This window comes from Flagellimonas beolgyonensis (genome assembly GCF_003992615.1).
Classification (GTDB): Bacteria; Bacteroidota; Bacteroidia; order Flavobacteriales; family Flavobacteriaceae; genus Flagellimonas; species Flagellimonas beolgyonensis.
In genome coordinates, this window is sequence record NZ_RZMY01000013.1 from 102,238 (window position 1) to 159,908 (window position 57,671).

The 57,671-nt window shown below is 43.3% G+C and carries 50 protein-coding genes and 2 pseudogenes; 19 read left to right on the forward strand and 33 right to left on the reverse strand.

Going from position 1 to position 57,671, the window contains the following annotated elements:
• Nucleotides 1-333: 333 nt before the first annotated feature.
• The 3 genes from EO131_RS07215 to EO131_RS07225 form a co-directional block, all read right to left on the reverse strand.
• Nucleotides 334-918 (reverse strand): hypothetical protein, encoded by a 585-nt coding sequence (locus EO131_RS07215; RefSeq protein ID WP_206512864.1) that lies wholly within the window; start codon nucleotides 916-918, stop codon nucleotides 334-336.
• Nucleotides 919-922: 4 nt separating this feature from the next.
• Nucleotides 923-2,599 carry an N-acyl-D-amino-acid deacylase family protein gene (locus EO131_RS07220; protein WP_127020368.1) on the reverse strand — a complete coding sequence of 559 codons (1,677 nt, stop codon included), beginning with the start codon at nucleotides 2,597-2,599 and terminating at the stop codon, nucleotides 923-925.
• A gap of 81 nt (nucleotides 2,600-2,680) precedes the next feature.
• A complete protein-coding gene (locus EO131_RS07225; protein WP_127020370.1) occupies nucleotides 2,681-3,394 on the reverse strand; it encodes an NUDIX hydrolase in 714 nt (237 codons plus the stop codon).
• An 81-nt stretch (nucleotides 3,395-3,475) separates the two neighbouring features.
• Here EO131_RS07225 and EO131_RS07230 point away from each other — a divergent pair, with 81 nt between their 5' ends.
• On the forward strand, nucleotides 3,476-5,893 hold the full coding sequence (locus EO131_RS07230) for a glycoside hydrolase family 3 N-terminal domain-containing protein (RefSeq protein ID WP_127020372.1): 2,418 nt from the start codon (nucleotides 3,476-3,478) through the stop codon (nucleotides 5,891-5,893).
• A gap of 72 nt (nucleotides 5,894-5,965) precedes the next feature.
• Here the strand turns inward: EO131_RS07230 and EO131_RS07235 are convergent, their stop codons facing one another.
• From EO131_RS07235 to EO131_RS07265, 7 genes are all read right to left on the reverse strand, one after another.
• Entirely contained in the window at nucleotides 5,966-7,006 is a 1,041-nt protein-coding gene (locus EO131_RS07235; RefSeq protein ID WP_127020374.1) for an agmatine deiminase family protein, read from the reverse strand.
• A 1-nt stretch (nucleotide 7,007) separates the two neighbouring features.
• Nucleotides 7,008-7,895 (reverse strand): carbon-nitrogen hydrolase, encoded by an 888-nt coding sequence (locus tag EO131_RS07240; RefSeq protein WP_127020376.1) that lies wholly within the window; start codon nucleotides 7,893-7,895, stop codon nucleotides 7,008-7,010.
• A gap of 95 nt (nucleotides 7,896-7,990) precedes the next feature.
• The gene (locus EO131_RS07245) at nucleotides 7,991-8,614 is read right to left on the reverse strand and encodes a class I SAM-dependent methyltransferase (RefSeq protein ID WP_127020378.1); all 624 of its coding nucleotides are present in this window, start codon (nucleotides 8,612-8,614) and stop codon (nucleotides 7,991-7,993) included.
• 226 nt (nucleotides 8,615-8,840) lie between these two features.
• Complete coding sequence (locus tag EO131_RS07250; protein WP_127020380.1) at nucleotides 8,841-9,455, reverse strand: hypothetical protein; 615 nt, start codon at nucleotides 9,453-9,455, stop codon at nucleotides 8,841-8,843.
• Between the two features lie 167 nt (nucleotides 9,456-9,622).
• Entirely contained in the window at nucleotides 9,623-10,225 is a 603-nt protein-coding gene (locus tag EO131_RS07255; RefSeq protein ID WP_127020383.1) for a hypothetical protein, read from the reverse strand.
• A gap of 88 nt (nucleotides 10,226-10,313) precedes the next feature.
• The gene (locus tag EO131_RS07260; RefSeq protein ID WP_127020385.1) at nucleotides 10,314-11,963 is read right to left on the reverse strand and encodes an AMP-binding protein; all 1,650 of its coding nucleotides are present in this window, start codon (nucleotides 11,961-11,963) and stop codon (nucleotides 10,314-10,316) included.
• 83 nt (nucleotides 11,964-12,046) lie between these two features.
• Complete coding sequence (locus EO131_RS07265) at nucleotides 12,047-12,400, reverse strand: DUF3088 family protein (RefSeq protein ID WP_127020387.1); 354 nt, start codon at nucleotides 12,398-12,400, stop codon at nucleotides 12,047-12,049.
• A gap of 225 nt (nucleotides 12,401-12,625) precedes the next feature.
• On the opposite strand from EO131_RS07265, the gene EO131_RS07270 reads away from it, so the two are divergent.
• Nucleotides 12,626-13,468, forward strand: a complete 843-nt coding sequence (locus EO131_RS07270; RefSeq protein ID WP_127020389.1) for a 1,4-dihydroxy-2-naphthoyl-CoA synthase — start codon at nucleotides 12,626-12,628, stop codon at nucleotides 13,466-13,468.
• 511 nt (nucleotides 13,469-13,979) lie between these two features.
• On the opposite strand, the gene EO131_RS07275 is transcribed toward EO131_RS07270, so the two are convergent.
• On the reverse strand, nucleotides 13,980-15,314 hold the full coding sequence (locus EO131_RS07275; protein ID WP_127020391.1) for a serine hydrolase domain-containing protein: 1,335 nt from the start codon (nucleotides 15,312-15,314) through the stop codon (nucleotides 13,980-13,982).
• A gap of 51 nt (nucleotides 15,315-15,365) precedes the next feature.
• On the opposite strand from EO131_RS07275, the gene EO131_RS07280 reads away from it, so the two are divergent.
• From EO131_RS07280 to EO131_RS07305, 6 genes are all read left to right on the forward strand, one after another.
• Nucleotides 15,366-16,238 (forward strand): pirin family protein, encoded by an 873-nt coding sequence (locus tag EO131_RS07280; RefSeq protein WP_127020392.1) that lies wholly within the window; start codon nucleotides 15,366-15,368, stop codon nucleotides 16,236-16,238.
• Between the two features lie 35 nt (nucleotides 16,239-16,273).
• Nucleotides 16,274-17,758: an FG-GAP repeat domain-containing protein gene (locus EO131_RS07285; RefSeq protein ID WP_127020394.1), complete on the forward strand. Its 1,485-nt coding sequence runs from the start codon at nucleotides 16,274-16,276 to the stop codon at nucleotides 17,756-17,758.
• A 26-nt stretch (nucleotides 17,759-17,784) separates the two neighbouring features.
• A complete protein-coding gene (locus tag EO131_RS07290; RefSeq protein WP_127021373.1) occupies nucleotides 17,785-18,183 on the forward strand; it encodes a 3D domain-containing protein in 399 nt (132 codons plus the stop codon).
• Nucleotides 18,180-18,839, forward strand: coding sequence for a peptidoglycan recognition protein family protein (locus EO131_RS07295; RefSeq protein ID WP_127020396.1), 660 nt, complete (start codon nucleotides 18,180-18,182; stop codon nucleotides 18,837-18,839). The genes EO131_RS07290 and EO131_RS07295 overlap by 4 nt, the downstream gene beginning before the upstream one ends.
• A 1-nt stretch (nucleotide 18,840) precedes the next feature.
• Nucleotides 18,841-20,292 carry a M14 family zinc carboxypeptidase gene (locus tag EO131_RS07300; protein ID WP_127020398.1) on the forward strand — a complete coding sequence of 484 codons (1,452 nt, stop codon included), beginning with the start codon at nucleotides 18,841-18,843 and terminating at the stop codon, nucleotides 20,290-20,292.
• An 82-nt stretch (nucleotides 20,293-20,374) separates the two neighbouring features.
• The gene (locus tag EO131_RS07305; RefSeq protein ID WP_127020400.1) at nucleotides 20,375-20,980 is read left to right on the forward strand and encodes a 3-keto-disaccharide hydrolase; all 606 of its coding nucleotides are present in this window, start codon (nucleotides 20,375-20,377) and stop codon (nucleotides 20,978-20,980) included.
• A 55-nt stretch (nucleotides 20,981-21,035) separates the two neighbouring features.
• Here EO131_RS07305 and EO131_RS07310 read toward each other — a convergent pair whose 3' ends face one another.
• Together EO131_RS07310 and EO131_RS07315 are read right to left on the reverse strand one after the other, a co-directional pair.
• Nucleotides 21,036-21,986 carry a 3-keto-disaccharide hydrolase gene (locus tag EO131_RS07310; protein ID WP_127020401.1) on the reverse strand — a complete coding sequence of 317 codons (951 nt, stop codon included), beginning with the start codon at nucleotides 21,984-21,986 and terminating at the stop codon, nucleotides 21,036-21,038.
• Nucleotides 21,987-22,035: 49 nt separating this feature from the next.
• Nucleotides 22,036-23,118: a vWA domain-containing protein gene (locus EO131_RS07315; protein WP_127020403.1), complete on the reverse strand. Its 1,083-nt coding sequence runs from the start codon at nucleotides 23,116-23,118 to the stop codon at nucleotides 22,036-22,038.
• Nucleotides 23,119-23,349: 231 nt separating this feature from the next.
• Here EO131_RS07315 and EO131_RS07320 point away from each other — a divergent pair, with 231 nt between their 5' ends.
• Both EO131_RS07320 and EO131_RS07325 read left to right on the forward strand, forming a co-directional pair.
• A complete protein-coding gene (locus EO131_RS07320) occupies nucleotides 23,350-23,604 on the forward strand; it encodes a MoaD/ThiS family protein (RefSeq protein WP_127020405.1) in 255 nt (84 codons plus the stop codon).
• Between the two features lie 25 nt (nucleotides 23,605-23,629).
• Nucleotides 23,630-24,250, forward strand: a complete 621-nt coding sequence (locus EO131_RS07325; protein WP_127020407.1) for an NTP transferase domain-containing protein — start codon at nucleotides 23,630-23,632, stop codon at nucleotides 24,248-24,250.
• A gap of 7 nt (nucleotides 24,251-24,257) precedes the next feature.
• Here EO131_RS07325 and EO131_RS17115 read toward each other — a convergent pair whose 3' ends face one another.
• Both EO131_RS17115 and EO131_RS07330 read right to left on the reverse strand, forming a co-directional pair.
• The gene (locus tag EO131_RS17115; protein ID WP_164731642.1) at nucleotides 24,258-24,401 is read right to left on the reverse strand and encodes a hypothetical protein; all 144 of its coding nucleotides are present in this window, start codon (nucleotides 24,399-24,401) and stop codon (nucleotides 24,258-24,260) included.
• A gap of 74 nt (nucleotides 24,402-24,475) precedes the next feature.
• Entirely contained in the window at nucleotides 24,476-25,099 is a 624-nt protein-coding gene (locus EO131_RS07330) for a GntR family transcriptional regulator (RefSeq protein WP_127020409.1), read from the reverse strand.
• Between the two features lie 87 nt (nucleotides 25,100-25,186).
• Between EO131_RS07330 and EO131_RS07335 the strand changes: the two genes are divergently transcribed.
• The 3 genes and pseudogenes from EO131_RS07335 to EO131_RS07345 all read left to right on the forward strand — a co-directional run.
• Entirely contained in the window at nucleotides 25,187-26,773 is a 1,587-nt protein-coding gene (locus EO131_RS07335) for a trehalase family glycosidase (protein WP_164731643.1), read from the forward strand.
• Between the two features lie 129 nt (nucleotides 26,774-26,902).
• A complete protein-coding gene (locus EO131_RS07340; RefSeq protein WP_127020411.1) occupies nucleotides 26,903-27,694 on the forward strand; it encodes a hypothetical protein in 792 nt (263 codons plus the stop codon).
• 105 nt (nucleotides 27,695-27,799) lie between these two features.
• A pseudogene (locus EO131_RS07345) lies at nucleotides 27,800-29,176 on the forward strand (aldehyde dehydrogenase); the annotation flags it as partial.
• Nucleotides 29,177-29,583: 407 nt separating this feature from the next.
• On the opposite strand, the gene EO131_RS07350 reads toward EO131_RS07345, so the two are convergent.
• The 3 genes from EO131_RS07350 to EO131_RS07360 form a co-directional block, all read right to left on the reverse strand.
• The gene (locus EO131_RS07350) at nucleotides 29,584-30,234 is read right to left on the reverse strand and encodes a hypothetical protein (RefSeq protein ID WP_127020415.1); all 651 of its coding nucleotides are present in this window, start codon (nucleotides 30,232-30,234) and stop codon (nucleotides 29,584-29,586) included.
• Nucleotides 30,235-30,558: 324 nt separating this feature from the next.
• On the reverse strand, nucleotides 30,559-31,668 hold the full coding sequence (locus EO131_RS07355; protein ID WP_127020417.1) for a hypothetical protein: 1,110 nt from the start codon (nucleotides 31,666-31,668) through the stop codon (nucleotides 30,559-30,561).
• Nucleotides 31,669-31,725: 57 nt separating this feature from the next.
• Nucleotides 31,726-31,935 carry a helix-turn-helix transcriptional regulator gene (locus EO131_RS07360; RefSeq protein WP_127020419.1) on the reverse strand — a complete coding sequence of 70 codons (210 nt, stop codon included), beginning with the start codon at nucleotides 31,933-31,935 and terminating at the stop codon, nucleotides 31,726-31,728.
• Between the two features lie 192 nt (nucleotides 31,936-32,127).
• Between EO131_RS07360 and EO131_RS07365 the strand changes: the two genes are divergently transcribed.
• Together EO131_RS07365 and EO131_RS07370 are read left to right on the forward strand one after the other, a co-directional pair.
• The gene (locus tag EO131_RS07365) at nucleotides 32,128-32,355 is read left to right on the forward strand and encodes a hypothetical protein (RefSeq protein WP_127020421.1); all 228 of its coding nucleotides are present in this window, start codon (nucleotides 32,128-32,130) and stop codon (nucleotides 32,353-32,355) included.
• A 196-nt stretch (nucleotides 32,356-32,551) separates the two neighbouring features.
• Nucleotides 32,552-33,766, forward strand: a complete 1,215-nt coding sequence (locus EO131_RS07370; RefSeq protein WP_127020423.1) for an FG-GAP repeat domain-containing protein — start codon at nucleotides 32,552-32,554, stop codon at nucleotides 33,764-33,766.
• Nucleotides 33,767-33,861: 95 nt separating this feature from the next.
• Here the strand turns inward: EO131_RS07370 and EO131_RS17120 are convergent, their stop codons facing one another.
• From EO131_RS17120 to EO131_RS07390, 5 genes are all read right to left on the reverse strand, one after another.
• On the reverse strand, nucleotides 33,862-34,020 hold the full coding sequence (locus EO131_RS17120) for a hypothetical protein (protein WP_164731644.1): 159 nt from the start codon (nucleotides 34,018-34,020) through the stop codon (nucleotides 33,862-33,864).
• 124 nt (nucleotides 34,021-34,144) lie between these two features.
• On the reverse strand, nucleotides 34,145-34,573 hold the full coding sequence (locus EO131_RS07375) for an FKBP-type peptidyl-prolyl cis-trans isomerase (RefSeq protein WP_127020425.1): 429 nt from the start codon (nucleotides 34,571-34,573) through the stop codon (nucleotides 34,145-34,147).
• Nucleotides 34,574-34,704: 131 nt separating this feature from the next.
• Entirely contained in the window at nucleotides 34,705-36,138 is a 1,434-nt protein-coding gene (locus tag EO131_RS07380) for an amidohydrolase family protein (RefSeq protein ID WP_127020427.1), read from the reverse strand.
• 243 nt (nucleotides 36,139-36,381) lie between these two features.
• Nucleotides 36,382-37,476 carry an acyltransferase family protein gene (locus EO131_RS07385; protein ID WP_127020429.1) on the reverse strand — a complete coding sequence of 365 codons (1,095 nt, stop codon included), beginning with the start codon at nucleotides 37,474-37,476 and terminating at the stop codon, nucleotides 36,382-36,384.
• 19 nt (nucleotides 37,477-37,495) lie between these two features.
• The gene (locus EO131_RS07390) at nucleotides 37,496-38,083 is read right to left on the reverse strand and encodes an ankyrin repeat domain-containing protein (protein WP_127020431.1); all 588 of its coding nucleotides are present in this window, start codon (nucleotides 38,081-38,083) and stop codon (nucleotides 37,496-37,498) included.
• A gap of 224 nt (nucleotides 38,084-38,307) precedes the next feature.
• On the opposite strand from EO131_RS07390, the gene EO131_RS07395 reads away from it, so the two are divergent.
• Nucleotides 38,308-40,374, forward strand: a complete 2,067-nt coding sequence (locus tag EO131_RS07395) for a helix-turn-helix domain-containing protein (protein WP_127020433.1) — start codon at nucleotides 38,308-38,310, stop codon at nucleotides 40,372-40,374.
• 14 nt (nucleotides 40,375-40,388) lie between these two features.
• On the opposite strand, the gene EO131_RS07400 is transcribed toward EO131_RS07395, so the two are convergent.
• The 7 genes from EO131_RS07400 to EO131_RS07430 form a co-directional block, all read right to left on the reverse strand.
• A complete protein-coding gene (locus EO131_RS07400; protein WP_313790030.1) occupies nucleotides 40,389-40,964 on the reverse strand; it encodes a YkgJ family cysteine cluster protein in 576 nt (191 codons plus the stop codon).
• A gap of 128 nt (nucleotides 40,965-41,092) precedes the next feature.
• Complete coding sequence (locus tag EO131_RS07405) at nucleotides 41,093-41,872, reverse strand: SOS response-associated peptidase (RefSeq protein ID WP_127020437.1); 780 nt, start codon at nucleotides 41,870-41,872, stop codon at nucleotides 41,093-41,095.
• Between the two features lie 361 nt (nucleotides 41,873-42,233).
• Nucleotides 42,234-43,931, reverse strand: coding sequence for a leucine-rich repeat domain-containing protein (locus EO131_RS07410; protein WP_127020439.1), 1,698 nt, complete (start codon nucleotides 43,929-43,931; stop codon nucleotides 42,234-42,236).
• 188 nt (nucleotides 43,932-44,119) lie between these two features.
• A complete protein-coding gene (locus tag EO131_RS07415; protein ID WP_127020441.1) occupies nucleotides 44,120-44,620 on the reverse strand; it encodes a hypothetical protein in 501 nt (166 codons plus the stop codon).
• Between the two features lie 129 nt (nucleotides 44,621-44,749).
• The gene (locus tag EO131_RS07420; RefSeq protein ID WP_127020443.1) at nucleotides 44,750-46,027 is read right to left on the reverse strand and encodes an aminotransferase class V-fold PLP-dependent enzyme; all 1,278 of its coding nucleotides are present in this window, start codon (nucleotides 46,025-46,027) and stop codon (nucleotides 44,750-44,752) included.
• Nucleotides 46,028-46,114: 87 nt separating this feature from the next.
• Nucleotides 46,115-46,489, reverse strand: a complete 375-nt coding sequence (locus EO131_RS07425; protein WP_127020445.1) for a group I truncated hemoglobin — start codon at nucleotides 46,487-46,489, stop codon at nucleotides 46,115-46,117.
• Between the two features lie 474 nt (nucleotides 46,490-46,963).
• Nucleotides 46,964-47,587 (reverse strand): YdeI/OmpD-associated family protein, encoded by a 624-nt coding sequence (locus tag EO131_RS07430; RefSeq protein ID WP_127020447.1) that lies wholly within the window; start codon nucleotides 47,585-47,587, stop codon nucleotides 46,964-46,966.
• Between the two features lie 131 nt (nucleotides 47,588-47,718).
• On the opposite strand from EO131_RS07430, the gene EO131_RS07435 reads away from it, so the two are divergent.
• Complete coding sequence (locus tag EO131_RS07435) at nucleotides 47,719-49,914, forward strand: transferrin receptor-like dimerization domain-containing protein (protein ID WP_127020450.1); 2,196 nt, start codon at nucleotides 47,719-47,721, stop codon at nucleotides 49,912-49,914.
• 181 nt (nucleotides 49,915-50,095) lie between these two features.
• Entirely contained in the window at nucleotides 50,096-52,162 is a 2,067-nt protein-coding gene (locus tag EO131_RS07440; RefSeq protein ID WP_127020452.1) for a DUF3857 domain-containing transglutaminase family protein, read from the forward strand.
• A 102-nt stretch (nucleotides 52,163-52,264) separates the two neighbouring features.
• On the opposite strand, the gene EO131_RS07445 is transcribed toward EO131_RS07440, so the two are convergent.
• Complete coding sequence (locus EO131_RS07445) at nucleotides 52,265-54,370, reverse strand: adenylate/guanylate cyclase domain-containing protein (protein ID WP_164731645.1); 2,106 nt, start codon at nucleotides 54,368-54,370, stop codon at nucleotides 52,265-52,267.
• A 33-nt stretch (nucleotides 54,371-54,403) separates the two neighbouring features.
• Here EO131_RS07445 and EO131_RS07450 point away from each other — a divergent pair, with 33 nt between their 5' ends.
• Nucleotides 54,404-55,138 (forward strand): JAB domain-containing protein, encoded by a 735-nt coding sequence (locus EO131_RS07450; RefSeq protein ID WP_241243808.1) that lies wholly within the window; start codon nucleotides 54,404-54,406, stop codon nucleotides 55,136-55,138.
• A 28-nt stretch (nucleotides 55,139-55,166) separates the two neighbouring features.
• Here EO131_RS07450 and EO131_RS07455 read toward each other — a convergent pair.
• Together EO131_RS07455 and EO131_RS07460 are read right to left on the reverse strand one after the other, a co-directional pair.
• Nucleotides 55,167-55,592 (reverse strand): annotated as a pseudogene (locus EO131_RS07455) (Mov34/MPN/PAD-1 family protein); the annotation flags it as partial.
• A gap of 27 nt (nucleotides 55,593-55,619) precedes the next feature.
• Nucleotides 55,620-57,476 carry a ThiF family adenylyltransferase gene (locus EO131_RS07460; RefSeq protein WP_127020459.1) on the reverse strand — a complete coding sequence of 619 codons (1,857 nt, stop codon included), beginning with the start codon at nucleotides 57,474-57,476 and terminating at the stop codon, nucleotides 55,620-55,622.
• Nucleotides 57,477-57,671: the final 195 nt, after the last annotated feature.

Here is a 57,671-nt window from a genome sequence, read left to right on the forward strand (position 1 = left end):
TTTCGAACCGAAAGAAGGGAGTGTGAGAAATCTGAAAAAAGAGATTTCTCAATCGGCACCATGGCCTCATTTCGAAATGACATATTGGACACGAATTGCACGAATCAAAAGAATTGTCATGTTGAGAACCCACTGGACGGGCAGGTAGTCGAAGCACGATATGGCATCCATCTTCTTGTTTTATGAATTCCTGCTTTAGCAGGAATGACAGTACTATGTAATTGGACGCAGCGTCATTTCGAACCGAAAGAAGGGAGTGTGAGAAATCTGAAAAAAGAGATTTCTCAATCGGCACCATGCGCCTCAATTCGAAATGACTTTCAAAACATATTTCTATTTGTTATTTAACATAGAAGGATCATACATTGCCCCCTTCGCTACCTGCACCATCGTGATTCGCACCTTGGTGGGGAAAAACTTTTCATGATCGGCGCGTTTGTGGGCATGGCCCTGGCCACCGCTGTCGTCCTTGATCACCAAATCCATTTGTTTGATGCCTTCTTCCCAAATGATGGATTGGTTTTCCCAAAACTCCGTCATGGGCACATCCTTTTCATAAACCCCTTCTTCGGTAAACAAGTCGGTGCCTGTGCATCCGTATCCGTTGCCTTGTCCGTGGTTGGGAATGTAGCAGAGGGTCCATTTGGTGGGTTCATTGCCGGGTGGTTTTTCCAACACCTCAATTCGAATATGCACCGTACCGTTCCGATAATCCACAGGTGAGGTCCAGTCTGGGGGTCGGTCGGGATTGAGCCTATCGCCGGTCACGTAATAATGGGATTTGCTCGGGCTGGAGGTGTCCGCATCTTGCTTGGTGTAGGTAAAAGTGACATCGAACAGCACAAATTGATGTTGCTGCGATTGCGACCAAAATAGCATTGGGAACAAACAAATTACCCACAAAACAAGCCTTTTCATGTGATCACTCTTTGGTATAGCCGGGACCTCGAACCACACGACCGGGCATGTTTCCGGTATGTTCACCATCCTTCAATACTTGGGTGCCGTTCACAAACACATGTACCATGCCTTCGGCATATTGATGGGGATTTTCAAAAGTGGCCTTGTCAATGATGGTTTCCGGGTCAAAAAGCACCACATCGGCGTAATTGCCCTCGGTAAGACTACCCCGTTTCTTGATCTTTAAATTGGTGGCCGGTAATTGGCTCAGTTTATGCACGGCCTCTTCCAAGGAAATCACCTTTTCTTCCCGCACATACTTGCCCAACAATCGAGCAAAATTGCCATAGGCCCTAGGGTGGGTGTTCGATTTGAGAAACACGCCTTCCGTAGCCAGAGAACCGGCATCGGAACCGAAGCTCATCCAGGGCAGGGCAATCTGTTTTTTTACATTGTCCTCCGACATCAAAAAGTAAATGGTGCCCACACGACTTCCATCTTGCACCACTAAATCCATGGCAGTTTCTTCAGGAGAAGTTCCGCGTATCTCGGCTACTTCCTTCAAGGTTTTGCCTGTGTAATGTTTTAGAGTATCGTTCTTGAACCCCACCAACAATATTTTACTGGGGTCTCCAGCGGCTTGCATGAGACTTTCCCATTCATCGGTGGGGGTCGTCATATCTTCCATGACTTTTTTACGGATGGCAGGATCCTGCAAACGTTGCGCCCATTTGTCATAGCCCCCTTCCTGCACCCAGGGCGGCATGGAGGCATCCAATCCCGTGGCACCCGCTACGTAGTTGTACATATCGGCTGTTATGTGCAATCCGGCGGCACGCGCGGAATCCACTTTGGCCACCACAGCATCAAATTTGTCCCAATTGTCCTTGCCGCTTTCCTTTAAGTGATAGATTTCGGCACGAATACCGGCTTCATCGGCAATGCGGATGAGTTCGTCCAAGCTTTCCAACAAACGTGAGCCTTCACTTCGCATGTGGGAAATATACATGCCGTCGTATTCTGCGGCCACCTTACAAAGTTCGATGAGTTCTTCGGTACTGGAGTAAAACGCTGGTGCATAAATCAGCGATGATCCCACACCCATGGCGCCTTCTTCCATAGCCTGTTTCACCATCAATTTCATGGAATCGAGTTCCTGTGGGGTAGGGGCACGGTCCTCAAACCCGACCGTATGGATGCGCAGGGTAGTTGCCCCCACAAAAGAGGCCACATTGGGCGAAATGCCCTTTTTGGTCAGGTATTCGAGATATTCGTTTAGGGTGTTCCAGGCCACTTCATATTTAATGTCGCCCTGGTTTTCTTGCTCCTGCTTTTTCATTTGTTCATTCAGTGGACCCATGGACCAGCCTTCGCCCATCACTTCCAAGGTCACCCCTTGCTTGATATCGCCCATGGAGCGCCCATCCTCGATCAAGGACACTGTGGCCCAGCTCAACATGTTGATGAAACCCGGAGAAACCGCCAATCCAGTTGCATCGATTTCGAGGTCGCCCGTAGCTTCCAGATTTCCTACAGCCGCAATGGTGTCGGCATTGATGCCCACATCACCGATATAGGAGGGTTGGCCCGAACCGTCAACAATCTGGCCGTTTTTGATCAGTACATCGAAATGTTGGGGTTTGGCACAACTGCTCAATACAAGTAAGGAAAGGAGTAGGAGGTAATAGGTTGGCTTCATAACTTGGTTATTTTGTGATGCTTACCAAGTTAGTTGATTTTGCGTGTCCTGCCAAGCACTTCTGCGCACAATGACAAAAGACTAGGCTCTTTTAATACGGTACCGATACGGATTTCGTCCCGGGGTATCTTTTTTTAGTTTGGGCAAGCGTTCAAAAATGTCCAAGGACAACATTTTTTTCTGAAAACGGCTACGATCCAGCTCCTCCCCAAGAATGGTTTGGTGCAATTGGTGCAATTGGGGCATAGTGAATTCTTCCGGCAATAAATTGTAGGTCAGGTGTTCCTGTTGCACATCTTCCCTTAACCTGTTTTTGGCCGCATGAACAATATCACGATGGTCCATCCACATTTCGGGCAAGGCATCCATTTTGAACCAGGCAAAGCCAGTATCCATGTCACTCAGCACGGGTTTGGTTTTATCGATATCTACCAAAGAATAGTAGGAGAGGGTGACAAAACGATCGTTGAACCAAGCATCTTCTCCCCAGGACACGCCTTGTTCCTTAAAAAAAGGTTTCCATTCTTCCGTAAACTTGCGGTTCGAGTTGCCAAATACAGCCAAAAACTTGAAATGGGGGTCGACCAATCCTGTGCGTTCGCTTAATATACGTAAAGTGGCTTCCTCAACTGACTCTGTTCGAAAGATAAATCCACCCGGCAAGAGCCATTTGTCCCCAATTTGAAGTAGTAAACATTTAAGTTCATTATTTTCATACCCAATGATCACCATGTCCACGGAGAGGTTGGGGAGGAACAAATCTTTACCCTTTTCTAAAAACTCTTTGAAGTCCATTTCACAAAAATACTAATTTGTGTCATTTTGCCACATTTAATATTTTTTTATATTTGTGACATTCTGACACAAACTATGCGAATGAAAAAATTTCTTCGAATTACGTTAAAGACCCTGGGCATTATTTTAGGCGTGCTTCTTTTGGGTGGAGTTATCGGATGGTGGTATGTAAAATCCCAATTTTTGGATTTTGAGGACGACTTTGCCGAGAAAAAAGACTTCAGTGAAGTCATGGTTGATGGTTACACTTTCTTGGATAGAAACGACAATGGGAAACTGGATATTTATGAAGATGATAGACAATCCATCGATGCGAGGGTAGCGGATGTGCTCTCCCAAATGACCTTGGAAGAAAAAATTCACCTATTGAAAGGATCCGGAATGGCGTCCGGTTTGGGTAGGGTAGAACCTGGTGAGGGTATTCCCGGTGTAGTGGGAACCATAGTGGCCACACCCCGTTTGGGAATCCCAACCGTAAACCTATCCGACGGTCCTGCGGGATTACGTATTGAGCCCACAAGGGAAGGGGAGGACCGCACCTATTATGCCACTGCTTTCCCCATTGCAACTTTGTTGGCATCCACTTGGAACACGGAACTGGTGGGCCAGGTAGGTCAGGCCATGGGCAACGAAGCCTTGGAATATGGTATTGATGTGATTTTGGGTCCCGGCGTAAACATTCATCGTCATCCCTTCTGTGGACGAAACTTCGAATACTATTCTGAAGACCCCTTCTTGACCGGAAAAATTGGAGCTGCTATGGTGAATGGTATCGAATCCAACGGGGTGGGCACATCGGTAAAGCACTTTGTGGCCAACAACCAGGAAACCAATCGAAATTATAACGACGCCCGTGTATCGGACCGTGCCATGCGCGAAATCTATTTGAAAGGATTTGAAATTGTGGTGGAAGAGGCCCAACCTTGGACCATTATGTCATCCTATAACTTGGTCAATGGCACCTACGTGGCCGAAAGCAGAAACCTACTTACGGGTGTTTTACGTGACGATTGGGGCTTTGAAGGTCTGGTCATGTCCGATTGGTTTGGTGGAAACGATGCCGTGGCCATGGTAAATGCGGGTAACGACTTGTTGGAGCCGGGCACCAAAAAGCAATGGAAAGCTTTGACCAAAGGTGCTGAAGACGGCACCCTGAACATGGAAGCGGTGGATACCTCCGTGAAACGCATTTTGAAACTCATTTTCAAATCCAAAAAAATGCAGGGCTATACCTATAACGAGAACCCTGATTTAAAAGCGCATGCCGAGATTACCAGGCAATCTGCTGCAGAAGGCATCATCCTTTTGGAAAACAAAGGCACATTGCCCCTGAAAAATAACTTGAATGTGGCTCTCTTGGGTGTGTATTCGTATGATTTTATCGCTGGAGGCACTGGTTCAGGTGATGTGAATGAAGCTTATACCGTTTCCTTGGAAGAGGGCTTGGCCAATTCGGGATTTTCAATCAATGAACTGGCCAAAAAGGCCTATGAGGACCATAGAAACAGTACTCCGGAAGCATTTGTAAAACCGGAAGGCATGAGTGCCATGTTCAACCCCTACTTGCCTCCAGAAATGAGCTATAATGACCCATTGATGCAAGAGATTGCCAACAGTAGCGATGTGGCCATCATCACCTTTGGCAGAAACAGTGGTGAAGGTGGTGATCGGGTAGAGCAAAACGACTTTTTGCTGACGGACAAGGAAAAAGATATGTTGTCCGCTGCCACCAAAGCATTCCACAAAGCAGCAAAAAAAGTGATAGTCGTATTGAATATTGGTGGGGTTATCGAGACTGCATCGTGGAAGAACCAACCGGATGCCATTGTGTTGGCTTGGCAAGGTGGACAAGAAGGTGGTAATGCTGTGGCCGATATTTTGAGCGGCAAGGTGAACCCCAGTGGTAAACTGACAATGACCTTCCCTATTCATTTGAACGATCACTGGAGCAATGCCAATTTCCCATTACAAGGTGAAAAAATGAAAATGACCGATTTGATACTTGGTAAGGATATTAAGGAAAACGAAGCGGAAATGGTGAAGAATGTGGATTACACCAACTATGATGAAGACATTTATGTGGGTTACCGTCATTTTGACAAAGCAGGCTTGGACGTTTCCTATCCTTTTGGATATGGTTTGTCCTATACCCAATTTGAATTTGGTGAAATGCAACTAACCCAAGAAAATGACTCCTTGAAAATTGCCGTACCAGTCACCAATATAGGTCCTGTACCAGGCAAAGAAGTGGTCCAGTTGTATGTGGGAAAACCCAATTCAGCCATTGATAGACCCGAACAGGAATTGAAGGCGTTTACTAAAACGCGTGTTCTGAATCCAATCGAAGTGGATACGGTAAAATTGACCGTACCCGTAAAAAGTCTGCGCTATTGGGATGAAAAAAGTGCGTCATGGCAATTGGAGCCAGGTGCCTATCAAATAAAGGCTGGTACTTCTTCCCGTGACATAAAATCCAACTTGGAAGTAACGTTGGAATAAAATATAATCCCCCGGAATCCAAATTAAACCCAGGTTAACATGATGTTGGTCTGGGTTTCTTTCGTAAAAATATCACACGGGAATCTGCTGGCTCAAACAATGCAACGTACCAAAACCCCAAATCAAGTCGATGGCACTGACACCAATGACTTCTCTGTTTGGGAATACTTCGGCCAAAATGTTCAAGGCTTCACGGTCCCTACTGTCATTGAAGGTAGGCACCAAAACAGCCTTGTTCAAGATCAGGAAATTGGCATAACTGGCCGGAAGGACAACCCCGTCAAAATCGATTTGCTGGGGCATGGGCAATTGCACTATGTTCGGCTTTTTGCCATTTTCCAGCACGGCACCTTCCAAACGTTTCAAATTATCCTGCAAAGCTGCATAATTGGGCGATTTCTTGTCCGATTCCACAACCGTTACAATGGTGTCCTCGTTGACAAACCGCGCCAAATCGTCAATATGTCCGTGGGTGTCATCCCCTTTGATGCCATCTCCCAACCAAATGGTGTTCGTAACGCCCAAATAGTCATTAAAGATTACCTCGTAGTCTTCTCTGGTGAAACCCGGATTTCGTACTTGGATTTTGGGGTCCAATAAGCATTCTTCGGAAGTGATTAAGGTTCCTTTTCCGTTTACATCGATGGCGCCACCTTCCAAAACCACTGGTTTCCCTTTATAAAAAACCTGTTCCATGGGGATGTTCAAGTGGGCAGACACTTTACTGGGCACATGTCGGTCCAATTTGTAATTGGCATATTTGGCCCAACCGTTAAAATTGAAATTGAGTGCTTTCCGCTCCTTGCCCTTTTTCACTATGATAGGGCCGGAGTCCCGCATCCAGCTTCGATTGGTCTTATGGATGATAAAGGAAACATTATCCAAGTTTACATGTGCGGTTTCCAACATTGCCGTGACCTTCTCTTTCAATTTTTCATCGGCCACCACCAGAAAAACCATTTCAAACGTGGTCACTTTTTTGATGAATTCCACAAAGGCCCATTGAATGGCACCGTATTTGCCTGGCCAGTCGTTTCCGTTGTGCGGAAAACACAATAAAATGCCCTGTTGCTTTTCCCATTCCGCTGGGAATCTCCATCCTGAAGTTCCCATGTTAGTCAATTGCCCTTTTGGTTATGCCATCGTATTTATCGATACGTCTGTCACGTAAAAAGGGCCAGTTCTGGCGCACATTTTCCTGAAGATCCAAATCTACCTCTGCCAGTAATATTTCTTCTTGATCATGGGAGGCCTGAGCCAGAATTTCACCTTGGGGTCCACAAATAAACGATGCGCCCCAAAATTCAATGCCATCGGTTCCTGGTAAGTATTTTTCAAGCCCGATTCGGTTGGCCGCTGCCACAAAGACGCCATTGGCCACGGCATGGCCCTTCATTACGTTCATCCAAGCACCATACTGATTGGCACCATATTCTGCTTTCTCTTTTGGGTGCCACCCGATGGCAGTAGGGTAGAAGAGTACTTCCGCACCCTGAAGGGCCGTTAATCGAGCTGCTTCGGGATACCATTGGTCCCAACAGATCAGGGTGCCCACATTTCCTTTTTTGGTCGATATAGTCTTGAAGCCCAAATCTCCGGGGGTGAAATAGAACTTTTCATAAAAGTGGGGATCGTCCGGAATGTGCATTTTTCGGTACAGTCCGGCTTCGGTGCCATCCGTGTCAATAATATAAGCACTGTTATGGTAAACACCGGCCATTCGTCTTTCGAAAAAGGGCACAATGATCACCACACCCAATTCCTTGGCCAACGCACTGAAGGCATCAAAAGAGGTGCTGTACAAAGGTTCGGCATATTTGAAATTATCCACGTCCTCGCTTTGACAGAAATAGTGACTGCTGTACAACTCGGGCAGTGAAATGACCTCGGCTCCTTGGGAAGCAGCCTTTCTTACCCATTCCACACATTTTTTGAGATTGTTTTCCGGAGTGTTGTTAAGATTCAATTGAACAACGGCAATGGTATATTTTCTTTTTCCCATTTTAATCTAGCGATAACTTTAAAGTTATAAGTTAAAAAATCTGGGGATAAAGATAATCGGAAAACTATAGTTTTGGGGACTTTAATTGCAATTGCCTATTTCTTCTTCCCCAAAAATCGAATCACCGAACCTTTGCCGACATGTCCGGTACCTTCGTTGAGTTCAATCACGGTTTCTTTGAGTTCCAGAATTTCAAAACCTTCAAAATCCTGTTCCAATTCTTTGATCGAAAACAATAGTTCCAAATTTTTTGGTCCGCCCACTTTTTCATTGATGGTGCGATACTCCAAATGCTTTTTACTGAACCCTTCAAAAATGATATAGCCTCCTTTTTTCAGATAGCTGACCAACATTTTATGGTAATCTGATCGGATATTCGGTGGAAAATGGGCATAGATCAGGGCTATGGCATCGAATTGTTCCGGTTGATAGCCCAAGGATTGGAGTTCACCAATTTGATAATCGATGGTCACATTTTGCTTATCAGCCAATTTCAGGGCCTTTTTCTTGCCTTCCTCACTGATATCGAACGCGGAAACTTGCCAACCCAATTGTGCGGCATATACCGCATTTCGACCTTCTCCTTCTGCCGGGAACAGCGTGGAACCGACTTCCAATTGGTCCAGTTTTTCCTTTAAGTAGTTATTGGGTTGGGTGCCATAAGCATAATCGGAGGTGCCAAAACGGGCATTCCACATTTTAAGCCAATCACTTTCCATGGAATATCATTCAATTTAAACCCTAAAGATAAAGCTTATCCAAAGGACAATGAGTAGAAACCTACTCTTTGACCAAGAGGTTGAAGTTTGTTCAGCACAATATTTACTGGTTGGATTTTTTCTGGGGAAAAAGAAGTTTCAAAAACATAAGACCCAGAAAGAAACCGACGATGAATGTTATTGCAGTGTTCATGATTAATGTGATTACCAACTAAAATTAAAAAAATCACTCTGAATTGAAAATTCCGGAATTTTTGTCGTTATCGATATGGCCAAAACTCCGGTAAAACTGCAACTTATCCCCATTGGGAGCAATCAAAACGGTTTTTATTTCCCAACTGTAATCGAATCCACCTCCACGAGGACTCAAAAGTGTTAAATTCAATCTGTAATACGGAATAATACTTTCGGCTTCTTGATGATAGGCTGTATAATCATCAGGAATCTTAAGCTTATATGATATAACTTTCGGATATGGCCCTTTGTTTTCGCTTAGGACATTTCCAAGAATAATTTGTTGTCCTGTATGTTGATGGGTTAAAACAAAATTAGTGTTGGCGTCAATCTTGAAATTATAATTATAAAGGTACAAATTGTTTTGAGGTATAGAAATATGTCTGCTTCTTCCCAATCCCAAGGAATATTGTCCTTCTTCAATTTGCGGAATTAATACCATGACGTTGCCATAAACATCCACCACGAGCTCTGAATAGTACAGCTTGTCTGTTCTTAATAAGATGTAATTGTCAATATTTATGGTACGGAACAAAATCAAAAAGCCCAATAGCCCTAGCGTAAACAAAATCGATATGGTTCCCCCCATTTTTTTTAATCGTTTCATGATCAATCAATTGTGTATGGATTTAGTGCTTGACAAAAAGGTATAACTGACTTATTGCAACACAATCACACGGATTGTTTATTCTTCAATTCAATGGAGTAAGGATTGATCCGGTATTTAAAATCCCACAAATGTTCCAAAAATTTGGTTTTTATAGTTTCTATCCTTTAATACACCCCTGTTGGTTCACCTTCTGGTATATGCCCGTAGTTGTAATATAACCTTAAGGTATTTCCTTTCGGAGTTGCAATTTCGGTCAGATATTCACTGCTATATTTCAAGCCACCACTGGTCATCATTGTAAATTGAACCGGCACGTAAAACGGAAAAATTCCCTTTTTAAAATAATAATTGGCCTGGTATCCTTTGGGTATCTCAATAGCGTAATAATCGGTACTATGGAAATCTTGGATGGATTTCTCCACTACTTTGCCCAACACAAAAGACTGATTGTTTGATAATTGAATCAAAATAAAGTTGTTATCCCCATCAATCTTAAAAGCATATTCGTCATCAAACAATAAATAATCAAAGTTCATGGAAATGCGAACCTTGCCAGCCGACTTATAATAATAACGCTCACCGATTCCGGGAGTAATCGTTAAACTGCCCGCATAATCGTTCACATAAAGATGAGTAAAAGGTATGGTATCCAGTTTTTTAACAAAGTAGTTATCCGGGTTTATTTTACGGTAAAGTATCAAGTACCACAAAACACCTATGCCAATTAGTATCCCGAGAACAATCCACATTTTTTTATAGCGTAACATTGCGAAAAGATAGGATAGGAACCGAGTTACTGATTATCATAATTGATGGATAACCGTTTTGATCTTATGAATTAAAGTAGAGTGAAGATTATCCATCGCTTTCATACACCACACGCTCCTTTTTGGAAAACCAGTCCTGGTACATAGGTTGGTGAATGGCCTCGATGCGATTGCGCCGTATTTTCATGGAAGGGGTCATTAAACCATTGTCCACTGTCCAATTTTCCTTCATGATTACTGCCTTTTCGATTTTCTCGTGTTTTTTCAGCTTTGGATTCAAGGCGTCCAAGGAAGCCAAAATAGAAGCATTCAATGCCTCACGTCCTTTGGCCAGACCGGCTTCTGAAGGTATCACCAGCAAAATGGGCTGTGAAATGCCTGTGCCCACCAAGCAAAGGTTTTCGATGTCTGTATTTTTAGACAACTCCAGTTCAATGGGAGAGGGGGTCACATATTTTCCCTTATCCGTCTTAAACTGGTCCTTGATCCGCCCCACAATGGACAAGTACCCATCATGATCAAATTCACCGACATCCCCTGTCTTTAAGAAACCATCGGCGGTAAACATGGCAGCCGTTGGACCCGGAGCTTTGTAATAACCTGCCATAAGCGTATCATTCTTGATCAATATCTCACCTTCTGGCGACAATTTAGAGACTACTCCTGGCAACGGTCTTCCGACAGTACCAAACTTATTGCTACTTGGTAGGTTAAAGTGGGAAAGTATACAATCCTCCGTCATACCATAACATTGGTTGATTTCCAATCCCAGTTTCATATACCACTCTTGAAGGCTCACTGCCAGTGGTGCCGCTCCCGAGGCACAATAGGTAGCTTCGGACAGGCCCAATTTGCCAATGATTTTCTTTTTGATGATGTTGTTGACGACCGGTATGGCCAATAGAAGGTCCAATTTCTTTTGCGGCAATTTTTCCAATATCTTTTCCTGAAATTTTTGCCAAATGCGGGGCACGGCAAAAAAGGTATTGGGTTTTACGGATGCCAAGTCTTCCGCAAAGGTATCCAACGATTCGGGAAAACTCACCGTACTTCCACTGTAGAAACTGCCCATTTCAATACCGATACGTTCCGCAATGTGCGACAAGGGCAAATAGGAAAACATACGGCTTCGGTCCTTGATCTGCAGTGCTGTCATTCCTACTGTGGTCACCTGATTGAAGGATTTCACCATGTGCACCACACCCTTTGGATTGCCAGTGGTACCCGAGGTATACATGATGGTGATGGCTTCTTCCGAATCTTGTTCGTAGGGTTGAAAATCTGTTGACGTAGCCACCAGATTTTCCCATGATTGTTCCTCTTGGATGCCATACAAAGCGATGCCGATTTTTGGAATGTTGGGGATACCTGGTTTTTGGGCACAGTAATCGTCCAGTTTACCTACGATTATTGCCTTTGCCTCACTATGGACCAATATTTCATTGATACTGTCCTTGTCCAAGGTAGGGTATAGGGGCACCGAGATAAATCCACCCAACATAATGGCCAGGTCGGCCATGAACCAATGCGCACAGTTTTTGGACAACAGGGCCACATGGTCTCCTTTGTTCAATCCCATTTGATGCAACGCTCCCGCAACGGACAATGCCTGGTCATAAGCATCTTGCCAAGTATACTCGATAAACTTACGGTTGATGGGTTGGCGAAGAAAAATACGGTCAGGTTCTTCCTTTAACCAAAAGGAAAAAGCGTGCAGGGGAGATTGAAAAGCCTTCATTTTAGGTTGGTTGTGGTATTTCAATATAGTGAAATTTAATTTTGAATTTGCCTTCCTACGTTGAAAACCATACAAGCATTACATCAATGGGGAACTCCAACATCATATACCTCAGCCAAGAATTCCGCAATCAACGGCGCATTGTTTTGAAAGAAATAATCGCCATGTTCAACTAAATAGCTGGTATCCTTCAAAACTGCTGCTTCGTCCTTGCTAAAAATAAGGCTGGGGCATCCTTGGTTTTCTTCGCCGATAAGTTCTACAATCTCTTTTCGTGGACGTTTAAAATCTATGAAGATGATCTCCAATTTTTCCTTCAGTTCGGGATAATAAGTAATAATGCCCAGTACCTGGGCGCAGGACGGACAATAAAACTTGGCATTCTTATCCATATTGGCATCCAAAAAATCGGGTTTGAGTAAAAATAATTTAGGCATGTAAAAATAATTTGAGTGAATTTATGATTCCTGTTCGGGTACAAATGACACTATGTATCCAAGTTCGTTGAATTTTACTTCATTTGCAATGCCTTTCCTAGGTGCCCTGTCTTTTCCTTTTTAAAAGTAAGTTGTTCTAATTAAAAGGATTGAAGGTTATTCGGTGAATCAATAGGGTCATGATTCAGATTTTCCGTTATTTTGTGTTCACTAAAATATGCTTCTATGGAATCACCCAAATGGCAGACTGCCATGGAATTTGAGGACATTACCTATAAAAAATGTAACGGGGTTGCCCGTATTGCCTTCAACCGACCCGATGTACGTAATGCCTTCAGGCCAAAAACCACCAGTGAATTGTACAAGGCGTTTTATGATGCACAAGAGGACACTTCCATCGGGGTGGTCTTGCTTTCCGGTGAAGGGCCTTCCTCCAAAGATGGCAAATGGGCCTTTTGTAGTGGTGGTGACCAAAAAGCGAGAGGTCACAAAGGCTATGTGGGTGAAGATGGTTACCATCGCTTGAATATTTTGGAAGTACAACGCCTAATTCGATTTATGCCCAAAGTGGTGATTGCCGTGGTGCCCGGATGGGCCGTCGGCGGAGGACACAGCTTACATGTGGTTTGCGACATGACACTGGCCAGTAGGGAACATGCCATTTTTAAGCAGACCGATGCCGATGTGACCAGTTTTGATGGAGGCTACGGGTCCGCATACTTAGCGAAAATGGTTGGGCAGAAAAAAGCCCGGGAAATCTTCTTTTTGGGACGCAATTATTCTGCACAGGAAGCTTTTGAGATGGGTATGGTGAATGCTGTTGTACCGCACGATGAACTGGAGGACACTGCCTACCAATGGGCCCAAGAGATTCTGGCCAAGTCCCCAACATCCATTAAAATGCTCAAATTCGCGATGAACCTTACCGACGACGGTATGGTGGGGCAACAGGTCTTTGCTGGGGAGGCCACTCGATTGGCCTACATGACGGATGAAGCTAAGGAAGGACGAAACGCGTTTTTGGAGAAACGTAAGCCTGATTTCGGAAAGGATAAATGGATTCCTTAATACAATTTGCATTGAGCAACTTACAATTACCAATGAGCTTCCTTCTGATAACTGAATCAGTTGGCAACATCAAAGTTTTTCCCATTTTTTATTGAACTTTTGTTTTCCAGATGGTATAAATTGAAAAGAGCCTTGCCACTTGGGTCAAGACTCTTTTACGAGAACACTATATGAAAATGAAAAACTAACTTTCGAATTAATTACAGTGTAAAAGTACCTCCCAGCTTCAGCCAAACGAAATTATTGTTGTGAATCGATGCCATGATGTGGCGACCGGCTGGTTTTAACAATTTGCATGTATCCCCAGCTAAAAAAGGAAATGATGTAAACCAAAAAGAGCCTTGCCACTTGGGTCAAGACTCTTTTACGAGAACACTATATGAAAATGAAAAAATTACTTTCTTAATTAATTACATGGTAAATGTACCACGTGTGTTCCCGTAACTAAAATTATTGTTGTGAAGTACCCTTTTGTTGTGGTTTGCAATCCCTTTTTGGTTATTTCCTCGATTTACGGCAGTGCTTTTACGATGTTCGATAACACTCCGTTTACATCGAATTCAGGTTCTTCGGCCAATCCGGTACGCACCACCACCAAGTCCTTGGAGGGAATCATGAACACATGCTGACCTTGGTATCCGTTGCAGGAAAAGAGATCTTTGGGCACATCGGGGTATTTTCCTTCGGCATTCAACCAAAAGTGGGCGCCATACGTACCATCCGAGTGTTCAGTAGGTTCAGTAATATAATCCACCCATTGTGGGTCGAAAAGTTGCTCTCCGTTCCACTCGCCTTTGTTCAGGTACAATTGGCCAAATCGGCCCCAATCCCTGGTACTGGCCCAGGCGTAGGAAGAACCTACATAATTTCCCGCAATATCGGCCTCCATCACCATGGAGTACATTCCAATTTTATCGATTAAAGCGGAATAGGGAAAATCCAGATACTCTTGGTGGCTTCTAAATTGCTGACGAAGTATTCCTGAAAGTAGATTGGTGGTTCCCGAGGAATAATTCCAAATTTCAGTGGGTTTTGCAATGGCTTTTTTATCGCGTTGTGCCTGGGTCATGTCGCTGTCCAGGAACAACATTCGGGTTACATCGGAAATACCTGAATAATCCTCATCCCATGCCAGACCACTTTGCATACGCAACAGATGGTCAAGGGTAATGTTTTTTCGTTCATCATCTTTCCACTCTGCGATGGGTGCGGGCCAATCCATTTCCAGTTTACCTTGGTGATCCAAAATGCCATATAAAGTCGCTAGGACACTCTTGGTCATGGACCAACCCAATATTGGGGTGTCGGCATCGAAGCCATCAATATATTTTTCGGCCAGAATATGTCCCTTGTACAAAATGAGCAATGTTCGGGTTTTTTGTGTTTCAGGATGGGCAAAGGCCAAGGCCATGGCTTTATTGATCTGGTCCATGTCCACATCTGAAAAAATGGTGTCCACAGGAGCTGCATGTCCATACGGGTAGGGTAGGGTATCCTGAGGCTGGTTTCGGTTTGGACGAATGGTCAGTTTATCAGGATCATATTTATCATTGATCAGTACGGTACCTAAGCCGTCTCGATAAACTGCGGTTCGTTTCATTAAACCGTAAACCGTGGAAGATGCCGATTCTGCTTTTTCGTCCACTTCAGTGGAAGCCAATTCAATGAGTGGCACATTGTTATCGTTCAGGTTCATTGAGGCGGCCGAACGATGGGCCACAAATACTCCAGACGCCACATTTTTAGCAGCATAACCGGATATGATGTTCAATTTGGGATAATTCAGGTAGACCACCACTCCTATAACAATGACAAGGAGTAGCAAAACACGCTTAAGTAGTTTCATGGTTAATAGATGTATTTGTAACTTTCAGTTTTTAAAGATAAACATTTAAACATGTCCAATATCGGATTGATCATAGAAGAGCGAAGCAGGGATATCGGGGATTTTTTGGTGGGAAGATTAATTCCTTTCCGGAAAAAACGAATGATAGGCCCTTTCATTTTTATAGACCACATGGGGCCCACAGCACTTGGCCCTTCCAAATATATGGATGTGGACCAACACCCGCACATGGGCCTTTCCACATTAACCTTTATGTTGGAAGGCGAAATCGTACATGAGGATAGTTTGGGAACCCATCAACGCATCCGTCCCGGCTCTGTCAACTGGATGACGGCTGGAAAAGGGGTGACCCATACCGAACGTACCCCCGAAGACCTCCGGAATGGAAATGTATTTACTGCCCATGGCTATCAAATATGGGTGGCCTTACCCAAAGAATTGGAAGAGATAGAGCCCCAATTCCACCATATCGACGTACAAGATTTGCCCAAGTGGGAGGACGGGGATACCAAGTTTACGTTGGTCGCTGGCAAGGGGTATGGCAAGGAATCCCCAGTACCTGTGCACTCCGAATTGTTCATGGTAGAAATTCAAAATAGGGAACCTTACACCTTAAATGTAAATGGCAACCTCAAAGGAGAAATTGGGATATGCATTGTTTCCGGTGGCATAGAAGCCTGTGGGGAAACAGTGGGCGAGGGGAACATCTTGGTTTCCAAAGTGGAAGATACGTGCAACATCTCCCTAAAACCCAACACCCATTTGTTGTTGTTTGGGGGTGAACCATTTCCCGAAGAACGTTATATTTACTGGAACTTTGTTTCATCGGACCAAACCAAATTGGAATGGGCAAAAACAGCATGGGCAAACAAAACATTTCCGATGATGGAAAATGACAACACCTATGTGTCGCTTCCATCCTAACCAAAACCAATAATAGCAATAACCCTGAACCACACATGCAAACTCCCCCGAACCGAACTACACTGCTTTTAGTTGCGTGTTTTATTTTCCTGTTATCCTGCAAAAAGGAACAAAAACCAAAACAAGCGGCCGAACTGTACACCACCTATTGTGCAAGCTGCCATAAGGCACCAAAAATTGAGGAACTCCCTAAAAATGTTTGGGAAAAATCCGTGTTACCTGCCATGGTCGCCCGAATGGATGTAGAGGGCATGTACCAAGACCCCAATGAAATAAAATCTGGTTTCCGGCCCAAGATTACCCTGCAGGAGTGGTCAAAACTTGAAAATTATATAGTGTCACTGGCTCCTGAACAGTTAGATTCCATTGTTCAACCAACGACAACCGTTCAGGCACTATTTGAACCGTCTGAAATTGCATTGGACGATCAGAATGGGGCCATGATCACCTATTTACAATTTATGGAGCAGGATTCGGCACTGTACTTCGGTGATCTATCCGGAAATTTGGGATCGTATAATTTCAAGATAGGAGCTAATAAGATTTTATATCAAGGAGGCTCCCCGGTTACCTGGTACAGCAAAAACAGACAACATGCCTTGATCAGTGAAGTTGGTATTTTGGGACCATCCGAATTGGAAAAGGGAAAGATAGTGGAAATGACCAACAGTAGTTCTGATTCCATAGCCCATCCGTTCCATAGACCGGTGCATACCTTACTGGAAGATTTGAACGGCGACGGCAAGGATGAAATCGTGGTATCCGAATTCGGAAATGAAAAAGGCCGATTGTCTTTATTGACCCCGAACAAATCCGGTGGCTATGAAAAGGAAGTATTGCTCAACCTGCCAGGGGCTATCCGAACCTTGGCCAGGGATATGGACAACGATGGCAAAAAAGATATCGTGGCCTTAATGACCCAAAGCAATGAAAGCATCACCATTTTCTACCAAACCGGAAACCTGAAGTTTGAACCCAATAACGTTTTGGAATTCAGCCCGGTATATGGCACCAGTTGGTTCGAATTGGTGGACTTTGATGGTGATGGCCTAGAAGACATCATTACCGTAAATGGGGACAATGCGGATATTTCCTATACCCGGAAACCATATCATGGCATGCGCATTCATTTGAACCAAGGCGATAACACCTATTCGGAAGCCTTCTTTTTTCCGATGTACGGGGCAACACGAGTGGCTTCAAGGGATTTCGATCAGGATGGTGACGTGGATTTTGCCTTGATCAGCACTTTTGCCGATTATGAAAATTCGAGTGATTTTACCTTCGTATATTTAGAAAACAAAGATCCGAAACAATTTCAATTCGATACCAAATTGTTGGAAGACCCTTCAGCAGCCCGATGGTTTTTGATGGATGCCGCCGATGTGGACGGCGACGGCGATGAGGATATTGTGCTGAGCTCCTTCACCTATGTGTTTTCGCCCTTGCCTAAGGAGCTGAAAACAAGATGGGACGAAAGCAATGTGGACATTGTTTTGTTGGAAAATAAATTGAAGTGATACGTGGTGCAGTCATAGCGCTATTTTTGGTTTGGGGGTGCGCCCCAAAAAACACTGATGGTCAGCAGCCTTTGCACGATTGGTATGGCCATGAAGTTACTGCCTCCGCCTACAATTCTGTGTATTGGCAGACCGATAGCATCAGCCCTTCCGTTGCAGCCTGGGGCGATACTTTAAAACCCGGCATGAAAAGTATTGCTGTGTCTCGTGATCTTATCAAAATGGGATTGACGCACAATACCATGGTAAAAATCGATACCTTTCCGGATACCTTTTATGTGAAGGACAAAATGCACTGGCGTTGGCGAAACCGTATTGATATCTACATGGGAAAAGATGTTAAAAAAGCTAGGGAATGGGGCAAAAAAAGGATTATGATCTGTTATGCCGTACCCAAGGACTCCCTAACCAAATCGATAGAATGAGAAAAATTATTTGGCTACTTACTGCTGTATTGATGGTTGCATCCTGTTCCACCCAAAAGGAAATTGTGGACATCCCCATCCTATTTAACCAACAACGTGTGGACCTGACCAAGGAATACCTGCAGCAGCGCTATAACCTTAAACAGGACACGACAACCATTACCCCTAAAATGGTGGTACTGCACTGGACCGCCATTCCAACCCTGAAAAAATCATTTGAGGCCTTTAATCCACCGACCTTGCCCAATTGGCGTCCCGATTTGGTTAATGTTAGTGGTTTAAATGTATCGGCCCACTTTTTGGTGGATCAAGATGGCACCATTTACCGATTGATGCCCGAAACCGTTATGGCACGCCACACCATTGGCCTTAACCATTGCGCCATCGGTATTGAAAATGTGGGAGGCACCGAGGGAAAACCTTTGACCCAACAACAATTGAAAGCCAACATATATTTGGTCAACTATTTGGCATCCAAGTATGATATCGAATATGTGATCGGCCATCAGGAATACACCCAGTTTGAAGGGCACCCGCTTTGGCTCGAAGTTGACGATGGCTATCGGACCACAAAGACCGACCCAGGAATGGATTTCGTTAACAAAGTTAGAAAGGCCACAAAAAGATTTAATTTTAAACCTGTACCAAATAATTGATATGGAATTCAAAAAAATAGTGCCTTTGGCACTGCTCTGTTGGGCAACAACCCTTACTGCTCAAAAGGACCTGACCTCTCAGTTGTATGAAACCTATGAAAACTTCAAGGAAAACAGCATTGGTAAGCGTCGCATCAAACATGCGGATATACAGCCTTTGATCGCCGAGTTCAAGTCCAATCCAAAATTTGAAGTGCAAAAGGTAGGGCAATCCATTCAGGGCAAGGACCTGCACTTGATCAGTATCGGAACCGGCAAGCGCAACATTTTTCTTTGGTCGCAAATGCACGGTGATGAACCCACAGCAACCCAAGCCATTTTTGATATACTCCGATTTTTGGATACGCCAGAATTCCAGGAAGAAAAAGAAGTGATTCTTTCCAACTTGAAACTACATTTCCTTCCGATGCTGAATCCCGATGGGGCAGAAGTGTTCCAGCGCCGCAACGCATTGGGTATCGACATCAATAGGGATGCGTTGAGATTGCAATCCCCTGAAGGACAGACCTTGAAACGACTTCGAGACAGTCTCGATGCCGATTTTGGATTCAACCTGCACGACCAAAGCAAGTACTACAATGCCGAACTGACAGAAAAGCCGGCGACCATTTCCTATTTGGCAACCGCTTTCAATTACGAAAAGGATATCAACGAGATTCGCGCCAATGCCATGAAGGTGATCGTGTTCATGAACAATATTATCCAAAAATATGCGCCAGGGCAGGTTGGGCGGTACAGCGACGACTTCGAACCAAGGGCATTTGGCGACAATATTGCCAAATGGGGCACCAGTTTGATCTTAATTGAATCTGGCGGTTATCGGAACGATCCCGAAAAACAGGAAATACGAAAACTGAACTATGTCTCCATCTTGTCGGCACTGTATACCATTGCAGAAGAGTCCTTCAAAAGCATTCCTACGGAGGATTATGAAAAAATCCCCCATAATGATCGTAAACTATTCGACCTTAAAATCAAAAATGTGACCTATGAATTGTTGGGCAATAAATACATTCTCGATTTGGGCATTTTTCGAAATGAAGTGGACTTGAAAGATCACAACGATTTCTTTTATCGCGGAAGTGTGGCTGATCAAGGTGATTTATCCACCTTTTATGGTTATGAAACCTTCGACGCTGAAGGGTATGAGCTAATAGCTCCAAAAATGGCAACAGTAGAATCGGTAAAAAATCCCATGTCATTGCTACAAAACGGAGTGGCCTTCGTGAAGACGAAACTACCTACTGAAGTGGCCTTTACCAACCTTCCACTGCAATTGGTACACCAGGATTTTGAATTGAAACCTATGAACCTGCAACCGGGCATCAATCCCACTTTCTTCTTGAAAAAAGATGGGGTGATCACCCATGCTGTGATCAATGGGTTTTTAGTGGACCTTTCCAAACCTTTGGATGAACAAAATAAAGGCAATGGATTGATTTACAGAAAATAGAATAATAGCTAAACACTGATTGCTGATTGGTGTTTAGTTTCCATATTGATTAATTATTACACCATTAAACTTAACTAAACAAATGAAAAAAACAATTTTAATTGCACTTGCTTTGATAGCCGTCCAGACCATGTCGGCGCAGGAATCCATACATCTTTTCAATGGCAAAGATCTTGATGGATGGGTAAATCATGGTGATGAAAAATGGTATGTGGAAGATGGCGAATTGATCTGCGAGAGTGGACCAAAGGCCGAATATGGCTATTTGTCCACCAAGGAGTTTTACCAGGATTTTGAATTGACCCTGGAATTTAAACAAGAAGCCGATGGCAACAGCGGCGTTTTTATCCGTTCGACTTTTGATGGCAACAAAGTTAGTGGTTGGCAAGTGGAAGTTGCACCTCCTGGAAAACACACTGGCGGCATTTATGAATCGTATGGTCGACAATGGCTGATCAAACCCGACCCCGAAAAGGAAAAAGTTCTTAAAATGGGGGAGTGGAACACCATGAAAATCCGTGTAAATGGTGCCAATGTAACCACATGGCTCAATGGGGTTGAAATGGTACACTTGCAGGATGACATCATCGGAAAAGGGAAAGGGGCGATTGCCTTGCAAATTCACGACGGTGGTGGCATTAAGGTCCGGTGGAGAAATATAGTTTTAAAGAAACTGGAAGTACAGTAATAAAAAAAAGCCCGATGACTCATCGGGCTTTTTTATATGTTGTATCGCAATAATCTTAATTCTTCATTGGGGTAACCACAAAACTTCTAAACTCAATTGGCCCATGATCTCCTTGGATCAAAAAGGGACCGGGTTCGCCTTCCTTGCTATCCAAAGCACCCCCCGTAATCCCTGGTATAGTGGCATCGCTGATTACGGTTTTTCCATTTAAAACAACGGTTACCCTTCTACCGATCAGGGTAATATCATAGGTTTGCCATTCGCCGGCACTTTTTGCCGCATTTTGATTGGGTTCCAAAAAGCCATAAACGCCGCCGATATAAATGTCCATGGGTTCCAAGCCCTTACTTCCATCCTCGATCTGTACTTCATAACGACCCCGAAGGTATATACCACTGTTGCTGCCCTCAGGATAACGAAATTCGACATGGAGCTTAAAATCTTGGAACTTTTGATCGGAAATTAAATTGGCGCCCGACTCCGGACTTGTCAACACACCATCCTTTACCATCCATTGGTTTTTCTCGCCTTCTACATGCCATCCGGTCAAATCCTTGCCATTGAACACATTAATCGATTTGTCCCACTTTGGATTTTCGGTATATGCCAAGTTGGGGGCCTTCACGCCGGTCCATGGTACCACCGATCCATCGGTAAAAATCATTGTCCCCTTCAGTTTGCCATCGTTCAATTCTCCATGGAAAATCATATCGCTGCCCTTGGGCTCCCACTGGTTCGGTATGCTGAACGTAAATTTATTTTCCCCGAATGGTTTTACTTCTGCTATGGGTCTAGCACTACCAAAGGCGAAAACAAATCGACCAATCAATGTGGCATGGCCCGAATGTCGGATTTCCAGCCAGGACGGGGCTGTTTTGCCCATAAATTCCATTTCAAGGTCCCATCGTCCTTCCAACGGACTGATGTTCTGGGCATTCAGGTTCATGCACGCTCCAAAAACGAAGGTGCATAGTAAAATAATAAACGAGTGTTGTTTGGATGTCATAGTTTGTTCAGTTAGAATTGAAACATCCAAGATACGGAATTATCCCTTTTTACTCACATCCGCCTTCGAACCCTGAGGCATCGAATTTGGTCTGAACGGCACCTTGTAAACTGCCATTCGTCAATCGGATCACCAAATTGTTTTCACCGCTTCCATCCCGTTTGGGGCTGCAGTATTCAAAAAGGTAAAAACTATTGGCCTGTTCGGCCACACGTTGGGATATTTGGTTGAAGGTATTTTCCAATTCTTCCTTATTGGCCGCAAAAACACTGGCTGTTTTTCCAATACCTTCCAAAACTTCGGTATCAATTTCAGCCCCAAGGCCGATGGTAAAGAAAGAAATGTTTCGATTGGCATCCTTCACGGCATTCAAAGCATCGGATTCTCGATAACGGGAAGCCTGATCGGTACCATCCGTGAACAACACTACAGAAGCAGCCCCGATGACATTGGTATTGGATTTCAACAAATCTTCTGCAATTTTCGTGGATTTGATTACCGCTCCATAAAGATCGGTAGAGGGATCGTTGCTGATATCGGCAGTAATGCCGTCCACGGCAGCGGTCAACTCGGTAGCGGACGATGACAACGCGTTCAATAAGTGCAGTTCATCCTCACCATCAAACCAATAAATGGCCATTTTAAAGGATTCGGTAGCGGGGCTGGGCATCACATTGTTGATAAAACTGATGGAAGCCGCCTTAAGCTCATCCAAGCTGCTCTCCAAAACACTGTTGCTCAAATCAAGTACCAAAACGGTGTTGTTGTTGAATACCTGTGTATTCGGTGAAATACGCGCTTGGGATTCGGAAGGTGAAATCAAATTAAAACATGCATCGTTCCTCCCTTGTTCGTAAATGGTGAACTGATTCGCCGTAAGTCCGGAAATGGGGTTACCCAAAAGATCGGACACTTTAAAAAGAATGGATACTTTTCCGGGTAGGGTAGTGAATTCATCCTGAATGGAAAGCAACAGTTCGTTCTCCCCAAAACCAAGGCAATCATCCGGTTCCTCTCCCAATCCCAATTCACGGTTGTTGATGTCAAAATCAACATCATCATCGGCATTGCCACAGGAATTCAATACAAATACAAAAGATAAAAGGAAGGTATATTTTAAGATGTTCTTCATTTTCAAAAGAGTTAAGGTTCTGCATGCAGAACGCACATTTCGATGGAAAATTATGTCGACCCAATTAATTTGGTTGTTAAGAAACGTTAAAATGATATTTGCGCTGTTAAAAAAATACCAGTGCGTACAATTTTTGATAATTTCAGCCCATCAAACAGAACCAGTTGTAATACGTACCGACCTAACTGACCGAAACACAACAGTACCATAACCCAAAATTAGGTTGCATTTATGACGATTCTATTGTTTGGCCCCGCCAAGGAGATTGTGGGCAGTCCCACATTGTCCGTTCCCACATCCAATTTAACCGGAAAGAAATTGCCAAAAAATGTTGGCGAGCTACGGCTTTTTTTGAACAACACCTATCCAGAACTGAAAAGATTAAAATCAGTGATCGTGGCCGTGAACCACAATTATGCGGAAGACCATACCATCATCAATTCGTACGATGAAATAGCGCTTATTCCAAGTCAGACTGGTCGATAGCGTTTAAAGCTGTAAATTGGCTCAAATGGGGAATGTTCAAAAAGATATCGCACCCTTGTTCGGGTTGGTTCTGATGGGTGGAAAAAGCCATCGGATGGGAGCCAATAAAGCGGAATTGGTCTATCATGAACAAGCACAATACCTACATCTGTATAAACTTTTGGATTTGTTCTGCGAAAACACTTTTTTGAGTTTAAATACCTCACAATCAATTTACAAAGAACAACATATTAAAGTAATACTAGATAATAATCAATATGCTGGACCTTACAATGGACTTATGAGTGCATACGATGCGTACCCGCATGTGGCTTGGTTGGTTGTAGCCTGCGATTTGCCCTTTCTTGGGCAAAATGAACTGAAAGCCTTGCTCCAGGGCCGAAATCCGAATAAACCCGCAACGGCCTTAACCTCCACGGCAACTGGAATTCCAGAGCCCCTAATCTGTATTTGGGAACCTCACGGACTGCAAATGGCCAAAGCCTATATGATGCATTCCGGGAATATCAGTCCAAAACATTTCTTGATCCATTCAGATGCTAAACGGGTATTTGTTGACAATGAGGAATGCTTGTTCAATGCCAATACGCAAGAAGATTTTGAATTTGCCAAAAGAAAAATTGACAATTCAGAACAAAAGGAGTAGGGAAGGGCTACCTGCGCTTTGACTTGGATTGCGCATCAAGATCCAGCGGTTCCAAATCCTGAAAAATGCCACAGGAGATTTGCTTTTTCAATAAGGATCTTGATTTTTTCCGTTTGGCCAACGCTTCGATTTCCTTGTTCAAGTATTGCATGTGATTGCGATTTTACCTAAAAACGAATTTACATTTTTTTATTTTGAAAATCAATGGGTTATCCATTTTTTAACCTATAATTTACCATTCAGGTATTCCTCCACATACAGCCAATGCATTTTTAGGATAAGACTGGCCGTGGGAAGGTTGTCATCCAACAAGGCGTGCACAATGGCGTGGGTTTGCTGGTCCATTTTCTCAAAAAAGGCAAGCTCATTCACCAATTGGTATTCGTAGAAACGCAGGCGTAGGCGCAGGTCATTGATCAATTGCACCAAAACACTGTTGTTGCAATTCTGGGTCAGACAATCATGGAATTTAAACCTGAGCTGCAATCGCTCACGAATCTCCCCGGTCAATGTCATCTGTTGTTGCAAATGGGCCAGTTCATCCAAATCCATGGATTCCAAATTGGATTGCTCCAAAGCCATGACCTCCAATTGGGATAGGGTGGCAATGAGCTCATGGATTTCTTTTTTGGACAATTTGGATACCATAAACCCCCGATTGGGAACGGCACAGATCGCACCAACTTGTTCCAATTGGCTCAACGCCTCACGGATAGGGGTAACACTGATTCCTGTTTCACGCGAAAGGGCCGCCAAGTTGATCGTTTTCCCGATGGCAAGGTCACCTTGATGGATCTGGAACAACAGCTGCTCTTTGATTTTGTCCCGTAAAACAATTTTTTTCGACATAATCCCAAGTTAATAATCGTATACGATTTAACGCCCTAATTTTGAAGTTATTATTCTATATTTAAGCCTCGGTTAAAATCTTTTTGCATGAAAAAATTGTTATTGGGCGCTGTCATCTTCTTGTTTGTATTGGGATGCAAGAATACGCCCTCGGAACCAACTCAATCTGTAAGCCTATACGAAACACAATTGTTCAAAGACGTTCAATTGTCCTCTATTTTCGAAGATTCCAAGACGTTTGTAGATCTGGTTCCAAAACGGGACGTGTCCATTCTTGAAGCTGAATATTTGGCACAAAAAGATCAAGAAGGTTTTAGCCTAAACGATTTTGTGCTTGCAAATTTTGAGGACAAATCCATGCGTGGTCTCCAATTTGAACTGGACACGACCCAAAACATGTACGAGCATATTTCGCACATGTGGGACAAGCTCAAACGGGAGCCGGATAGCGTGTTTGCCCATGCATCGCGGATTGCCTTGCCCCATGACTATATTGTTCCGGGCGGACGATTCCAGGAGATCTACTACTGGGACAGTTATTTTACCATGGAAGGGTTGTTGGTGGACGGGCAGGATGAAGTGGCCGAAAGCATGGTGGCCAATTTTGCTTTCTTAATCGATTCCCTTGGGTTTATACCAAACGGTACCAGAGATTATTACAATACACGATCCCAGCCACCTTATTTCGCCTTGATGGTGGACGCCATCGCCCGAAAGAATGAAAAGGTATTGGTGAAGTATTTGCCCCAAATCGAAAAGGAATACAACTATTGGATGGAGGGTGCTAAAGATGTTGGTAAATTGCACCCGACCAAACGCGTGGTGAACCTTTCGGATGGCAATACCTTGAACCGCTACTGGGATTCCGGAAACACCCCAAGACCGGAATCGTACAAGGAGGATTATTTATTGGCCCAAAACCTGCCCAACGATTCCATGAAACAATTACTGTATAAAAATTTGCGTTCGGCTGCGGCCTCAGGATGGGATTTCAGCTCCCGTTGGTTTGGAAAGGAGCGGGGATTGGCTTCCACGGAGACCCTTTCCATTCTTCCGGTGGACTTGAACTGTTTACTTTTTTTTATGGAACAAAGTTTGGCCAAAGCCCATGGTCTGGCGGGCAATGCCGATCAAAGCAACCAATACGAGAATCTGGCAGCCAAACGGAAGATGGCCATACAAACTTACTTTTGGAATGAAAATGCCGGATATTACCAAGATTACAATTTTGAAAAAGGTCGGTTGACCTTGGAGCCAACATTAGCCGGGATGACTCCCTTATTTTTTGGTTTGGCCTCGGATGAACAGGCCGAGAAAGTAAAGGATGTGATCATGTCCGTTTTCTTAAAGGACGGTGGGTTGGTTACCACATTGGACCATTCTGGCCAACAATGGGATGCACCGAACGGATGGGCGCCCTTACAGTGGTTGGCTGTAAGCGGTTTGCTGAATTATGGCTATACGGCAGAAGCGAAGGAAATTATGACCCGTTGGTTAACCCTGAACGAAAAGGTATATGCCAACACAGGCAAAATGATGGAAAAATACAATGTGGAAGACCTCACATTGCTGTCAGGAGGAGGGGAGTACCCCACTCAAGATGGTTTCGGGTGGACCAATGGAGTGGCCCTAGGATTTAAAAAAATATTGGAAGATTTGAACAGGCCCAATTAAAATTGGGGATATCCTCATTACTTTCCTATAATTACATACTAAAAAACCGTTCATCGAATAATGACCTGGTTGAGCACTAAATGTAACTCCTATGCGTTTATACACCCGTAAACACATAACACACATACCATGAGTAAACTAACGTTGAAAATTTGTTGCATAACCCTTTTTGGAGCTGCTTTATTGGGATTGCAGTCCTGTAGTGAAGACGCCATGCCCGGCGATGGGGAAGCGTTGACCGCAGCGGAATTGCATACCGTTTTGTCCGTGGATGAAGTGTCTGGCGTAACCGATTCTGCCTTGGCAGACCTGTATGCCACCACAACCGGAAAAATGGGCAGCGCCTTTAAAATGAACGAATGCTATACCGCGGAATACACCGACACTGGCTTTGTGGCCACCTTTAACAACTGTGTGCTCAACGGAACCGATAATGTGGACGGAACCGTGACCGTAACCTACGAAATGGGAACGGAAACCGCATCCTTTACTGCCACCTATGTCGACTTTTATGTTGGGACCGTCAAATTGAACGGAACCCGCACCTTTGTGGCCAATACCAATGGCAATCAGAACAGTATTTCCTTTACCGTAACCAGCGACATGACCGTGGAAATGGAGGATGGCAGTCTGATCAGTGAGGCAGGCACGCGTAGTTTCAGCTTTACTTTTGGCGCCGATTTGGCGAGCACCACCTATAGCATCTCCGGTAATTGGACCGTAATGGCCGATGGCAACACCTATGCCGTGGAAACTTTGGAGGCCCTTGCAGGCAATGCCGCCTGCGGCTATGTCACTAGTGGAAGCATGGTGGTTTCCAAAAACGGATTGGCCGTGACCGTTGATTTTGGCAACGGTGATTGTGATGACAAGGCGACCTTGATCTATCCGAACGGCGCAACAGAAGAAATTACCCTTTAAACAAGTCAGATTTTTTAAAGAGAAGGAAAGCACCGAGTAGATTCGGTGCTTTCTTTTTTATGCATGTCCCTACGATGAGTTTGGTTATATTTAGCTGATAATTCGAAGCAGATGATCCAGGAACTGATACAATCCCAAAATGATTTTTTTGAATCGCAACAAACTAAGGACGTTAATTTTAGAAATAAACATCTAAAGTTATTATATAAGGAATTTCAGCGACAAGAAGATGCCATTTGCGAGGCCATTTATGTGGATTTCCAAAAACCTAAATTTGAAAGTTTGGGCACCGAGACCCAGTTGGTACTGGCCGAACTGAAGTATGCCATCAAAAACGTGAAATCGTGGAGCGAACCCAAGCGGGTGCCCTCTGCGATGATCAATTTTCCGTCCAAGGAATGGATCCAATATGAACCCTTTGGCAAGGTATTGATCATATCACCCTGGAATTATCCGTTTATGCTGGCCCTGTCGCCGTTGATAGGTGCCCTGGCAGCGGGGAATACCGCAGTGATCAAACCTTCCGAACTGAGTCCGAATACCTCCCAAATCATCGCGCAAATCATTAAAAAGGTGTTTCCGCCGGAATATGTGGCCGTTGTGGAAGGGGGAGTGGAGGTCTCCACCCAATTATTGGCCGAAAAATGGGAGTATATCTTTTTTACGGGCAGCACGGCTGTGGGCAAAATTGTGTATAAAAGCGCTGCGGAGCATTTAACGCCCGTCACTTTGGAACTTAGTGGTAAGAATCCCTGTATTGTGGACGAAACCGCCAACATTAAACTGGCCGCCAAGCGCATTGCCTGGGGTAAGTTTTTGAATGGGGGACAGACCTGTATCGCGCCGGATTACATCTTGGTGCATAACAAGGTGAAAGACGCTTTGGTGGAAGCCTTAAAACAAGAAATTACTGCATTTTATGGCGCTGAAATGGCAAAATCTCCGGATTTTGCACGCATGGCGACCGATAAGCATTACCAAGGCCTGAAAGCCAAATTGGAGGGCCAAAAGGTGGTTTTTGGAGGGGATTTTGACGATGCCACGCACTATATAGCACCGACATTGGTGGATGAGCCCGCTCAGGACAGTGCGTTGATGGCAGGTGAGATTTTCGGACCCATTTTGCCCATATTGGGCTATTCCGATGAACAGGAAATCCATGATTGTATTTCACGCTACGACAAACCATTGGCGTTTTATGTGTTTTCGAACCGTAAAAAGTTCCAGAAACAACTGATGGAGCGTTATCCGTTTGGTGGTGGCACCATAAACGATACAATCATCCACATCAGCAACAAACATTTGCCATTTGGTGGTGTGGGCGCCTCAGGAATTGGCGGCTATCATGGCAAGTTTTCGTTTGAGTTGTTCTCCCACAAAAAAGCCATTGTTAAACGAGGCACCTGGTTGGATGTTCCGGTACGTTATGCACCATACAAACTTTCGGAGCAATGGGCAAAACGAATAAAACAATTATTCTAGGAAAACACAAAGAAGGGAAGGATTCGAAATATTCTATTTTACATAATATATATTATGGTTCAATTGTTGTTCTACAGCAAATTGCATATAGCTTTGCTATTTGATATAGTGTAAAAAGAAATTCTGCTAATATATCCAACGCCTCATCTCGCCATCAAATAAAATCATCTACTAGATAATTTTATTCGTCACGTAGCCAGCGCCATTAAAAGCTTAGCTTTTCTTTTTTGTTGAAACCTTTGGTTTAATTGAAAATTTGGAGAAGAAAAATTTCAGGAAAATCTCGTCAGCTTGTCGCAAAAGCTTAAAATTTCGCTGATGCGTAAATTTCTAAGCACTTGCTCAAATACTCACCCAAATTTAAACTTATTTTTTTGCTCCTTGAATATTATGTCAAATAGAAAAAACTATTTCACTTTAGAAATAAGCCCGTATACAGTATTCGAATCTTCTAAATCAGTCCTATAAGATTTGTATAGATATGTATTCTCATTTAAGACTTCAATAATTTCCACTTTAATCAATCCCCCTATTTTGTGTTTGTCCTTGGCTAGTGGGAGTTTAAGAGTTTTTAAAGTGTAAATATGGTCGGCAACCCAATTAATTTCATAAACTTGACGCTGGTCTTTAAATTCTGTTTTTTCAATTTGCTTCTTTTTCCTACGAACTATTTTAGTGTTTATGTAGGCTGGATTATGGTATTTATATATCCCAGAATGAAAAGCCTTACATAGTTTCTGTTCCTCTTCGGATAATGATTTAGTTTTTAAATTCTCATTGACAAAATAGTAAACTTGCTGCCAACAATCATTTGTCATCTTCATTGGGTAAATCAATTCTGCTTTCTTAAAACTCTCTACACATCCCAGTTGCCAGCCCTCATCCTTATATGTTGATTTTTCTTGATTTACAACAATATTATAACGTTTACCCTTATCATCAACACAATAATCTAAAACCACAGTACCAACTCTTTCTACATTGTTTACAAAAACTTGGGAAAACATATTTGTAGTTCCGACAACTGACACTAAAATCAAAAAAAATATTATATTCATTATATGTTGGTTATTCCTTTTAAAGTGATTCCTTTCTTTTTTCTTGATACTTCGGCTGCGCTCAGCAGAACTAAAAAAGAAACAAACCTGCCTGCCGGCAGGCAGGAAATCAAGAAGAAATGTGAAGCATTCACGAATACCTTTGAAAAACATTAGACAAGTGCTATGAGTAAAATATGCTTCCACGCGCTCTTTGTGTCTTAATAGCTTCGCTATTGGGCATTTTACGCCCCAACACAAAGCCCAGGGCAATGGCTCTTTGTGCCCAGCCACAAATTCACCCCGACGCCGGCCCGCATTTTCTTCTGGCCTAACTCTACCTTTTTAAAATGGGAACAGTTCTTTATCATTCAAAATTTTGTTGAAATCAGGAATGTTTGGTTGTAAAGCTTCCTGACCTATGAATTTATTATATTCCTCATCTGAAATTCCATTTTTTAAGGCTTTAAATGCTTCACGCGCATCATATTTATCTGGATCTTCTTTAATATCTGCAATATTCTCGACTATTGTTCTCATTACATTTAAATGCGTTTTGTAATATGGTTTTGAACTATCTAAATATGAGTTCATTTTATCGATAATTCCTCTTGATGAGTATTTGAGTAAGTTTGGATTGTTAAGATATCGGGAGCATGTTCCAAGACACGAATACATATAGATAAGAATTGTATTTTGCACTTCTTCAGAATAGTAGTGCAATTTATCTCCAAAAAGCTGAAATAATTTTTCAGCCTGTTCCCTACTGCCATTGGTTATTTCTTTTTCAATTTTTAACACATATGATTTGATTATATGTTCCGAAACAACTGTTTCTAATTTTTCCATACCGAATTGAACAAATGTTCTTGCTGAATAATTATCTTCTTCCTCGGAGTTAAGATAAAAGGAAATAAATTTTTGATACAATAAGTCTATTTCATTTTGGTTCATTTTATCCAGTATATGTCTAATTATTTTCCTGGAATGAGCATCTGTTTGGAGTTTGGAGAAAACATCTTCAGCTTTACTACCGTAGAGTTCAGGATGCTTGTGTTCAACACTATTTATAACCATATTGACAAGTCTACATGCTATAATTGCTTTGTCTTCATTTATTTCTGATTTAGACCTAAGCTCTTTATTTGGGTGAACATAATTTCTATACTCCCGAATTACAGAGCTTAAATCTTTTGTTGTTTTTGAGATTAGGCCAACAGATTCTGATAAATCTATAAGTTCAATAAACTTCAACTTGCCAATTTTATTTTTTGTAGTTCCGCTTGGCGGATTATTAAGCAGAAATTCAAGAAGTAATGCTTCGATTATGGAACCTGATAAAACCAATACTGCCTTGAATGCTTTAGCCTCAAGGCAATTATTCATTTCGATGTAATCACGAATTAGAATCCTTTTAAAAATCTGATCTTGTATAAAATTGAAATCCTGATTCATTTTATAGTTTAAGGTTGTTTATTTTATAATCTCATGCCCTATCTGCAAAACATTTCTTTATTTGCTCGGTACTAACAGCTCTCTAATATCCACACCCAGAGCTTCTGCAATTTCTCGCAAAGTTTCAAGTGAGGGTTGCATCTCATTTGTACACCATCGGGAAACAGTAGTTCTGCTCTTCCCTACTTTTTCGGCCAGCCATTTATTGGTTCTATCCTGTTCTGCAAGGACTACTCTAATTCTATTGATTGGCTTTTTAGTGCTCATATGAATCGTTTTACGTTAAATCTGTAGCATTTTAAACAAACTTAGTTCTCTAATTCGCATTTAATTATTAACTTTAAACGATAATTGTATTCCATTTTAATTTAATTATGCATCGTTTTAATTAATTTTTTAATATTAAAACGTATCATATCTGTCATTTATGCTTTTTTCAACAATTAAATAACCAACTCCATGAATCCCAATGAAATTAACCTACTTCCCCTACTCTCCTACTTTGTAGAATGCCATGAGGGAGATTTACTTTCCTTTACCCAATGGTTGGACAAAGCCATTTATATGTTTCACTATCTCCCCACAGATTCTTTTTCAGAAACGGAACGCCAAAATATTTGCCATGTGCTCATGGAGTTAAAGGAAGCTATTTTAAAAATCCATGTTGAGCAAACTAATTGTGCTTAAACCCATTCCATACACTTTCACCTCCCCCACTCCCTTCGACTTCCTGCCTGCCGGCAGGCAGGCGCTCAGGAAAGACTCCGGTAACACAAGAACAGTATCGAACAGCACACCACCTAATCTGGAAAGTCTCGTAGCCTTTGCAGCTAACCGAGGTACAAATCCCTTATATTAGTGGCGAACCTTTAAAAAAACATCCATGTATTGGAAAAGAATACCATTGTGCTTGGCCCTAGTTGTTTTGCAGACCGGTCATGGTCAACAAACTGAAGGTAAACCTGCTGGCTCCACTTCTTTCTACAAAGACGTTACAAAAACACATTTGCCTTACCAAGACCTGCAATTGCTCAGCATGGATGCCGGAATTGCCGATTTGGACCAAGATGGGGACATGGATATTGTGATTGCCAATGAGCATAGACCCAACATTCTGCTCATTAATGATGGAAAAGGCATGTTCACCAACGAGAGTGCCCTGCGGATACCCCAGGTAGATCATGACAGTGAGGATATTGGCATTGCCGATTTTGATCAGGATGGTGACCCGGACATCATCGTGGTCAGTGAGGATGACAAGACCAATGAGCTCTATTTGAACAATGGCGATGGCACTTTTATGGATGGTGGAGACAGAATTCCGGTGACCGGAACCTCCAATTCCGTTGTTGTTTTTGATATAACTGGAGATGGCGCCCCGGATATTTTTATAGGAAACAATGGTCAGAACAATATCCTGATCAATGACGGAACCGGCCATTTTACAGATGAGACCCTTGTGCGGTTAGGTGCCTTTTTGGATGTTACACAAGACCTTACCCTTGCCGATGTAGACAATGACGGGGACCAGGATCTGCTGGTGGGCAATGAGGATGCCAATAGAATTTTGATCAATACTGGAAATGGCTATTTTGAAGATCAATCTTCCGATAGGCTCCCCTACCGCAGTGAACCCGAGGAAACCCGCGAAGTGGATGTGGCGGATATTGATGGGGATGGTGATCTGGACATTTTGTATGGCAATGTTCAGGCTTTTGTAGACAATGCCCTAAGGCAAAACCGGTTGTTGCTGAACGATGGAAAAGGCTTTTTTACGGATATTACCGCCAGCCATTTGCCCAAAGATGACAATCGTTGTTTTGGAGTGGCCTTTTTGGACATCGATCGTGATGGTGATCCGGATATTATGACCGGAAATACAAACGGGCCCCGATTTGGCGGTAACACACCCTACAGCGTTTATCTCAACAATGGTGAGGGAAAGTTCATGGAAGCAACCGACAAAATCATTCCCGAGGGCATATCCGGACGAGGTTTTGACATCGATTTTGTGGACCTGAACGGTGATGGCATCAACGATCTTTTCCTAAGTAATCGTGGTTCACAGGATTTTCTGCTTTTTGGCATCAAAAAATAATCAATGGACAAGGTTGCCCAAACCATATATTTTTAAGGAAGTTCCATGATGATGTTTTGAACCCAAAGACAACGATTGATTTAAACCATCCTGGTTCATTTCCTTTTAAAGAGGGCCAACCTAAAGGTCAACACCACCAAAACAAGGGATATGGGAATAAATAGGGCCCTTTCCATTTCGCCTTTTGCGGTAAGGTTTCCTATTAAACTGAGGGTAAAAAAGATTGCCAATAGAAGATTTCCGGTAATTTTCATAATACAAATTTGAAGCAGTTTACTGCCCTCAATTGGTCCTTTAAAACAAAAAAGGAAAGAACCAGATGTAATCGGGTCCTCTCCTTTCAACTATTGTACATCCAAAGGGTGTCGGTGTGGCTTTCTAAAGAATCTCCACTACTTCCAGGTCGAACACCAAATCGTGGCCTGCCAAGGGATGGTTGGCATCCAAAATAATATCGTTTTCTTCCACTTTGGCCACCCTGAACTGTTGTTGCTGACCTTGGGCATTGGAGCCTACCAACCCCATACCCACTTCAGGCTTAATATCTTCCGGCAATTGCGATTTTGAGATTTTTTGAAAAAGGGCTTCATCCACCTCTCCGTAGGCATCTTTCTTATCGATCGTAATGGTCTTCTTTTCGTTGACGGCCATATCGATAAGTCCTTTTTCAAATCCCGGTATAAGCTGACCCTGACCCAAGGCTACTTCCATAGGTTCTCTTTGCAATGAGCTGTCGAAAATCTGCCCATCTGTTAATTTACCTGTGTAATGTACCCTAACGGTATCATTCGCTTTTACTTTACTCATAATTTTGTTTTACGCTTTTAAAATCAATTTGTTGCAAATATACAAGGTATAAAATGGTTCAACGAATTCGAAGTCCTAAGCGTTGCCAATCGGGGATACAATACGGTGATTAAGGCGTTAGATCACCAATTTTACTTCTCAATGATCAAGTTCTCTGCATATCGCAATCCTGAAACGAGCAGGTTTTTACGGTTCTTTGCCTTTTCATTGAAAGAATCGAGTGTTTCGCGATTTAATTTTCTGCCCTTGATGAAGACGGTGGATGGATTTTTCAATGTCTCAAGATCCAATAACGGATTTTCGTCGACCAATATCAAATTGGCCACCTTGCCTTCTTGAACCGTGCCCAGGTTGCCCATGATCTTGTGGGTATTGGCCGCGTTGATGGTTGCTGTTTTCAGTACCTCATAATTGGACATGCCGGCTTCTTTATAAAAGGCAAGCTCCTGATGTACAGAGAAACCCGGAAGCGTGACACCAATGCCTGCATCGGTACCGCAAATAATGGTGACGCCAGCTTCATGGAGTTTTTTGATGATGTACAGGTGAAACTCATGTTGGTTTTTAATCCGATCTACCACTCCGTCATCCTCCAATTTGGCATTGTGCCATCGATCAAACTGGGCCTTGCTGTCCTCCATTTTTATGAGTGGGTTCATATACCCCATTCCCTCCGACTCCAAAATGTGATCGTCCTTCATCATTTGGTAGATGTTGTTGAAAACCACCAAGGTGGGGCAATGCCTACTGTATTCAGCTTCTTCATAGAGCTGGATCACATCATTTAACGTAATCGTGTCCAGCTTATATTCCAACGGTTGTTGCACAAACTCCTCCGTATGTTCAATGGATTTGATCTGTGGATCAAAATGGAAGGAATAGGGCACTTTTTGGGAAGGATGCGCAATAATGTCCACCTCCGATTCCCGAGCCTGCTCCAGTACCGCAGTGAAAAGTTCCGGCGTTAATCCGTAGTAGGTTTTTATAAAATCGTAGCCCCGCTCCTTGTAGTCAACCACTTTATCCTTGGCTTCTTCGGAATCTACCAAATTCAGGTTGTCATCGCCAATAAATTCAGGTCCGGTCAGTTTAGGGCCCGAAGAAAATAACAAGGGCGAAATAATCTCATTATTGTTGATGTCTTCCTTCATGCGCAAATGCATGGGCATGCCCCAAACATTGCGCACCGCCGTAACTCCGTTGGAAAGGTAAAGGCCCAATTCGTACCGGTCCCAAACATGCACATGCATATCGATCAGTCCGGGCATCAGGTATTTGTTTTGTGCATTCACAATTTCCACGCCATCAATGGCAAGCTCATCACCAATGCTTTGTATGATTCCATCCTTCACGTACACCATTTTGTTGGCTAAAACGGTGTCCCTATCCATGGGAATCACATTCACATGGGCAATCACGTACGAATCCTTCATTGCGGACGGGTTCTTCTTAACCTTCAGGTAGCTGGTGCCCTGAGCATCAATTGCTATGATGCTAAAAACAACAATGATCAAAAGCCCAATTAGGGCAACAACAAATTTTAATAGCTTTTTTATTAGTTTCATTTAGATACGTTTCTCTGAAAGCCTTTACATGGGAATGTTTCTAATGCTTTTGTTATGAAATTTCACGTTTTAGATGGGTAGAACAAAAAGGCTGTCTTGCACATGGACAAGGCGTAATTTTTATACTTCGATTTGTCTCACTCCAACAAGAAATGTTACGTTTTCAAACAAATATTTTAAGCTCAATAAGGTAATGAAAAATGCCCCATACCGAAACCACATCCAATATGGGGCAATTGCCAACTATTGGGATTCGCTGGCCAATACCTTTGTCTTGGTTGAGGTTGACTGCTCCCCTTTTAACCCAAACAGGGGTCGTAAAAACCAAATTCTTCTTATCAGAAATTCATACAAAAGATAACAAACCGCGAAGGTGAACACCGTTACCCCCAAAAATTGCCATACGGGGTGTATGGGGATGTGCAAGATCAAATAAGCACCCAAATACATTACAAACATATGGATGATGTACACCGGATAGGCCGCCTGGCTCAAATATCCCAATACCTTACTGGGTTTGTTCAGATATGTATAACCAAGACCGAACACCCCAAAAATCCAGCAATTGGATTCCAACGCCATGAGATACCCAGGTGCCTCCAAGTTGAACGCTACGTAACGTAAGATATACAACCCAAAAGCCAGGGTCAAATAGCCCCACTTCCATTTTTTAACGGTCGCCCAAAAATGCGGACCACTGTACACGAACAGATAACCGAAAAAGAAGGCCAGGGCACCCAAAAAGAACCCATGCCAGGTCTCGGCATACAGCGAATAGATCTGTGGTTTCACCAAATAGGCTTCCAACATAAAAAACAGGGAGATCAACAACGGTCCTATAGGATTGGAAAACACCTTGTCCAAAAGTTTTTTGAACTTCCCCCCTTCCCTATTTTTCAAAAGATAGAAGATGGGCAGGAACAACAAAACATACGCGAAGATGTTCCCTAAAAACCATAGGTGTCCCATGTGTGGATAATACCCGAACGGCAGCTTATAAAAAGCCTGGAACAGATACATGTGCAAGGGAGCTATGGCCACAATACCGATCAGAAACGGCACCAAAATACGACGGGAGCGTTCCCCGATCAGCTGTTTCCAGTTACGTTTACGCATCGCAAAGTAGAGCCCCATACCCGATACAAAAAACAGGATCGGGATCCGCCACACATTGAGCATGGTCATGGGCACCCAAAGCGTTTCCAAAGGTTTTTCGCTGCGCACAAAACCCACGAACATGGCCCAAGGTTGAAAAATAATGGCGATATGATAGATCAAAAGCAATGCAATGGTGACCACCCGTAGCCAATCGATATCGTGTCGTCTATCAGTTTTCATGACTTTTCGTTTTTTGGATTTATTGCAACATCATGGCAACCACGGGACGGGTCTTTTCCACTTCGGCCATATCAAGATTTAAACCGATCGGGGCCAATTGTTGTTGCATCATTTCATAAATGGGTTTAATATTCTCAAATGGACCCATTACCGTTTCTCTGGGCGTTACGCCAAAGTTGTTTTTAACGGTTTTGTCGGCACCGGCATCCATTAGCATCTGAACCGCTTCTACCCTACAAAAAAAAGCGGCCACATGCAGTGCCGTGGAACCATCATTGTTCTTGATGGACAGATCGGCATCGGCATCGATAAGGGCCTGTGCAATATCATTTTTCTCAAAGGTGATTGCGGTGATCAAGGGGGTGGCACCACTCAGGGCATCCTTTTCGTTGATGTCGGTTCCGGCTGCGATGTGCTGTTTTACCACATCAAGGTTACCGGTGACCACGGCAGCCTGCAGTGCCATATCTGGAGCCTTGACCTCGGTTTGGGCCGTGCTGGTTGCATCGGACTTTTCTTTTTGTTGTCCACAGGCTGTTAAACTTACCGCTGCCAGCAACACTACATAACTTACTTTTTTTACGGAATTGAATTGAAATTTTCTCATGACTTTACATTTTGATTTGTTGAACATTAAATTTTACAGTACAAAGTTCCCGTAAAGGCCGATGCAGGACCAATCACCTATGCTGCGAAGGATGTAAGGGGTGCACAAGGGATGAAAATTATGGTGCAGGGATATAAATTATGCGGCAAAACATGCATTTTAGCCATGAAAATGAATCACTTATATTTGTGCAATGCAACGCACCTGCCAATCCTAAAAACACTATGTCGGAACAACCCAAAGGGCTAAAATTTACCGATCAGGCCAAGGCCATAGTCCTGGAAAATCTGGACAACGAACACTTTGGGGTTTCCGAATTGGCAGCGGCCATGCACATGAGCCGCTCCAACCTATTGCGCAAGTGCAAAAAACAGACCCAGCTCTCGGCCAGCCAATTCATCCGACAAATTCGATTGGAAGAGGCCATGGAACTGCTCAAGGAAACCGACCTGACCGTTTCCGAAGTATCCTATCGGGTAGGTTTTGGCAGCACCTCCTATTTTATCAAATGTTTTCGTGAGCACTACGGCCATCCGCCCGGGGAAGTGAACAAACCCGGTTTTGAACCGTCCGTACAAATTGCCGAGAATCGCACAGTTGGGCAGCGCTATAAATGGTCGTTGGTTGCGGCAGCCATCTTGGTTCTTCTAGGGTTGGGGTATATTTTAATGCCCAACTCCCCTACTCCCATTCCTTCTGAAAAAGCGATAGTGGAAAAATCCATTGCGGTTTTGCCCTTCAAAAATGAGAGCAGCGATTCCACCAACCTCTATTTTGTGAACGGTTTAATGGAAGCTTCGTTGGGCAACCTGCAAAAGATTGAAGAGTTGCGCGTCATCAGTCGTACTTCGGTGGAAAAGTACCGGCATTCCGACAAAAACATCGGGGAAATTGCATCTGAGCTCAACGTGAATTACATAGTGGAAGGCAGTGGACAAAAAATTGGCGATCAAGTGCTGTTGAACATCCAACTGATCGATGCAGCTACAGATACCCGAGTGTGGGGGGAACAATATACCTATGGGTTGGTGGATGTATTTGCCCTTCAGAACGAAGTGGCCAAAAAGATCGCCGATGCCATCGAGGCCAAGATCACCCCATCCGAGTTGGAACAAATCGATAAAAAACCCACGGATAACCTCGTGGCCTACGATTATTTCCTTCAGGCCCAGGAACCTTTTAATCGACAAACCATTGAAGGACTTTTGGAGGCTATTCCGTTTTTTGAAAAAGCGGTTGGGGAAGACCCACAATTCGCATTGGCCTATGCCGATCTGGCGATAGCCTACTATTATTTGGATCTGTACAAAAAGGAAAAACAGTATACCGAAACCATAAACAACTATGCCGACAAGGCGTTGTTGCATGATTCCAAATTAACCGAGAGTTTGATTGCAAAGGCCTTGTATTACGAACACATTGGGGAGTACCGATTGGCAGTCCCCCATTTGGAAAAAGCGTTGGAGTACAATCCCAATGCATCGGGGGTGGTAAATATGTTATCCTCCCTTTACGCCAATTCCCTACCCGATACCGGTAAATATTTGGAATATGCCCTAAAGGGCATTCAATTGGATATCGCCAGCAACGATTCCATTGGAAAGAGTTATATCTACCTGCACCTGAGCAATGCCTTGATTCAGTCGGGGTTTACCGAGGAAGCCTTGACCTACATCCAAAAGTCCAGTGCCTACTATCCCGATAACTATTATGCACCCTACCTAAGGGCCTATATTCTGTATGCTCGGGACAAGGACATCGAGCAAACCTTGAAATTGGTGAAAGCCGAACTGCAAAAGGATTCCACGCGGCTTGATATATTACAGGAAGTGGCCAAGTTGCATTACTTTCAAAAAGAATTCGACAGTGCCTACCCCTACTACAAGGCTTTTGATGACATCCGAAGGACCCAAGGATTGTACATTTACCCCCAAGAGGATATTAAAATTGGCGTCACCTTTGAACAAATGGGATTCCAGGAAGAAGCGGATAGGCTATTTACCTCGTATACTGAATACTGCGAAAACGACCAATCCATCTATCAACCGGCGAGTATGGCGGTAAAATATGCCCACGAGGGCAAACTGGACCAAGCCATTGCCGAATTGAAGAAGTTTTCCACCAAAAACCATTTTCAGTACTGGATCATCTTGTTCATGAAATTGGATCCCGCTTTACAACCCCTCGAAGTCCACCCAGAATATAAGGCCGTTATGCAAAAAATCGAAGAGCGGTTTTGGGAAAACCATGATCGGTTAAAGAAAACCCTTGAGGAAAAAGGGTTACTCTAAACCTTTGCTTCGTTTTAAACACATTGGATGTCCGCATCGGGCAAGGGGCGGTACGAATAGTACTGCAATACCTCTTCCAAGGCCAGTTTCAATGCTTTGTTCACCGGGACGATCTTACTGCCCAGTTGATAGTCAATCTGGTTCAATTGCATGTAATAATCCGTGAACACGGGCACATACAACCCTTGAGCAATGGCTTCCGAAACCGTTTTATAGTTTTCGGCCTGTCCCTCCCTAATGATCTTGCAAGTGGCCAATCGCAAACTGCCGTACTTGTCCCTCGTGGCGCCAAAACCAAACAACCTGCAGATCAATCCACGGTAGGGGTAGCTGCCACAATGACCATGACCTTCCACCGATAAGGGTTGGAACAAAAAACAATGGGAACGAGGGTTACTGTTCAGGGTATCCAACATCTGTTCCGCTTCACCTATTAAAAAAAGATGGAATGCCCAGGGCAAAAACTCCAAGGGTGAGGCCTCGATATGGGGATAGGAACAGCATTTTCCACAGCCTGAGACACAACCCAGACCTGATGTCTGCTGAAATTGGGCGCTCTCCTTTTCCAATTGGCCGAACAACTGTTCCACCAATCGCACTTTATGATCTAATGTCAGAAATTTTTGTTCGAAGGTATGTCAAATTTTGACACGCAAATGCAATTCCTTATCAAATATTTTTAGGTGAAATTGGGGCGAAAAAGGCCTGTGCAGCAGCATCAATAAGCAATGGAAACCTCATTATATTGGACCTTTTCGATTATCTCCTCCCGATTGCTGTCCACTGTGCGGGAATATAAATCCTTGGTGACCGGGTAGGCCTCGAGTTCCCCTTCCCAAAGATCGTCGTTGATGATCCGCAACACATCGTAAGCGGTATTACCCTGGTGTAACCACGATTCCACATCTTCATCCTTTAGGATGACCGGTCTCCGACGTTCGGTTTGGGGCTCTTTATTGTGGATTTTGTAAAGTAAGGCATCCTCTTTGGGCAAGGCCTGTCGGGTCAATAAAGTGAAGGTATTCCGGCCATCCGCATTGGTGGAATAGATACCGGCCAAATAAATGGGATCGTTGTTCTTGCGATGAATGTAAAAGGGTACCTTAAACTCCTTTCCCTTAACCTTTACATGGGTGTTGTGGGGTTCAAAAAAGCCGTCCACCGGAACAATGCACCGCTTTTGCAACGGTTGGTAATGCTGCGCATAATAACCGAACAGCTTCTCACTCTGGGCATTGAGTCCGCCAAAAGATTTCAAGTTTTGCTTAAAATAGGCTTCGTAATTATGCTGTGGTTCAGTTGATGGCATAATCCCCCAACGCGCCGCTACCAGTTTACCAGGATCTTCTTGGGGAATCATCCACATTACGGGATGTGACCATCCGTTGGCATGAAAATAAATGAGTTCCAATTCCTCCTGTGTCCCCTCCAAGGGAACTGCATCAAAGATCTTGGACAACTCCGATTTCTTCCGTGTCTGGCGCGTGGAATAGCACATCGTTTGAGGTTGTTTTCTAATTACACTTTATTATTAATTACCCATTTACTTTCACCCTCACCTTTAACCTTTAACCTTTAACTTTTACCTTTTACCTTTAACTTAAAACTTTCAATTTTCAACTTATTACTTAAAAGCTACCCCAGCCCTTCGAACAGCGCCAACGCCCTATCAATTTCTTCCTTGGAATTATAGATATGCACTGAATGACGCAGCATTTCACTACCCACCGAACGGGGTTGCAAGCGTTCCTTTTCCCATATATTTCTGCAATTCCGGCCCTGACATCCCAGCTAGGCCGTATGTGGCAATGCCCGCTGCCATGTCCTCATTGGTTAAAGAAAAAATGGTAACATCTTTCTTAAGGATAAAGATTGTTGTTAACCAACCATCCATAGGACTCTCTCAACTCATTTACTTTATCAACGGTCGTCTGGTCGATTAATTCCGTACCAGGATTATATTGAAAGTCTATATTTCCTCCTGTGATGGAATTAATAACAGTATTATCGTAAACACCTGAAATTATTTGATCTAATTTACTTTCCGTAAATTGATTCAAGCCAATATGAAGCAATGATATTAGGGTGTTGTTGGACAAATTCAAATCACTTAAATTATTGTTTTGAATACTTAGGGATTCCAATTTTAAATTATTGGATAAATCTATTTCATCTATCAAATTATCTTTAACAAACAAACTAAATAATTCTGGGCTATTTGAAACGTCAATAGTACTGATTTGATTATCATATAACTCAAGAAAAACAAGACTTACATTATTCAAAAAATCGATTTCAGAAATATTGTTTGACCCAATATTAAGATAAACTAATTTGACATTATTTGTAACATCCAACGCAGACAAGTCATTAAGATGTAATCCTAACTGTTCCAATTCCAAGTTGGAACTAATATCAATTTGAGTCAATGCATTTCCGTATGCAATCAAAGTATTTAATTTAGTATTGTTTGTAACATCCAAATTGGAAAGTAGATTATTCCCAACAAGCAATGTCTCCAATTCCAAATTTTGGGAAACATCCAAACTTGTCAATTCATTATCATTAAAATGCATTGCCTTCAGTTTTGTGTTTTTGGTAACATCAATACTGGAAATTTTGTGATGTCCTAACCAAATTACCTCTAGTAAATTGTTTTGAGTAATATCAATTGAAGAGAGCTGTCCCCCATACGCCCCAAATTCTTTGAGCATAGTCAGATTATTCAAATCAACAGAAACCAGATTAGTGTAATAATCATCTTCAGATACACTCTTTAAAATCACATTAGTCAAAACCTTAATAGCTCCAATAATTTTTATCCCATAAATACCGTTTTGTTCATATTTGTGGGTTATCTCTTGATTTTCAGTAACTTCACTTTGGTTCGATACATATTCTTCAATAGTGCCATCGCCCCAATCAATTTGATACGTTGAACCTGTCAGCGATTTCAAGGAAATTATTTTTGTTGTTATGCTTTCTGAATCATCAACGGTTAACGTAAAAAATTCTTCGGCTACAGAAAAAATAAGGTCATCTTCCTCATATCCAAATTCTACCCAAGAAAAGCCTGCAGCTTCAATATTTTCAATAGGTGTATTATTTGAATCCGCTTCTTTAACCGTAAAATTATATGGCAATGAAGTTCCACTAAACTGAGATAAAGCTGAATTGGCTTTTGGCACTAGGGAAATCACAGTATCATCAGAATCCACTACAATAAACTCCGTTAATTTGTAAGCTCCGGGGTCCAACTTTATTTCTTCTGTAACAAAATCACCTCCCTGTTCAACAACATCAATCTTTTGTCTACCCAATACTGTACTGCCCTCACTGGTCTCTATACTTACAAAAACATAGGCCGGTATAAATTCCTTTGCTGCTAAATCGGTTGATCTCTTGGAAGTAATCTCTTTGTTGGTAATACTAAAAGATTGTATCCCTTGCTCTACGGCACGTGGGGTTTCTGGAATGTTTGGGGTTAAAGTTCCTTCACTTTTCGAGCAAGAAATAAAAATGCTTAAAAAGAAAAGAAAAGCAAATGCTTTTCTCATAAATAGATAATTAAGTTTGTTAAATTATATGTATTTCGATGTAATGTTAAAAATAAGAAATAGAAATAAAAAACTTACATGATTACTATAATAGGTCAAATTTTCCGACAAAACAGTCTTAACTTTCCAAACCTTCTAATACAATATAAAAGGAAGCACCGTTAAGTGCGTTTCCTATCTTATTGTAGTTATTTATTTCTTAAATACTTCGCAGGAATATCCTTGCCGTCATTGGCACTCATGGTCCATACCATATTGGCAATCCACCATCGCCCGTTGGCATAGATCAATTGGTAACTTCCCACCCCTTTTCCTGTTTCACCTTCAGAGTCTTTCCCTTCAAAACTTTGAATCACCTGCGCCATGCCGTTGTATTCCTCAACAATTTCTCCCATCCCCTCCTCATGATAACCCATGGTATAGTAGTCGTCCGTTAAGGTTAGTAAGAATTCATCCAGGCTCATGGTCTCCTGCATATATTCCCCATTCTCCTGACCCACTACACTAAAATGGGCCGTTGGCAAGAACAGGGTCCGAAAATAGGCCGTATCTATTTTTTGTCCCGGTATTACTGATATAACTCGTTGCGTCTCACGCACCAGTGCGTTGGCATCCTGAAAAACGGGGTTATCCTGTGCATAGGTCAATACCGCAAAAAATAATACTGTTAAACTCACACCAATCTTCATACAGTTCATTTTCAATTCTAATCTGTTAATAGCGTTTTTCACTTTAGATTTCCTTACACCTTATACCTTACACCTTTCACCCTTTAACTTTAACTTAAAACTTTCAATTTTCAACTTATAACTTAAAAGCTACCCCAACTCCTCTATCAAATTCAACGCCCTATCAATTTCTTCCTTGGAATTATAGATATGCACTGAATGACGCAGCATTTCACTACCCACCGAACGGGGTTGCAGGCGTTCCTTTTCCCACATGTATTTTTGCAGTTCGGGGCCTGACATCCCTGCTACCCCATACGTGGTGATTCCTGCTGCCATGTCCTCATTGGTGGAGGAATAGATGGTGACGTGTTTCATTTGTTTGAGCCCATCCCGTAAGTGCATGCCCAGTTCCTTGATGCGGCCGATCCAAGCCTCGGCGCCAATGGTATTGAAAAAGTCCACCGCGGCATCGTACCCGGCCAAAAGTCCAGCGTTGCCCGTACCGTTTTGCATTAACCGGAACCCATGATCGTCCTGATTGTCCCAATTGTAACTGGCAATGGTGGTCCAAATATCGCCCACCACGTCTTTATTGATGAACAACAACCCACTCCCTGCAGGGGCCAACAACCATTTGTGCAAACTGGAATAATAGGCATCGCAACCGATGTCCTTCACATCCACATGTACGTGGCCCACGCATTGCGCCCCATCCAAAATGGTGAAAATGCCCCGCTTTTTGGCTTCGGTGCAGATGGCTTTCACTGGCATCACTGTTCCAAAACCCGAAATGATATGTGGAATGGCAATCACCTTGGTCTTTGGCGTCACCTCTTTAAAAATGGCATCCACCACTTCTTGCGGATCATTTGCCGGTTCCGGCATCGTCGCCTGTTTGTACACACAGCCCTTGCGTTTGGCCAATACCTGCCAAGCCCCGAATCCACCACCATGTTCCTGATTGGTGTTGAGGAGTTCATCCCCTTTTTTCAGGTCAAGGCCCATGCCCACGTAGTTCATGCCAAAGGTGGCATTTTGGGTCAAGGAGATTTCTTTAAAATCACAGTTGATGATCTTCGCCAACTTGGTGCGCAGCTCCTCATACGGAAAGTAACCCGTCAACAGTTCCGGACCAGAACCGTCCTTGTAATCCACCGTAGCGGCCTCCACATTCCAATGCATCATGTGGTCGAACATCTTGTCCAGCACATAGCCCGAGGTTGGGCCCATGGTACCATTGTTAAAATACGTCTGACCCTCCTTCAATGGAAATTGCTTGCGGACCATGCTCCAATAAGCATCATCTTTGGCTGCTGCATGTTTCAGCGGGTCAAGAGACCTATCTTTTTTGGAATCGAAGGACAACAAGGGCAAGGACATCATGGCCGCTGCGCCTTGTTTTAGAAACTTTCTACGTTGAGACATGTGATTTAAGGTTGGTTGCCTCTAAAGTTAAACATTCCCCGAAAAAAAAACCGTTTCAATACATGAAAGCATTTGTGAAGTTTTTGCTTATTTTGAAACGATCATACCTTTTAAAGACCATAAAACAGACAGGACATCCTTTTTAGAATCTTCATCCACGCTATTATCGTCCAATGCCTTCATAATATCATCCACAACATGGTAATATTCACCCGGACTGATGTTCATTCCCGTGTGGGCAGTTACCATATCCAACCCGGTATAATGCGCCGGTCCACCGCTACCTGCACTAAAAAAATCAATCGTATGTTCTTTGATAATTTTAAGTCGTTCCGTTTGGTCTTTTAAAGGGAGAAACCTTGCATTTACCGCAGGGTTTTCCATATGGTTGTTTATTGTGGTATCCACAATGGCAGAAATACCTTCCCTACCTCCAAGTCGTTCAAAAAGTGTGCGTTCCATATATTAGTTTTATTTGTTGCGTATAATTGGATGTTCCATTGGTCAAGAGGTCGAACTTTTGCTTCAATAACCTTTAGACGAATCAGAAAATTGGCTAGGAAAATTGGTCAACGATTGGTGCCACTACAACCATTTAATGGTCGGTTGCTCAAAGAATGAATGAACCTAATTGATTTTCAATAGGTTATTGGTAAATGTAGTTAAAATAAATGCAACAAAAAATTAAATTGAATTTTAGGAATTGTCGATTGTGGTTGATGGTTGTTGGTTGTTGGTTGTTGGTTGTTGGTTGTTGGTTGATGGTTAATCGTTTTTGGTTGACGGTTATTCATGTTGCTTAAAATATATGACCACTGACCACTGACCACTGACAACTGCCTACTGCCTACTGCCTACTGACCACTGCCTACTGACCACTGCCTACTGACTACTGACTACTGCCCACTAACTACCGACCACTAACTACCGACCAGTTCATCTGTCATGAAACCCCAATCCCTGCATGATCTTGGGGATGTATTTGTCGATGCGCGCCTCACGTGTCTTCGATTGCTTGGCTCCTGCAAAATACAACAAATAGCCTTTTTGTCTACCGGGGCTCAATGCTTCAAAAGCCGTTTTCAGATCGGGATCAGCGGCCAATCGTTGCTGGAATTCTTCAGGTACCTCATATTCCTCAATTTTTTTGAATTGTACCTTTTTTCCGGATTCCTGAACGGCAATGGCGTCGAACACCAACGCTCGAAGGGCATCCTTCAACTCCAAGATACGGGCTGTATCGGTAAACTTCACCACCCTGCCCGCTTGGGTGTTTTCGCCCGGTTTTTCCAAAATACCCAACTCATCTTTCAACAAGGCCCCTTTAAAAAAACTGAGGGAGCAATACTCCTTAAAAGCGGCCACCATGGCCACATTCCGTTTTTTGTGGGTATAATTGGGCACGCTCCACTTTATTTCCTCGGTAAGGCCAGCCTCCAGCATAATGCTGCGCAACAGCTTCAATTCCTCCGTCCAACGGTGTACCTTGCAATCGGGGGTCCCGCCCAAGGGGCAGCGTCCACAGCCTTCCATTAAATAAGCATCAACTTCTGGGTTCATTTTATGATGGTTAGATATACAAGCGCTTTTTCAAAGAAAATGCAAATTTGTTGAAGATTCACGGTTACTTCTCCCCTTTTTGTTTCAATAACATTAAACAATCCCTTAAATTTAAGAGCTAATTCAAAACCATGAAAACTAAATTTCTTACCCTGCTCCTGTTATTGGGAGTACTCAGTCTCTCGGCCCAAGAAAACATCATTGGGTTCAGTAAAAAAGCTTCGGAAGCGGAACTACAGCTCGAAGCGGAATTCGAAAAACAACTTTCCTCCGACAACCTCGACCAATGGATGAAGCGCATGGCCGCCGAACCCCATTGGGTGGGCACCGCTTATGGCGAGGAAAACGTAAAATGGATGGAAAAACAGTTCAAGTCGTGGGGATACGATACCCGTATCGATACCTACCATGTGCTGTTCCCCTACCCTAAAGTGCGTTTATTGGAACTCACCGCCCCCAACAAGTACACGGCTTCCTTGGAGGCCATTCCCGTGGATGGTGACCCCTACACTGCGCAGGGTGACAAACTATTGCCCAGCTACAATGCCTTTTCCACCGATGGCGATGTGGAGGCCGAACTGGTTTTTGTAAACTACGGCATCCCCAGCGATTATGAGGAGCTCGAAAAATTGGGCATCGATGTAACAGGAAAAATCGTGATCGCCAAATACCAAGGCTCTTGGAGGGGCATCAAACCCAAGTTGGCTGCCGAAAAGGGCGCCATTGGCTGTATCATTTATTCCGACCCTATGGATGATGGGTATTATCAGGGCGATGTATACCCCAAAGGACCCTTCAAAAACAAAACGGGCGTACAGCGCGGTTCCGTAATGGACATGCCGCTCTACCCCGGAGACGTATTGACACCTGGCTATGCCGCCACCAAGGATGCCAAGCGATTGAACCGCGAGGATGCCCCCACCATTACCAAAATACCCGTATTGCCGATTTCCTATGAAGACGCACAGCCGTTGCTGGAAGCGTTGGAAGGTCCCGTGGCACCTGCTTCGTGGAGAGGTGGACTGCCCATCACCTACCACATTGGTCCCGGTCCTGCCAAGGTTCACCTGAAACTCGAATTCGATTGGCAACTGAAACCGGCCCACAACCTTATCGCCACCCTAAAAGGTTCGGAATTTCCCGATCAATGGGTGATGCGCGGCAACCACCACGACGCGTGGGTACATGGTGCCAGTGACCCGATCAGTGGCATGGTGGCCCTGATGGAAGAGGCCCGTGTGATCGGCAACCTCGCCAAAAAAGGTCAAAAGCCAAAGCGTACCCTAGTGTACTGCGCTTGGGATGCCGAAGAGCCCGGACTCATCGGTTCCACCGAATGGGTGGAAGACCATAGAGCCGAACTGCAACAAAAAGTGGTGGCCTACATCAATACGGATGGGAACAGCCGTGGGTATCTCGGTGCCGGTGGCTCCCACTCCCTGCAAGCCATGGTCACCCAAGTGGCAAACACCGTAGTAGATCCCCAAAAAGGAGTCTCCGTGGCAGAACGTCGCATGGCGGCCAACACCGTTCGTGGTGGCGATGGCTCCTTTAAACTATCTGCCCTGGGTTCGGGGTCGGATTACACCCCCTTCATCCAGCACAGCGGCATTGCTTCGCTGAACCTCGGCTATGGTGGCGAAGGATCCGGTGGGGAATACCACACCATTTACGATACCTATACCCACTATACCCGCTTCAAAGATCCCGGATTCCAATACGGGGTGGCCCTGGCCAACACGGCCGGACTGATCACCCTGCGTTTGGCGAATGCCGAGGTATTGCCGTTCGAGCTTACCCAGTGGCATTCCACGGTCGACGGCTATTTGGGCGAGGTAACGAAAACCTTGGAAAGCATGCGCTCCGAGGTGGAAAAACACAACAAACTGGTGCAGAAGGATGTGTACCAACTCACTATGGATCCCAAAAAACCGGTAGCACCTGCGAAAATGGAAGCCGAAATCCCCTATTTGGATTTCTCGCCCTTGCAGAACGTGATCGCCGACCTGAAAAAGAGCATCGACACCTATGCCAAGGCCGACCTTATGGGCTTATCCGCTGCCAAAAAGGCGCAGTTGAACCAAGCCTTGATGGGTATGGAGCAGGTATTGCTACAAGATAAAGGACTTCCCCGCAGGGACTGGTTCAAGCACCAGATCTATGCCCCCGGATTTTACACCGGGTATGGGGTAAAAACACTTCCAGGCGTGCGCGAGGCCATCGAGCAGAAAGAATGGAAAGAAGCACAGGAACAGATCGGGGTCTTGGCCACCACCCTGAAAAACTTTGATGCCGAAGTTCAAAAATTGATTGGCCTTACAAAGTAAGTGCCCGTTTTTTAAAATGCAGACCGCCCTTTTTGAAAATGTCAGGAAGGGCGGTTTTTTTATGCCCAGACCCATTTTTGTTTTTCCCGCGAGCATGGATTACCTTTTCCAGATTCAAAGAGTACCACAAATTGCCATTTGTTTGCTATTTTAGAAGAGTATTAATTACCAATCTTGCCAAATGCACAAACTTCAAACCCTTATCCTACTTATAGTTAGTATTTCTAGTACCTACAGTCAAGTTTCAATTACAGAAGAACCATCTTGGATTCTAGAGGAGAACCATAACCCAAAGGCCGTACCTCCAGAAGATGGACTTTACGGAGGTGCCCACGTGTTATTATACACCGAGCAAGTACATGTGGACCGAGAGGAGGTTTATATTAAAAGTGTTTCCAAGGCCGTTGAGTACAGTGGAATCCAAAATATTTCAAGCGTAGTTGCGGATTATGACCCAAGTTATCAGCAGTTACGATTTCATCGTATAGACGTAATTAGAAATGGAGAGACCATAAATAGGCTCAAGTCTCAAGATATTCAAACAGCCAGACGGGAAACCAATGCCGAGAGTTACATTTACGACGGTTCCGTATCTGCCTTCGTAAACATTCCTGATGTTAGAATCGGTGACATTGTTGTGTACAGCTTCAGTATCAAAGGATTCAACCCTATCCAAAAAGATAAGTTTTCCACCAGTTTTGTATTGAATTCTACCCAGCCAATAGATAGGATTTCTGCCCATATCCTTACCAAGACACCACTTCGTTACAAACTACTAAATACCGATTTGGAGGCTAAACATACTGTAAATGGTGGAATCCACCATTACGAATGGGCCAAAGAAAACGTTCCAGCCCTATTGCTAGAAGAAAACACACCTGCTTGGTTTATTCCATATGAAACCATTTTGGTAACCGAATACGAGACATGGGCCGATGTAATTGATTGGGGGCACAATATTTTCACATTTGAGGAACCCTTGAATGAGGAACTTCAACAGGTAATCTCCAACATTGAAACCAAACACAAAACTGAAGGCGAGCGTATCAAATCAGCCTTGGACTTTGTTCAAAATGAAATAAGATACCTTGCGATTTCCTCGGGAATTGGTGGCTATAAGCCAAATCCGCCCAATGAGGTGATCGAACAGCGTTTTGGCGATTGTAAAGACAAAAGTGTTCTTTTTGCGACCATACTAAACCACTTGGACATTGAAGCTTATCCAACCTTGGTAAACACTACATTAAAGCAGGTTCTGCCAGAGCTTACCCCTTCATCCAAATTGTTTGACCATTGTATTGTAAAAGTTGTGGATAAAAAAGGTACAATCTTATGGTTTGACCCCACACTAACCGATCAGGGAGGCACCTATGCCAATACTTATCTGCCAGATTATAGATACGGACTGGTCTTAGATCAAAACATGTCTTCTTTGGACACCATTACAGATTTTCGGAACAACATGATTGAAACCTTCAAGACCTTTACTTTGGAAAAGGATGGTAAGGGTGCCGAACTTGAGGTACGAACACATTACCATGAAGGGGAAGCCGATTTTATGCGTTCCATATTCCGTAACAACAGTAAAGACCTTATTGCAAAGGAATTAATGTCCCATTATACAGAAAACTACGGGAAAATTCATTCGTTGGCACCACCTACCATTGAAGATGATACACTAAAAAATGAATTCCTTCTATTGGAACGGTACAAATTGGATTCCATTTGGAGCCCATCCACCGAAAACCCCGAAAACATCAACTTAACGATTTTCCCAACCGGACTTATCTCAAATTTGAGCATGCCTACCCAATTGGAAAGATTGACTCCCTATGCCCTTAGTTATCCCTTGGTTCGTAAGGAACATATAAAGATAAAATTGGCAGACGCCATAAGGATTCAACCCGAAAACTTTACCATTAACTCTGATTACTTTTATTATGATTTCAATTCCAAATTCAATGCCTCTGAAAAAATAATTGATTTGGATTACTACTTTAAACACCAAGAAGACCATGTACCGGTTGCTGGCTTCGATACTTACTACAAAGACATGGTGCAATTGGACCAGAAATTAGGATATCTCATCTACATCAATAAAAACAAGGGCTTCACGACCTCAAACTATTCCATTGGCTATACTATTGGGAGTGTATTGGGCATTGGACTTTTGATTGGACTTCCCATCGCATTGGTTGCCATTGTCATCCTTTTGGTACTTCGATACAGAAGGCGACAAAACGTTTAACAACCTTCGCCTATAAGAATATGTTTTTCTTAAAAGTAAAGTCTAACTAAAAAACCGCCCTTAGCGAATGGCTTGCAAATGGCGGTTTTTATTGAAAGAACCCTACTCCGGCCAATCGATTTGGTTGTACAGAGCCACGTACCGGGGGTCGTTCGTCTTTTTGTAGGGCTGTACCCAATATTCCGTTTTGAGCCACAGCGTTTCCACATCCCTGCGTTCGACCGACTTCTTCAACCACTCAAAAGCGGTGTCTTCGTCCTTTAGGTAAAAATAGTACATGGCCAAGAACCATGCTGGCGAGCCCGCCATACCCTGATCGTACTGTTCGTTCAGCAGGTTTAGCTTTTCCTGAATTTTGGCCGGGTCCGCACCGTCGTGGTGTAGGGCCACCGCATCGTAATAGAGGTGTACCGAAGCATTGTCCAGAAAATTGGTCTTTAGGATATTATTCATTTCCTTGAACGCTTCAAAGTTGCCCATGTTCAAGTGTACCATGGCCACATCACGGGTGTAGAACAGGTCGTGCTTGAAGCGGCTGTCACAACGGTTCATCAAACTGTCGGCCTTGGCCCAATCCCCGGCCAGAAAATAGGCGCGTATCATCTGTGCATACCCGTTGCCCGCATCGGGGAAACGGTCGATGTAGTTTTCCGCAAAGTGGATGCTCTCGTCAAAACGGCCTAGCATATTGCTGTACACTGAGTAAAAAGCCCCATCCGGAAAGGGGGGCAAAATGGCCACCAACGACAAATGTTCCTCCGAATACTCAAAATCGTGTTCAAAGAAAAACTTGCTCACCAACAGGTATTGCGAGGCTTCCAAGGTGGGTTTCAGAGCTATGGATTTTTCCAGGTACTCCGCGGCCCTCGTTCTGGATTCCTCTTGTTTAAAATAGCCCCAGATCATACCGCCAATGGTGTAGATACGGGCCAAACCAATATAGCCCTCGGCCCTGTTGGGCTCCAACTGGATCACTTTTTGGTACAGCGGCATAGCTTGGTACATGGATTCCTTGTCCATTTTATTGGTGAGGGCATCGGCACGGGCCAACAATTCATTCACATCCTTATTGTCCAAGGTCTGGTTTTGGGTACTGGTCTTTTCCCGATTCCGGTAATGGGCGCTCAGTTCGGTGGTGATCACCCCACTGGTGCGATCTTGCAAGGTGGCCGCAATGTTGTCGCCCGATACATGGTCGTACCGTTCGGACCAAAGGTACACCCGCTCCAGGGCATCGGCCAGGCGGAGGTCGAGGTTGTACAGACTATCGGATTGGTGCAGCGCGCCTTCCAGCATATAGCCCACCTCCAAGGCGGCCGCCATTTGCTGCAACGATTTGCCTTGGTCCAAATAGTCCTGCACCAAGGATTTGGGCACCACTTTTATGGTGATGAGCTTGTCGGACAATTGCGCGATCAGGTCGTCGGTAATGGTTTCGCTCAGCACATCGTTTTGTGCCTCGCCCGTAAGGTTCTGCACGGGCAATACGGCGATACTGCCCAGTGCCTTGTTACTTGGAGTGGGCAAACCGTTGCTGTTTTTGATGAGGGCATAATATCCTACTACCAACAGACCGATTACCACTACCGCCCCAACGGCCCAAGCACCCAGTCTGCGTTTACCGCCTCCCCTATTTTGGTATTTGGACAGCAAGTCGGCACTTTCCCGGCTGGGGTCCTTTATGTAGGCCTTGCGTTCGGGAACTTCCAGATCATCATCCACCAAAGCGAAAACGGGAATGGGTTCTTTTACGTTCTTAAAATGGAAAACATCCAAAAAGCGGGTCTCGAATTTTTTATGGCTCCGCAGTTGGTCGTTCACCAGGCCGGAAAAGAAGATACTGCCCGGCACTGAAACCGCCTCTATGCGCGAGGCCACATTTACGGCATCGCCCATAATATCGTCTTCGGCAAGTACAATGTCGCCCACGTGGATCCCGATGCGAACGGGGATCACGGGGTCCTCCCGAAATCCTTTTTGAAGGGCCAGCGCACACTCCACAGCATCCACGGCACTGTCGAAAATGGTGAGGGTGCCATCGCCAAAGTATTGCACCAAGGTACCCCGATACTGCTCGGTAAGCTCCTTGAACAGGGTACGGTGCCTATTGCGCAAGGCCAGGGCCCGTTGTTCATCCTCGTGCATGATGGCGGTGTACCCCTGCACATCGGTAAACATTATGGCGGTCAATTTGCGGTGCATGCCCATGGCGCGGTCGATTGTGTTCCCTAAAATAGTAAAATGGGACCATACTGGAACACGATACGGCATATTGAAGCTACCCCCGCCCCATTTTTGTTTTTCTCGCGGGCATGGATTACCTTTCCCAGACCCAAAAATTACAACACACCTACCATGAACGTACGGCTTACCAAAGAACAGAAGATCAAAGTGCTCAACTCTACGGACATATATGCGATCATGCAGCAGGTTTTGCTGCGCGAAAACAAGATACGCCGCAACCAAGAGCATTTTTGGGTGGTGGGCCTTAACCACAACAACAAGATCCTGTTTGTGGAACTCATTGGCCTGGGGGCCAGCAACCGGGTAAATGCCGACCCGCCCGACGTGTTCCGCATGGCGATCTACAAACTGGCCAGCAAGCTGATCTTGGTGCACAACCACCCCAGCGGCTCGCACGAAGTGACCGATGCCGATATTACCTTTACCGACCACATGCTAAAAGTGGGGAAACTGATCAAAGTGGAAGTGCTGGACCATTTGGTGATCACCGAAACCCACTATACCAGTTTTGCCGACCAAGGGGTAATGGACCAACTCAAAAAAAGCGGTTTGTTTGAGATCATGGGCCCTGAAAAGCAGGAATTGGAACAGTTTAAGATCGATACCGAGAAAAAGCGGGCACGAAAAGAGGAGCTACTTAAAGTAGCAAAAAAGATGAAGGGTGAAGGGTTAACGGACGAGGTTATTAAAAAAGTGACTGGGTTGAGTTTGAAAGTGATTGGGGGTATATAAGGTCAAATCCAAATTACAATCTCATTTTTCAAAATAATTCAATTGGTAATTCAACAACAATTGATTCTTTAGACTTCTTGTACATCCAACATTTTATCTCCGATTCAGAAGTGCCAATAATTATAAATATTGGGTTTGGTGTTTTTGAAGATTTATATTTTGCAATCTTCTTAATTGTTTTCAAATCCAAATTACTCATGTATGGATAAGAATATGGATGAGAATGCCAATCTCCTAAATATGTTAATACACCTCTTGATTGATGAAAAAATTCTTCCAGTTTTTCCTGCTGAAACTTACCGTCTGGTATAAAGCTGTCTTCTAATCTTATTGCATCAGGACCCCCATCAATTAATATTGTAATTACTAAATTTCCAAAAATATCTTTATATCCAATTAACATCCCACCTGTCTCTAGTGGCAGAAAGCTTTGAGAGTCTTCTATTATTTTTTCTCTAAGGTTTTTTTTTTAACCAGACTTTCATTCCTTACAATATGGGCAATCAGGATGCTTAACTAATTTGTGCACTTCCCAACTAGGTGGTATTTCAATTCCTTTGTCATCCACCATATTTAAAATTCCAACATCCCAGCTTCCTGTTTGTTTGCCAACTTTTAACACATCAACAGCCATTCGAACTCCAGCTAATGAAATATTTTGTAAATCAAAACTTGATCCTGTAAATGTTACGTCACCACATCCTTGAGGCTGTATACCTCCATTCTTATCTTCATTAGGGGGTTTAATGGTACCATCATTAAGATGATATTGTAAACACATCCAACAACCTTTAGTTTCACTTGGCACAACCCTCATCACAATTCCTCCCCATGCTCCTCGTCTTGCTTCTATTGACATGTAAGGGATTGACCTATTTTTACATAATCTTGAAATGAGGTTATTTACTCCCTCTTCTGCTGAGGCATCATATAATAAAGAACAATCATCAAGTAACCATTTTATTTTTTCATCCTCATTGTTAAAAAATAATTGACTTGTACTACCAATTTTATGATTTACAATTTCCACATCAACAAATGGATAATTTGCATCTATAAATTGCTTCAACGCTAAAGTCTTACTGCTACCACTATATTCAATCCCTAAAGGCCATCGAGAAGAAGATGAGACATCAACAATGTCAAAATCCATTAATTTTAATTTGGAAACCCCATTCTTTGCAAATTCAATTACAGAGGGTGCTCCGATTGTACCCAAACCTATTATGGAAATAGTTTTTCCATGTAAGGTTTTTGAATTTGGAATCCTTTGCATGTAATCTTCCTTTTGTAAACTGATAATAGGAAGGTTCAGATTAGAATTTAATTTTTCATTCGGACGCTGACCATTTATATGTTTAACTTCTCCATTTACTAAAAACATCCAACCCCATCCCTTTTGCCCTATAGCAGTTTCCTCTGGAAATAAAATCGCAACAAAGTTGAGCCCCTTTAGGTCATAAAAATTTATTGTTCTTTTAACAGGCTTTTGAATGTTTCTAACACTTAATTCCTCCATTAAAGAAGATAACAAATTCCTATCTTCCAGCAATTTAATATTGTTAATTCTATACCATTTTGTGGTAAATATATTATGAACCCCTCTTAATTTATTTATATCAAAACTTGGATTAGGCATTAAACTTTTTGATTCTTGATCAAGCCAATCCAATACAAAACATTTTGCTATATCACCATTAACCGAGGGTGTTGGAAAATATTTACTTAGCTCGCCAATTTTCCTAGATTCAAAAATTTGAGTTTTTCCAAGTTCTCCTTGAAATCCAATTTTTAAGAATCCATGATCAAGAATTTCGAGATTATCATCATTTTGCGGCAAACCAACATCAAATAAAGTGGGTCGATCACTTAGAATTGCAATATTAGTTGGAGTATAAAAGTATTCAGATAGCGGTTCAGCTTGTTCATTTGGATCAGCCTTTATTTTTTCATCATCAACTATATTTCCCTTTTCAAAAACCAAGGGTAATCTCTCGCTTAAATACTCAAAAATATTTTCAGGAATATCCCAAAACTGACTTGGTCTATGTATTAAGCATAAATTACCATCTAAATAATTTTGATGCCTTGGTAGCCGAATATTTGTTGCAACTACTTCAGGACGAAAAAAAGGGTAATTATCCGGAAAATTAATTTGTAGTTCTAAATCCTCTTCCAACTCTAAACCAAATGTATTTTGGACAGGAATTCTACATTTAAGTTGAACTATTTTTTCCTTAAATAATTCCTCATTCCTTTGGACATCAATTCCATTGGCTTTTAATATTTTAATCTCGTTTTCGAGTTTTTCCGGATAATTTTCAAACCAAACACTCATTTCTATCCAACAGGTCTTGTTCCAGGTGGTTTAGGCGGTTTATGAGGGTTACCAGGATTGTCCGGTTTGCCTGGTTTGTCTGGTTTTCCAGGTTTTCCAGGTTTTCCAGGTTTTCCATCATTTTTGTGTTCTGACATAATCTTAAAATTTAATATTATACAAATTCCATACGCACTTAACGTATTAAGTATTAAA

What these genes read in the sequence shown, in the direction of transcription:
- EO131_RS17115 (WP_164731642.1), bottom strand. Translation starts at nt 24,401, where the DNA reads ATGCAATACTTGAACAAGGAAATCGAAGCGTTGGCCAAACGGAAAAAA.
- EO131_RS07445 (WP_164731645.1), bottom strand. Translation starts at nt 54,370, where the DNA reads ATGGGCATGCACCGCAAATTGACCGCCATAATGTTTACCGATGTGCAG.
- EO131_RS07355 (WP_127020417.1), bottom strand. Translation starts at nt 31,668, where the DNA reads ATGAATCAGGATTTCAATTTTATACAAGATCAGATTTTTAAAAGGATT.
- EO131_RS07245 (WP_127020378.1), bottom strand. Translation starts at nt 8,614, where the DNA reads ATGGAAAGTGATTGGCTTAAAATGTGGAATGCCCGTTTTGGCACCTCC.
- EO131_RS07235 (WP_127020374.1), bottom strand. Translation starts at nt 7,006, where the DNA reads ATGGGAACTTCAGGATGGAGATTCCCAGCGGAATGGGAAAAGCAACAG.
- EO131_RS07295 (WP_127020396.1), top strand. Translation starts at nt 18,180, where the DNA reads ATGAGAAAAATTATTTGGCTACTTACTGCTGTATTGATGGTTGCATCC.
- EO131_RS07335 (WP_164731643.1), top strand. Translation starts at nt 25,187, where the DNA reads ATGAAAAAATTGTTATTGGGCGCTGTCATCTTCTTGTTTGTATTGGGA.
- EO131_RS07460 (WP_127020459.1), bottom strand. Translation starts at nt 57,476, where the DNA reads ATGAGTGTTTGGTTTGAAAATTATCCGGAAAAACTCGAAAACGAGATT.
- EO131_RS07255 (WP_127020383.1), bottom strand. Translation starts at nt 10,225, where the DNA reads ATGTTACGCTATAAAAAAATGTGGATTGTTCTCGGGATACTAATTGGC.
- EO131_RS07425 (WP_127020445.1), bottom strand. Translation starts at nt 46,489, where the DNA reads ATGGAACGCACACTTTTTGAACGACTTGGAGGTAGGGAAGGTATTTCT.
- EO131_RS07375 (WP_127020425.1), bottom strand. Translation starts at nt 34,573, where the DNA reads ATGAGTAAAGTAAAAGCGAATGATACCGTTAGGGTACATTACACAGGT.
- EO131_RS07230 (WP_127020372.1), top strand. Translation starts at nt 3,476, where the DNA reads ATGAAAAAATTTCTTCGAATTACGTTAAAGACCCTGGGCATTATTTTA.
- EO131_RS07280 (WP_127020392.1), top strand. Translation starts at nt 15,366, where the DNA reads ATGTCCAATATCGGATTGATCATAGAAGAGCGAAGCAGGGATATCGGG.
- EO131_RS07410 (WP_127020439.1), bottom strand. Translation starts at nt 43,931, where the DNA reads ATGAGAAAAGCATTTGCTTTTCTTTTCTTTTTAAGCATTTTTATTTCT.
- EO131_RS07265 (WP_127020387.1), bottom strand. Translation starts at nt 12,400, where the DNA reads ATGCCTAAATTATTTTTACTCAAACCCGATTTTTTGGATGCCAATATG.
- EO131_RS17120 (WP_164731644.1), bottom strand. Translation starts at nt 34,020, where the DNA reads ATGAAAATTACCGGAAATCTTCTATTGGCAATCTTTTTTACCCTCAGT.
- EO131_RS07310 (WP_127020401.1), bottom strand. Translation starts at nt 21,986, where the DNA reads ATGACATCCAAACAACACTCGTTTATTATTTTACTATGCACCTTCGTT.
- EO131_RS07325 (WP_127020407.1), top strand. Translation starts at nt 23,630, where the DNA reads ATGGGGAATGTTCAAAAAGATATCGCACCCTTGTTCGGGTTGGTTCTG.
- EO131_RS07370 (WP_127020423.1), top strand. Translation starts at nt 32,552, where the DNA reads ATGTATTGGAAAAGAATACCATTGTGCTTGGCCCTAGTTGTTTTGCAG.
- EO131_RS07430 (WP_127020447.1), bottom strand. Translation starts at nt 47,587, where the DNA reads ATGAACCCAGAAGTTGATGCTTATTTAATGGAAGGCTGTGGACGCTGC.
- EO131_RS07285 (WP_127020394.1), top strand. Translation starts at nt 16,274, where the DNA reads ATGCAAACTCCCCCGAACCGAACTACACTGCTTTTAGTTGCGTGTTTT.
- EO131_RS07385 (WP_127020429.1), bottom strand. Translation starts at nt 37,476, where the DNA reads ATGAAAACTGATAGACGACACGATATCGATTGGCTACGGGTGGTCACC.
- EO131_RS07350 (WP_127020415.1), bottom strand. Translation starts at nt 30,234, where the DNA reads ATGAATATAATATTTTTTTTGATTTTAGTGTCAGTTGTCGGAACTACA.
- EO131_RS07320 (WP_127020405.1), top strand. Translation starts at nt 23,350, where the DNA reads ATGACGATTCTATTGTTTGGCCCCGCCAAGGAGATTGTGGGCAGTCCC.
- EO131_RS07415 (WP_127020441.1), bottom strand. Translation starts at nt 44,620, where the DNA reads ATGAAGATTGGTGTGAGTTTAACAGTATTATTTTTTGCGGTATTGACC.
- EO131_RS07420 (WP_127020443.1), bottom strand. Translation starts at nt 46,027, where the DNA reads ATGTCTCAACGTAGAAAGTTTCTAAAACAAGGCGCAGCGGCCATGATG.
- EO131_RS07435 (WP_127020450.1), top strand. Translation starts at nt 47,719, where the DNA reads ATGAAAACTAAATTTCTTACCCTGCTCCTGTTATTGGGAGTACTCAGT.
- EO131_RS07440 (WP_127020452.1), top strand. Translation starts at nt 50,096, where the DNA reads ATGCACAAACTTCAAACCCTTATCCTACTTATAGTTAGTATTTCTAGT.
- EO131_RS07395 (WP_127020433.1), top strand. Translation starts at nt 38,308, where the DNA reads ATGTCGGAACAACCCAAAGGGCTAAAATTTACCGATCAGGCCAAGGCC.
- EO131_RS07270 (WP_127020389.1), top strand. Translation starts at nt 12,626, where the DNA reads ATGGAATCACCCAAATGGCAGACTGCCATGGAATTTGAGGACATTACC.
- EO131_RS07225 (WP_127020370.1), bottom strand. Translation starts at nt 3,394, where the DNA reads ATGGACTTCAAAGAGTTTTTAGAAAAGGGTAAAGATTTGTTCCTCCCC.
- EO131_RS07380 (WP_127020427.1), bottom strand. Translation starts at nt 36,138, where the DNA reads ATGAAACTAATAAAAAAGCTATTAAAATTTGTTGTTGCCCTAATTGGG.
- EO131_RS07330 (WP_127020409.1), bottom strand. Translation starts at nt 25,099, where the DNA reads ATGTCGAAAAAAATTGTTTTACGGGACAAAATCAAAGAGCAGCTGTTG.
- EO131_RS07390 (WP_127020431.1), bottom strand. Translation starts at nt 38,083, where the DNA reads ATGAGAAAATTTCAATTCAATTCCGTAAAAAAAGTAAGTTATGTAGTG.
- EO131_RS07360 (WP_127020419.1), bottom strand. Translation starts at nt 31,935, where the DNA reads ATGAGCACTAAAAAGCCAATCAATAGAATTAGAGTAGTCCTTGCAGAA.
- EO131_RS07315 (WP_127020403.1), bottom strand. Translation starts at nt 23,118, where the DNA reads ATGAAGAACATCTTAAAATATACCTTCCTTTTATCTTTTGTATTTGTA.
- EO131_RS07305 (WP_127020400.1), top strand. Translation starts at nt 20,375, where the DNA reads ATGAAAAAAACAATTTTAATTGCACTTGCTTTGATAGCCGTCCAGACC.
- EO131_RS07215 (WP_206512864.1), bottom strand. Translation starts at nt 918, where the DNA reads ATGAAAAGGCTTGTTTTGTGGGTAATTTGTTTGTTCCCAATGCTATTT.
- EO131_RS07240 (WP_127020376.1), bottom strand. Translation starts at nt 7,895, where the DNA reads ATGGGAAAAAGAAAATATACCATTGCCGTTGTTCAATTGAATCTTAAC.
- EO131_RS07275 (WP_127020391.1), bottom strand. Translation starts at nt 15,314, where the DNA reads ATGAAACTACTTAAGCGTGTTTTGCTACTCCTTGTCATTGTTATAGGA.
- EO131_RS07300 (WP_127020398.1), top strand. Translation starts at nt 18,841, where the DNA reads ATGGAATTCAAAAAAATAGTGCCTTTGGCACTGCTCTGTTGGGCAACA.
- EO131_RS07450 (WP_241243808.1), top strand. Translation starts at nt 54,404, where the DNA reads ATGGGACCATACTGGAACACGATACGGCATATTGAAGCTACCCCCGCC.
- EO131_RS07340 (WP_127020411.1), top strand. Translation starts at nt 26,903, where the DNA reads ATGAGTAAACTAACGTTGAAAATTTGTTGCATAACCCTTTTTGGAGCT.
- EO131_RS07220 (WP_127020368.1), bottom strand. Translation starts at nt 2,599, where the DNA reads ATGAAGCCAACCTATTACCTCCTACTCCTTTCCTTACTTGTATTGAGC.
- EO131_RS07250 (WP_127020380.1), bottom strand. Translation starts at nt 9,455, where the DNA reads ATGAAACGATTAAAAAAAATGGGGGGAACCATATCGATTTTGTTTACG.
- EO131_RS07405 (WP_127020437.1), bottom strand. Translation starts at nt 41,872, where the DNA reads ATGTGCTATTCCACGCGCCAGACACGGAAGAAATCGGAGTTGTCCAAG.
- EO131_RS07260 (WP_127020385.1), bottom strand. Translation starts at nt 11,963, where the DNA reads ATGAAGGCTTTTCAATCTCCCCTGCACGCTTTTTCCTTTTGGTTAAAG.
- EO131_RS07365 (WP_127020421.1), top strand. Translation starts at nt 32,128, where the DNA reads ATGAATCCCAATGAAATTAACCTACTTCCCCTACTCTCCTACTTTGTA.